At 67.1% G+C, this 55,145-nt stretch carries 58 protein-coding genes and 9 pseudogenes (1 of these 67 only partly in view); 38 read left to right on the top strand and 29 right to left on the bottom strand.

Annotated elements, in window-relative coordinates; all coding sequences use genetic code 11:
• Positions 1–1,523, top strand: partial view of an amino acid transporter gene (locus CJ177_RS44295; RefSeq protein ID WP_257015047.1) — the 3' portion only. The gene continues 289 nt to the left of window position 1, outside the view; 1,523 of the gene's 1,812 nt are visible here — the last part of the coding sequence; its start codon lies off the left edge, out of view; the stop codon is at positions 1,521–1,523.
• Between the two features lie 798 nt (positions 1,524–2,321).
• Here the strand turns inward: CJ177_RS44295 and mgtA are convergent.
• The 4 genes and pseudogenes from mgtA to CJ177_RS44315 form a co-directional block, all read right to left on the bottom strand.
• Positions 2,322–4,955 (bottom strand): magnesium-translocating P-type ATPase, encoded by a 2,634-nt coding sequence (gene mgtA / locus CJ177_RS44300; protein ID WP_179443471.1) that lies wholly within the window; start codon positions 4,953–4,955, stop codon positions 2,322–2,324.
• A 44-nt stretch (positions 4,956–4,999) separates the two neighbouring features.
• Complete coding sequence (locus tag CJ177_RS44305) at positions 5,000–5,662, bottom strand: hypothetical protein (protein WP_095870999.1); 663 nt, start codon at positions 5,660–5,662, stop codon at positions 5,000–5,002.
• Between the two features lie 282 nt (positions 5,663–5,944).
• Positions 5,945–6,503: pseudogene (locus tag CJ177_RS44310) on the bottom strand (hypothetical protein); the annotation flags it as partial.
• A 75-nt stretch (positions 6,504–6,578) separates the two neighbouring features.
• Entirely contained in the window at positions 6,579–8,294 is a 1,716-nt protein-coding gene (locus CJ177_RS44315) for a GAF domain-containing sensor histidine kinase (RefSeq protein WP_095870926.1), read from the bottom strand.
• A 259-nt stretch (positions 8,295–8,553) separates the two neighbouring features.
• On the opposite strand from CJ177_RS44315, the gene CJ177_RS44320 reads away from it, so the two are divergent.
• The 4 genes and pseudogenes from CJ177_RS44320 to CJ177_RS44330 all read left to right on the top strand — a co-directional run bounded on the left by CJ177_RS44320 (position 8,554) and on the right by CJ177_RS44330 (position 12,348).
• On the top strand, positions 8,554–8,997 hold the full coding sequence (locus tag CJ177_RS44320) for a pyridoxamine 5'-phosphate oxidase family protein (RefSeq protein ID WP_095870927.1): 444 nt from the start codon (positions 8,554–8,556) through the stop codon (positions 8,995–8,997).
• A gap of 532 nt (positions 8,998–9,529) precedes the next feature.
• Positions 9,530–10,138: pseudogene (locus CJ177_RS44325) on the top strand (hypothetical protein).
• 532 nt (positions 10,139–10,670) lie between these two features.
• Positions 10,671–10,883, top strand: a complete 213-nt coding sequence (locus CJ177_RS47840; RefSeq protein WP_179377812.1) for an SHOCT domain-containing protein — start codon at positions 10,671–10,673, stop codon at positions 10,881–10,883.
• A 45-nt stretch (positions 10,884–10,928) separates the two neighbouring features.
• A pseudogene (locus CJ177_RS44330) lies at positions 10,929–12,348 on the top strand (DUF2252 domain-containing protein).
• A gap of 69 nt (positions 12,349–12,417) precedes the next feature.
• On the opposite strand, the gene CJ177_RS44335 reads toward CJ177_RS44330, so the two are convergent.
• Positions 12,418–14,022 (bottom strand): MFS transporter, encoded by a 1,605-nt coding sequence (locus CJ177_RS44335; RefSeq protein WP_095870928.1) that lies wholly within the window; start codon positions 14,020–14,022, stop codon positions 12,418–12,420.
• A gap of 486 nt (positions 14,023–14,508) precedes the next feature.
• On the opposite strand from CJ177_RS44335, the gene CJ177_RS44340 reads away from it, so the two are divergent.
• Positions 14,509–14,856, top strand: coding sequence for an amphi-Trp domain-containing protein (locus CJ177_RS44340; RefSeq protein WP_095870929.1), 348 nt, complete (start codon positions 14,509–14,511; stop codon positions 14,854–14,856).
• A gap of 40 nt (positions 14,857–14,896) precedes the next feature.
• Here CJ177_RS44340 and CJ177_RS44345 read toward each other — a convergent pair whose 3' ends face one another.
• The 3 genes from CJ177_RS44345 to CJ177_RS44355 form a co-directional block, all read right to left on the bottom strand.
• Positions 14,897–15,133 carry a three-helix bundle dimerization domain-containing protein gene (locus tag CJ177_RS44345; RefSeq protein WP_095864855.1) on the bottom strand — a complete coding sequence of 79 codons (237 nt, stop codon included), beginning with the start codon at positions 15,131–15,133 and terminating at the stop codon, positions 14,897–14,899.
• A 95-nt stretch (positions 15,134–15,228) separates the two neighbouring features.
• Positions 15,229–16,050: a class II glutamine amidotransferase gene (locus tag CJ177_RS44350; RefSeq protein ID WP_095870930.1), complete on the bottom strand. Its 822-nt coding sequence runs from the start codon at positions 16,048–16,050 to the stop codon at positions 15,229–15,231.
• Positions 16,051–16,258: 208 nt separating this feature from the next.
• Entirely contained in the window at positions 16,259–16,639 is a 381-nt protein-coding gene (locus CJ177_RS44355) for an SHOCT domain-containing protein (protein ID WP_095870931.1), read from the bottom strand.
• 300 nt (positions 16,640–16,939) lie between these two features.
• On the opposite strand from CJ177_RS44355, the gene CJ177_RS44365 reads away from it, so the two are divergent.
• The 3 genes from CJ177_RS44365 (at position 16,940) to CJ177_RS44375 (ending at position 19,116) form a co-directional block, all read left to right on the top strand.
• Positions 16,940–17,338: a hypothetical protein gene (locus CJ177_RS44365; RefSeq protein ID WP_095864859.1), complete on the top strand. Its 399-nt coding sequence runs from the start codon at positions 16,940–16,942 to the stop codon at positions 17,336–17,338.
• Between the two features lie 6 nt (positions 17,339–17,344).
• Positions 17,345–18,763 (top strand): hypothetical protein, encoded by a 1,419-nt coding sequence (locus CJ177_RS44370; protein WP_025431570.1) that lies wholly within the window; start codon positions 17,345–17,347, stop codon positions 18,761–18,763.
• A gap of 83 nt (positions 18,764–18,846) precedes the next feature.
• The gene (locus tag CJ177_RS44375) at positions 18,847–19,116 is read left to right on the top strand and encodes a hypothetical protein (protein WP_095864861.1); all 270 of its coding nucleotides are present in this window, start codon (positions 18,847–18,849) and stop codon (positions 19,114–19,116) included.
• A gap of 435 nt (positions 19,117–19,551) precedes the next feature.
• Here CJ177_RS44375 and CJ177_RS49005 read toward each other — a convergent pair.
• Positions 19,552–19,716, bottom strand: a pseudogene (locus CJ177_RS49005) (DUF4383 domain-containing protein); the annotation flags it as partial.
• A 1-nt stretch (position 19,717) separates the two neighbouring features.
• Between CJ177_RS49005 and CJ177_RS44385 the strand changes: the two are divergent.
• Positions 19,718–20,092, top strand: a pseudogene (locus CJ177_RS44385) (arylsulfatase); the annotation flags it as partial.
• 309 nt (positions 20,093–20,401) lie between these two features.
• Here the strand turns inward: CJ177_RS44385 and CJ177_RS44390 are convergent.
• From CJ177_RS44390 to CJ177_RS44400, 4 genes are all read right to left on the bottom strand, one after another.
• The gene (locus tag CJ177_RS44390) at positions 20,402–20,989 is read right to left on the bottom strand and encodes a cupin domain-containing protein (protein ID WP_218835203.1); all 588 of its coding nucleotides are present in this window, start codon (positions 20,987–20,989) and stop codon (positions 20,402–20,404) included.
• Between the two features lie 250 nt (positions 20,990–21,239).
• The gene (locus CJ177_RS44395; protein WP_095871001.1) at positions 21,240–21,554 is read right to left on the bottom strand and encodes a hypothetical protein; all 315 of its coding nucleotides are present in this window, start codon (positions 21,552–21,554) and stop codon (positions 21,240–21,242) included.
• A gap of 195 nt (positions 21,555–21,749) precedes the next feature.
• The gene (locus CJ177_RS47845; RefSeq protein WP_179443463.1) at positions 21,750–21,944 is read right to left on the bottom strand and encodes a hypothetical protein; all 195 of its coding nucleotides are present in this window, start codon (positions 21,942–21,944) and stop codon (positions 21,750–21,752) included.
• 26 nt (positions 21,945–21,970) lie between these two features.
• Positions 21,971–22,219, bottom strand: coding sequence for a hypothetical protein (locus CJ177_RS44400; RefSeq protein ID WP_095870934.1), 249 nt, complete (start codon positions 22,217–22,219; stop codon positions 21,971–21,973).
• A 335-nt stretch (positions 22,220–22,554) separates the two neighbouring features.
• Here CJ177_RS44400 and CJ177_RS44405 point away from each other — a divergent pair, with 335 nt between their 5' ends.
• The 6 genes and pseudogenes from CJ177_RS44405 to CJ177_RS49015 form a co-directional block, all read left to right on the top strand.
• Complete coding sequence (locus tag CJ177_RS44405; protein ID WP_095870935.1) at positions 22,555–22,782, top strand: hypothetical protein; 228 nt, start codon at positions 22,555–22,557, stop codon at positions 22,780–22,782.
• Positions 22,779–24,080 (top strand): sodium:proton antiporter, encoded by a 1,302-nt coding sequence (locus tag CJ177_RS44410; RefSeq protein WP_095870936.1) that lies wholly within the window; start codon positions 22,779–22,781, stop codon positions 24,078–24,080. The genes CJ177_RS44405 and CJ177_RS44410 overlap by 4 nt, the downstream gene beginning before the upstream one ends.
• A 16-nt stretch (positions 24,081–24,096) precedes the next feature.
• Positions 24,097–25,455: a diacylglycerol kinase family protein gene (locus CJ177_RS44415; RefSeq protein ID WP_095871002.1), complete on the top strand. Its 1,359-nt coding sequence runs from the start codon at positions 24,097–24,099 to the stop codon at positions 25,453–25,455.
• Positions 25,456–26,386: 931 nt separating this feature from the next.
• Positions 26,387–26,683, top strand: a complete 297-nt coding sequence (locus CJ177_RS44425) for an SHOCT domain-containing protein (RefSeq protein WP_143548821.1) — start codon at positions 26,387–26,389, stop codon at positions 26,681–26,683.
• A gap of 30 nt (positions 26,684–26,713) precedes the next feature.
• Complete coding sequence (locus CJ177_RS44430) at positions 26,714–27,091, top strand: SHOCT domain-containing protein (protein ID WP_095870937.1); 378 nt, start codon at positions 26,714–26,716, stop codon at positions 27,089–27,091.
• 119 nt (positions 27,092–27,210) lie between these two features.
• Positions 27,211–27,369 (top strand): annotated as a pseudogene (locus CJ177_RS49015) (WhiB family transcriptional regulator); the annotation flags it as partial.
• Here CJ177_RS49015 and CJ177_RS44440 read toward each other — a convergent pair.
• From CJ177_RS44440 to CJ177_RS49020, 4 genes and pseudogenes are all read right to left on the bottom strand, one after another.
• Positions 27,366–27,803, bottom strand: a pseudogene (locus CJ177_RS44440) (sulfatase-like hydrolase/transferase); the annotation flags it as partial. The pseudogenes CJ177_RS49015 and CJ177_RS44440 sit on opposite strands and share 4 nt — an antisense overlap.
• Positions 27,804–28,210: 407 nt before the next feature.
• Positions 28,211–28,516 carry a helix-turn-helix domain-containing protein gene (locus tag CJ177_RS44445; protein WP_061043273.1) on the bottom strand — a complete coding sequence of 102 codons (306 nt, stop codon included), beginning with the start codon at positions 28,514–28,516 and terminating at the stop codon, positions 28,211–28,213.
• Positions 28,513–28,863 carry a type II toxin-antitoxin system RelE/ParE family toxin gene (locus CJ177_RS44450; protein ID WP_095870938.1) on the bottom strand — a complete coding sequence of 117 codons (351 nt, stop codon included), beginning with the start codon at positions 28,861–28,863 and terminating at the stop codon, positions 28,513–28,515. The genes CJ177_RS44445 and CJ177_RS44450 overlap by 4 nt, the downstream gene beginning before the upstream one ends.
• 220 nt (positions 28,864–29,083) lie before the next feature.
• Positions 29,084–29,490, bottom strand: a pseudogene (locus tag CJ177_RS49020) (ExeA family protein); the annotation flags it as partial.
• On the opposite strand from CJ177_RS49020, the gene CJ177_RS44455 reads away from it, so the two are divergent.
• The 5 genes from CJ177_RS44455 to CJ177_RS44475 all read left to right on the top strand — a co-directional run bounded on the left by CJ177_RS44455 (position 29,446) and on the right by CJ177_RS44475 (position 34,127).
• Positions 29,446–29,664 (top strand): hypothetical protein, encoded by a 219-nt coding sequence (locus tag CJ177_RS44455; protein WP_095870939.1) that lies wholly within the window; start codon positions 29,446–29,448, stop codon positions 29,662–29,664. The pseudogene CJ177_RS49020 and the gene CJ177_RS44455 overlap by 45 nt on opposite strands.
• A gap of 322 nt (positions 29,665–29,986) precedes the next feature.
• Positions 29,987–30,694: a hypothetical protein gene (locus tag CJ177_RS44460; protein WP_095870940.1), complete on the top strand. Its 708-nt coding sequence runs from the start codon at positions 29,987–29,989 to the stop codon at positions 30,692–30,694.
• A gap of 986 nt (positions 30,695–31,680) precedes the next feature.
• Complete coding sequence (locus tag CJ177_RS44465; protein WP_095870941.1) at positions 31,681–32,406, top strand: hypothetical protein; 726 nt, start codon at positions 31,681–31,683, stop codon at positions 32,404–32,406.
• 905 nt (positions 32,407–33,311) lie between these two features.
• Positions 33,312–33,593: a ubiquinol-cytochrome c reductase iron-sulfur subunit gene (locus CJ177_RS49685; RefSeq protein ID WP_373560089.1), complete on the top strand. Its 282-nt coding sequence runs from the start codon at positions 33,312–33,314 to the stop codon at positions 33,591–33,593.
• Between the two features lie 288 nt (positions 33,594–33,881).
• Positions 33,882–34,127, top strand: a complete 246-nt coding sequence (locus CJ177_RS44475) for a hypothetical protein (RefSeq protein ID WP_179443464.1) — start codon at positions 33,882–33,884, stop codon at positions 34,125–34,127.
• 53 nt (positions 34,128–34,180) lie between these two features.
• Here CJ177_RS44475 and CJ177_RS44480 read toward each other — a convergent pair whose 3' ends face one another.
• A complete protein-coding gene (locus CJ177_RS44480; RefSeq protein WP_095870942.1) occupies positions 34,181–34,585 on the bottom strand; it encodes a cupredoxin domain-containing protein in 405 nt (134 codons plus the stop codon).
• A gap of 419 nt (positions 34,586–35,004) precedes the next feature.
• Here CJ177_RS44480 and CJ177_RS44490 point away from each other — a divergent pair, with 419 nt between their 5' ends.
• From CJ177_RS44490 to phoU (CJ177_RS44505), 5 genes are all read left to right on the top strand, one after another.
• Entirely contained in the window at positions 35,005–35,697 is a 693-nt protein-coding gene (locus CJ177_RS44490; RefSeq protein ID WP_257015031.1) for a hypothetical protein, read from the top strand.
• A complete protein-coding gene (locus tag CJ177_RS44495) occupies positions 35,684–36,475 on the top strand; it encodes a hypothetical protein (RefSeq protein ID WP_257015032.1) in 792 nt (263 codons plus the stop codon). The genes CJ177_RS44490 and CJ177_RS44495 overlap by 14 nt, the downstream gene beginning before the upstream one ends.
• Before the next feature lie 224 nt (positions 36,476–36,699).
• A complete protein-coding gene (locus tag CJ177_RS49690; protein ID WP_373560090.1) occupies positions 36,700–36,804 on the top strand; it encodes a hypothetical protein in 105 nt (34 codons plus the stop codon).
• Between the two features lie 38 nt (positions 36,805–36,842).
• Positions 36,843–36,968: a DUF6308 family protein gene (locus CJ177_RS49025; RefSeq protein WP_257015033.1), complete on the top strand. Its 126-nt coding sequence runs from the start codon at positions 36,843–36,845 to the stop codon at positions 36,966–36,968.
• A 58-nt stretch (positions 36,969–37,026) separates the two neighbouring features.
• The gene (phoU, locus tag CJ177_RS44505) at positions 37,027–37,674 is read left to right on the top strand and encodes a phosphate signaling complex protein PhoU (RefSeq protein ID WP_095871005.1); all 648 of its coding nucleotides are present in this window, start codon (positions 37,027–37,029) and stop codon (positions 37,672–37,674) included.
• Between the two features lie 196 nt (positions 37,675–37,870).
• Here the strand turns inward: phoU (CJ177_RS44505) and CJ177_RS44510 are convergent, their stop codons facing one another.
• The 4 genes from CJ177_RS44510 to CJ177_RS44525 form a co-directional block, all read right to left on the bottom strand.
• A complete protein-coding gene (locus CJ177_RS44510) occupies positions 37,871–38,143 on the bottom strand; it encodes a GlsB/YeaQ/YmgE family stress response membrane protein (RefSeq protein WP_095870945.1) in 273 nt (90 codons plus the stop codon).
• Between the two features lie 211 nt (positions 38,144–38,354).
• On the bottom strand, positions 38,355–38,681 hold the full coding sequence (locus tag CJ177_RS44515; protein WP_095870946.1) for a hypothetical protein: 327 nt from the start codon (positions 38,679–38,681) through the stop codon (positions 38,355–38,357).
• A gap of 198 nt (positions 38,682–38,879) precedes the next feature.
• On the bottom strand, positions 38,880–39,923 hold the full coding sequence (locus tag CJ177_RS44520; RefSeq protein ID WP_095870947.1) for a YncE family protein: 1,044 nt from the start codon (positions 39,921–39,923) through the stop codon (positions 38,880–38,882).
• A gap of 25 nt (positions 39,924–39,948) precedes the next feature.
• The gene (locus CJ177_RS44525) at positions 39,949–40,881 is read right to left on the bottom strand and encodes a DUF1259 domain-containing protein (RefSeq protein WP_095871006.1); all 933 of its coding nucleotides are present in this window, start codon (positions 40,879–40,881) and stop codon (positions 39,949–39,951) included.
• A 251-nt stretch (positions 40,882–41,132) separates the two neighbouring features.
• Here CJ177_RS44525 and CJ177_RS44530 point away from each other — a divergent pair, with 251 nt between their 5' ends.
• Genes CJ177_RS44530 through CJ177_RS44545 form a run of 4 tightly spaced genes read left to right on the top strand, consistent with a single transcriptional unit; the run spans position 41,133 to position 43,774 of the window.
• Positions 41,133–41,612, top strand: a complete 480-nt coding sequence (locus CJ177_RS44530) for a Chromate resistance protein ChrB (protein ID WP_095870948.1) — start codon at positions 41,133–41,135, stop codon at positions 41,610–41,612.
• Complete coding sequence (locus CJ177_RS44535; RefSeq protein ID WP_095870949.1) at positions 41,613–42,044, top strand: chromate resistance protein ChrB domain-containing protein; 432 nt, start codon at positions 41,613–41,615, stop codon at positions 42,042–42,044.
• 58 nt (positions 42,045–42,102) lie between these two features.
• On the top strand, positions 42,103–43,509 hold the full coding sequence (gene chrA / locus CJ177_RS44540) for a chromate efflux transporter (RefSeq protein WP_095871007.1): 1,407 nt from the start codon (positions 42,103–42,105) through the stop codon (positions 43,507–43,509).
• 46 nt (positions 43,510–43,555) lie between these two features.
• Positions 43,556–43,774, top strand: coding sequence for a hypothetical protein (locus CJ177_RS44545; protein WP_095870950.1), 219 nt, complete (start codon positions 43,556–43,558; stop codon positions 43,772–43,774).
• A 54-nt stretch (positions 43,775–43,828) separates the two neighbouring features.
• Here CJ177_RS44545 and CJ177_RS44550 read toward each other — a convergent pair whose 3' ends face one another.
• From CJ177_RS44550 to CJ177_RS44565, 4 genes and pseudogenes are all read right to left on the bottom strand, one after another.
• Entirely contained in the window at positions 43,829–44,155 is a 327-nt protein-coding gene (locus CJ177_RS44550) for a transposase (RefSeq protein WP_373560095.1), read from the bottom strand.
• 444 nt (positions 44,156–44,599) lie between these two features.
• Positions 44,600–45,534: pseudogene (locus tag CJ177_RS44555) on the bottom strand (IS3 family transposase); the annotation flags it as partial.
• Positions 45,535–45,764: 230 nt separating this feature from the next.
• Positions 45,765–46,121: an ArsR/SmtB family transcription factor gene (locus CJ177_RS44560; RefSeq protein WP_373560091.1), complete on the bottom strand. Its 357-nt coding sequence runs from the start codon at positions 46,119–46,121 to the stop codon at positions 45,765–45,767.
• Positions 46,122–46,134: 13 nt separating this feature from the next.
• Positions 46,135–47,379 carry an MFS transporter gene (locus CJ177_RS44565; protein WP_095870952.1) on the bottom strand — a complete coding sequence of 415 codons (1,245 nt, stop codon included), beginning with the start codon at positions 47,377–47,379 and terminating at the stop codon, positions 46,135–46,137.
• 142 nt (positions 47,380–47,521) lie between these two features.
• Between CJ177_RS44565 and CJ177_RS44570 the strand changes: the two genes are divergently transcribed.
• From CJ177_RS44570 to CJ177_RS47860, 8 genes are all read left to right on the top strand, one after another.
• Complete coding sequence (locus CJ177_RS44570; RefSeq protein WP_095870953.1) at positions 47,522–47,782, top strand: hypothetical protein; 261 nt, start codon at positions 47,522–47,524, stop codon at positions 47,780–47,782.
• Positions 47,783–47,801: 19 nt separating this feature from the next.
• Positions 47,802–48,485, top strand: a complete 684-nt coding sequence (locus CJ177_RS44575) for a class I SAM-dependent methyltransferase (RefSeq protein ID WP_095870954.1) — start codon at positions 47,802–47,804, stop codon at positions 48,483–48,485.
• A gap of 78 nt (positions 48,486–48,563) precedes the next feature.
• Positions 48,564–48,983, top strand: coding sequence for a hypothetical protein (locus CJ177_RS44580; protein WP_095870955.1), 420 nt, complete (start codon positions 48,564–48,566; stop codon positions 48,981–48,983).
• Positions 48,984–49,114: 131 nt separating this feature from the next.
• On the top strand, positions 49,115–49,777 hold the full coding sequence (locus CJ177_RS44585; protein ID WP_095870956.1) for a hypothetical protein: 663 nt from the start codon (positions 49,115–49,117) through the stop codon (positions 49,775–49,777).
• A 3-nt stretch (positions 49,778–49,780) separates the two neighbouring features.
• Complete coding sequence (locus CJ177_RS44590; RefSeq protein ID WP_257015036.1) at positions 49,781–50,470, top strand: hypothetical protein; 690 nt, start codon at positions 49,781–49,783, stop codon at positions 50,468–50,470.
• A gap of 87 nt (positions 50,471–50,557) precedes the next feature.
• Complete coding sequence (locus CJ177_RS47855; protein WP_179443431.1) at positions 50,558–50,704, top strand: DUF6308 family protein; 147 nt, start codon at positions 50,558–50,560, stop codon at positions 50,702–50,704.
• Positions 50,705–50,748: 44 nt separating this feature from the next.
• Positions 50,749–51,396, top strand: coding sequence for a phosphate signaling complex protein PhoU (phoU, locus tag CJ177_RS44595; protein WP_095871009.1), 648 nt, complete (start codon positions 50,749–50,751; stop codon positions 51,394–51,396).
• Positions 51,397–51,417: 21 nt separating this feature from the next.
• Positions 51,418–51,558, top strand: coding sequence for a hypothetical protein (locus CJ177_RS47860; RefSeq protein WP_179443465.1), 141 nt, complete (start codon positions 51,418–51,420; stop codon positions 51,556–51,558).
• Between the two features lie 388 nt (positions 51,559–51,946).
• On the opposite strand, the gene CJ177_RS44605 is transcribed toward CJ177_RS47860, so the two are convergent.
• From CJ177_RS44605 to CJ177_RS44620, 3 genes are all read right to left on the bottom strand, one after another.
• Positions 51,947–53,344 (bottom strand): sensor domain-containing diguanylate cyclase, encoded by a 1,398-nt coding sequence (locus CJ177_RS44605; RefSeq protein ID WP_095870957.1) that lies wholly within the window; start codon positions 53,342–53,344, stop codon positions 51,947–51,949.
• Positions 53,345–53,638: 294 nt separating this feature from the next.
• Complete coding sequence (locus CJ177_RS44610) at positions 53,639–54,031, bottom strand: hypothetical protein (RefSeq protein WP_257015037.1); 393 nt, start codon at positions 54,029–54,031, stop codon at positions 53,639–53,641.
• Between the two features lie 619 nt (positions 54,032–54,650).
• On the bottom strand, positions 54,651–55,094 hold the full coding sequence (locus tag CJ177_RS44620) for an SRPBCC family protein (RefSeq protein WP_257015038.1): 444 nt from the start codon (positions 55,092–55,094) through the stop codon (positions 54,651–54,653).
• Between the last annotated feature and the right edge of the window lie 51 nt (positions 55,095–55,145).

Raw genomic sequence — 55,145 nt, forward strand, 5'->3', positions numbered from 1 at the left:
ATGCCAGCGCGCATCTGATCGAGAACCCCTTCACCCCGCACTTCTTCTCTGAGCACGCGGTCGCCGTGACGCTGGTGCTGCTGGCGCTTCTCTCCGCGGTGTTCCTGCGCGGGTTCACCGAGGCCATCGGCATCGCCGTCGCCCTGGTCGCCGTGTACCTGGCGCTCAACCTGGTGGTCATTGCCACCGGCCTCTGGCACGTGATCTCCGCCCCGTCCCTGGTCACCGACTGGACCTCGGCGATGACGACCGAACACGGCAACCCGGCGATGATGATCCTGCTCGCGTTGATCGTCTTCCCCAAACTCGCCCTCGGCCTGTCCGGCTTCGAGACCGGGGTGGCCGTGATGCCCCAGATCCAGGGCGAACGAAGTGACACGGACGCCAATCCGGAAGGCCGTATTCGCGGCGCCCGCACACTGCTGACCACCGCTGCGCTGACCATGAGCGGGTTCCTGCTCACCTCGAGCGTGGTTACCACCATCCTGATTCCGGAAGATGAGTTTCAACCCGGCGGGCAAGCCAACAGTCGCGCGCTGGCCTACCTGGCCCACCTGTACCTCGGCGAAGCCTTCGGCACCGTCTATGACGTGAGCACGATCTTGATTCTGTGGTTCGCCGGCGCCTCGGCGATGGCGGGGCTGCTCAATCTCGTTCCGCGCTACCTTCCCCGGTACGGGATGGCGCCGGCCTGGGCGCGGGCGGTCCGCCCGCTGGTGCTGGTCTTCACCGTGATCGCGGTGACCGTCACCGTGTACTTCGACGCCGACGTCGATTCCCAGAGCGCCGCCTACGCCACCGGTGTCCTGGTGCTGATCACCTCCGCCACCGTCGCCGTCACCCTGTCCGCCCGCCGCCACGGTCAGCATCGCCGGGTGATCGCATACAGCGCCATCGCCGCCGTGTTCGCCTACACCACCGTCGCCAACATCGTCGAACGCCCCGACGGGGTGAAAGTGGCGGGATTCTTCATCGCCGCGATCATCGTCGTCTCCTTGCTTTCCCGGATCTCCCGGTCCTTCGAACTGCGGGCCACCTCCGTCGAGTTCGACGAAACCGCGCTCCGATTCCTCACCGAGGCCGCCGCCACCGGCACCGTCGACATCGTCGCGCACGACACCGACCGCCTCGACGAGGACGAATACCGCGACAAGGAAACCCAGCAACGAGCCGAAAGCCATATCCCCGAATCCGAATCCATCCTCTTCCTCGAAGTGAACGTCACCGACTCCTCCGACTTCAGCACCGACCTCGTCGTCCACGGCCGCCAACGCGACAAATACCGGATTCTATGGGTCGACAGTCCCGCGATCCCCAACACCATTGCCGCCGTCCTGCTTCGAATCCGGGACATCACCGGCGTCAACCCGGATGTGTACTTCGAATGGACCGAAGGCAACCCGCTCGTCAACCTGCTCCGGTTCCTGTTCATCGGCGAAGGGGAAGTCGCCCCCGTAGCCCGAGAAGTACTCCGGCGAGCAGAGCCGAACCGGCAGCAGCGACCGCACGTGCACGTCGGATGAAGCTCTCAAATCCGGGAGAATCGGACGCATCACCGTTTCGAACATGGCCCATACAGACGCAGAGGGTCCTCGCGGACCGCTGGCGGTGTCTAGAGCCGAGCGGGTAGCCCACTCGATGCCGACGCCCTGCCTGTCACATGGAATGTGCCTTTGGGGCGACCCATTGACCACCAGCACCTTGCCATCTACTGCCTCGGCCCGGTCCACTGGGTAACCATCCGCGAAGCCTTCCACGCACCGTCGGGCACACCGACGCCCGAGATGTGCTGCGCTTCCACGAATCCGAGTCCATGGACGAAAATTATGCGTCCGCGGCGCCGCAGCCGTCACCGCATGCCTTCACGCGGTGTCCACCACGCTGGCCGAGGTCGACGCGATCGTGGCTGCCCCGGCCCGCCTGGGATTCCGGGCGGACTTGGCGGGGCAGCTGGGGATACCCGACGGATCACTGTCGCCGACGACGAGCGCATGCACACCGCAGCACTGGTTGCCGGACTCGACCAGGGCGACCATCGCCTGCCCGCTGGCACCCGCACCTTGTTCGTCGCCGCGGGTGGGGCGTGACCGCGGGCGCCGCCCTCTATTACGAGCCGCCGGTGTCCGTGTCGTACAAAATGAACTGACGCAATCGCAGAAGGTAGTCGACGAACTCCCCCGACGTGCGTACTTGTGGACCGGTCCTGTGGGAGACACGGTCGGAAGACGTGAGACAGCCGGCGGTGCTTGTGATGGGTGCCCCGCCATTCCCTGACGTGCTGGGAGTCGTGGAAATTCGCTCCGGAGACACCTGACGAGGGTTTACTGCGTTGCAGGGGGGACGGCGGCGGCCGAGCTGAAGCGGGCGGCCCGCCGGTGCACCCGGTGCGGATGATTGCGCCACCGCGGCGGGGGGAGATGACGGATCGGCTCCGAATAGAAGACGGCTTTGCCGAACTCGATCAACACCAGATACGCAATGACCATTGCGACGAGAACGAGGAAGAACCCGACCGGTAAGGCAGTGAAGCCCAGCTCCGTCGCCCAGGGCGACATCGTGACGGCAACTCCGACTGCAAGGACGCCGGCCACCGTGGCCACCAGCACCGGACTGGGTCGACTGCGCAGGAACGGAATCCGTCTGGTGCGGATCGCGAACACGATCAGCGTCTGCGTGGCGAGTGACTCGACGAACCAGCCGGTGTGGAACAGTTCCGGCCCGGCATGGAACATCCCCAGCATGATGGCAAAGGTCACGAAGTCGAACAGGGAGCTGATCGGCCCGAAGAACAGCATGAACCGGCGGATGAACGCGATATCCCAGTGCGAGGGAGCATGAAGCTGTTCGGTGTCCACCCGGTCGGCGGGGATCGCGAGCTGGCTGGTGTCGTAGAGAAGGTTGTTCAGCAGGATCTGCCCCGGCAGCATCGGGAGGAACGGCAGTACCGCGGAGGCCGCTGCGGCGCTGAACATGTTCCCGAAGTTGCTTGACGTGCTCATCAACACGTACTTGATGGTGTTGGTGAACGTACGCCGTCCTTCCGTGACGCCGTCCGCGAGCACACCGAGGTCTTTCTCGAGCAACACCACATCGGCGGCGTCCTTCGCGACGTCGGTGCCGGAATCGACGGAGATGCCGACGTCCGCCGCGTGCAGGGCAAGCGCGTCGTTCACGCCATCGCCGAGGAACCCGACAGCCCGGCCATGGGTGCGCAAGGCGTTGACCAGGCGCGCCTTCTGTTCCGGGGACACTCGGGCGAACACGGTGTGCCCGACTGCGGCATCGCCCAGTGCCGTGTCGTCGAGGCCCTCCAATTCGGCGCCCGTGATGCTGCCGGTGGAGGTCAAACCGAGTTCCGCGCAAACCTTTTCGGCGACTTTTGGGTTGTCGCCGGTGGCCACCTTGACGGTGATCCCCAGGTCGGCGAGCCTCGCCAACGACGGTGTGGCGGACGTTTTCGGCTGGTCCAGAAAGACGAGGAATCCGGTCAGGGTGAGATCGCGCTCGTCGCCGACCTCGATCCGGTCGTGGGCGACACCGACCGGTTTCGCGGCGACCGCGACGACCCGGTTACCCTGCGCGAACAGTGTGTCGAGCATCGACCGGGCGGCCGTCCCGGCCTCCGCACACCGTTCGAGCACCGTTTCGGGGGCACCCTTGACCACGATCGTCCGGGTCCCGCCGGGCCCGCACACCAACGACGACGTCATGCGCCGCTGATGATCGAACGGTAAGGTCGCCAGCCTGGTGTAGGCGTCGGCGACGGGACCGGTCGATCCGGCGGCGGCCCAGAGTGCGGTGTCGAGCGGATTGGTTCCGAGATGGCCGGCGGACGCCGCCTCTACTTCGGTGGCGAGCAGGCCCTCGAGAAGCGCGTCCGGTGCGGGACCGCCATGAGGGTCGAGCGCCTCGACGAAACTGATGCGGCCGTCGGTGAGGGTGCCGGTCTTGTCGGTGACCAGGATGTCGATATCACCCAGGTCCTCGATACACACCAGTCGTTTGACCAACACCTTCCGCTGGGCCAGTCGCCGGGAACCGGCGGCCAATGCGGTGCTGACCACGGCAGGAAGCAACTGGGGGGTGACACCGATGGCAATCGCGAGGGAAAACAGCAGCGACTCGATCAGCGAGCGGCGAAGGAGCAGGTTGGTCACCAGGATCAACGTCGTCAGGGCGAACGCCACCTGCAGAAGCAGGACAGAGAAGCGGCGCAGTCCGGCCTGGAATTCGGTTTCCGGTTCCCGTTCCCCGAGCCCCACGGCAATGCGCCCGAACTCGGCGTCCGCGCCGGTGGCGACCACCACTCCGGTGCCGGTGCCGGCGTGCACGATGGTTCCCATCAAGGCGCAGCTCGTGAGATCGCCGAGGGAGCTGTCCGTCGGCACCGGGTGGGCCGTTTTCGTCGCCGGAGTGGACTCTCCGGTCAGCACACTCTCCTCGCACTCGAGATCCGCGGTGTCCAGGAGCCGCAGGTCGGCGGGAACGACCTCACCGAGAACGAGGCGGACGATGTCTCCGGGTACCAGGGTGATGACATCCACCCGGATCGGGGTGCCGTCCCGGAGCACCATGGCGGTGTGCCGCATCCGCGAATGCAGGGCAGCGCTGGCCTTTGCGGCCCGGTACTCGTTGACGAACCCGAGACCGACGCTGCCGAGCAGAATGGTCCCGATGATCAGTGCGTCGCTGCGGTCGCCCAGAAAATACGATGCCACTGCGGTGAGGGCCAGCAGGAGTAGCAGAGCGCTGCGCAGTTGTCGTCCGAGAACCGCGAATGCGTTGACTCTGTAGGTTCGCACGGAATTCGGTCCGGAGCGGTCCAACCGTCTTGCGGCCTCGGCGGCCGCCAAGCCGCGGCGCGACGATTCGAGCGTGTGGAGAACATCGTCTGCGGCATCGGATGCCGCCGCCCCCACGGGAAGGTGGGTGGGCGAGGGTCCTCCCGCGTCCACTGTTGGTCGGCGCGTTCGTGTGCTCACGGGGGTACGCCTCGCTGTCACAAGGACCGCGGTCGGGTTGCGCGAGTGGGTCCGCCGGCCAGATCGCGGATCGTGAGCAGCATCTTCCGGCTCATGACGAAGCCGATGGGTTCGAGAAGAAGCGGCCCGAACGTCAGCCGACTGGACACTGTCGGCCCATAGTTGCCGCGGCCCCGTTCGATCAACCGGGTGTGCCGGTCGTCGACGCGCAGAAGGTGGAACGCCCAGATCGATGCGTCACCGGTATCGGGGTTGGCTCCGCGCAGAACGAGCCGCGAATTCGGTTCGACCACGGCGACGGTCAGCGGCGGAGCCTTCGGGTGTAACCGAACTCCGTCACCGACTCCGAGTTTCTGGTAGTCGGGGAGAATCGTGTCGGTGTTGTGCACACGGCAGCCGATGAGATTTTCCAGGCCCTGATCGCTGTCGAATCCGCCCCGTCCCTGGCCGAGTTGGGCGATCCAGGGCCATACCTGCTCCGGGGTCGCATCGATCGTGACGGCATGGGTGTATCCCCAACGCGAATGGGGGATCAGCTCGTCGCCCGGCATCGCTGTTTCCGTCTCCGCGGTGGTGGCACCCCAACTGGTGCGCCTGCGTCGCAGGACTTTCGTGGCGAGGACATGCCCGGCAATTTGCGCACCCCAGAGCGCCCGGACGAGAATTGCCAGCCGGGTCACCGCGTCGGCTCCGCGTCTGACCAATGTGCCGGACACACCGACGTCAATGACTGTTGCCCCGCCGATCGCGGCCTCTCGTCGGTATACCCGCGTGGGAATGTGGGGATCAGAATCGTCATCTTGTCGGCTCCGTCACCTCGAGGTTCACGTTCCATCATCGAGGTGACGGAGACCGCAACGACAGGGTATTTCGACCTTCCCGGCACGACCGGTCCGCTGTCAGCTGCAGAAGTCGGCTGCACGCGTTCGATACTCGACTACACGCCGGAGCCGTGGGGTGTCTCAATCGTTTGTCGGCGGTGGTACAGACCGAGCCGACGGAGGCCGGTGTCCGCTTTCGGGGTGGGCGGCGGTGAAGGCTTCTCCAACGGCGGGGCCTAATCGGCCGCGGTCGGGTACGGGGATGCCGCGGTCGCGGGCCCAGGCGCGGACCTTGTCGGCGAATGTTGCGGGCCGGCTCCGGTTGAGTGCGTATATCGCCCAGTAGCGGTCCTCGACCACGACGGCGGGGCGGGGCAATGCGGCAAGCTCGGCGAGGGCGTAGCGCAGATACCAGGTCGGTGAGGGATTTGCGTTCGACCGAGGCGATCAGGGTGTCATCGCGCAGCAGTCCGTAGTCTCCGCAGGGCGTGGCGCGTTTGACGGTGGTGACTTGCTGGTCGGTGAACCGGCACGGGTATCGCTCGTGCGAGTCGACGACGATGTGCAGGTCGGTAATCCCGGCGGCGCGGGCGGTGGGGGTGCGGACCTTCGATCGGGCTTGTTTGCGGGTGCGTGGGGACCGCCAGAATTCGATGTCGAGGCCGCGGGCGGTGGTGAATTCGATCTGGGACGGGTTCTCCGTGCCGAGCCTGCAGTTCGGTTCTCTCGGGTCACCGGGCGGCGCAAACCGACATCGAATGCCGAAGTCCTATATTTAGCCTGCTCCTGACACTTCCGGCAGTGGTGCGGACCAGGTCAGTCGGGTACCACCGGTGGTGGGGGTGGTGAGGGTGCAGGTGCCGCCGGCCTGTTCGGCGCGGGTGGTGAGGTTGTGCAGGCCGCTGAGCGTGACGACCGGGGCGATGCCAGTGCCGTCGTCGGTGACGCAGAGGGTGAGGTCGTCGTCGACGGAGACGGTGACATCCACCTGGTGGGCGTGGGCGTGGTGGACGACGTTGCTCAGTGCTTCCCGCAGCACCGCTTCAGCGTGGTCGGCGAGGGGTCCGGTGACCACGCTCAGTGGCCCGGTCATCCGCACCGTGGTGCGCAACCCGCTCTCACCGGTTTGTTCGGTGATGATCGCGGTCAACGCCGGGCGCAGCGCGAACCCGTCGGCCTCTCCGCCGTGCAGGTCGAAGATGGCGGTGCGGACGTCGGTGATGATGTCTTGGACATCGTCGATCATCTCCGACAGCCGTTGCCGGGCCTCGGGGACGCGGCTGCGGCCGTGGGCGCTTTGCAGGTGCAGGCCGTGCGCGAACAGCCGTTGGATGACGTGGTCGTGCAGATCCCGGGCGATCCGGTCCCGCTCGGCGATCAGGGACAGGGCGGTGAGTTGGCGTTGATCGTCGGCCAGTTTCAGCGCCAGGGCGGCCTGGTCGGCGAAGGCCGCGGCCAGCGGCAGTTGCCGGTCGTCGAACGGTGCCCGGCCGCGGGTGCGGATCAGGGCGAGGACCCCGGTCACCGAGTCCGCGGACACCCGCAGTGGCAGCAGCAGGGCCGGACCACCGTGCGGGCCGGCGTCGCTGATCTCCGGCACCCGGGTCAGTGTCCCGGTGCGGTAGACCCGCCCGGTAGCCGTGTCGTCGACGCCGATCCGCATACCGGGCACGCTCGGATCGGTTCCGGCGTATGCGGTCACGGTGAGGGCGGTGACGTCGGCGGAGGCTTGCTCGACATCGTCGGGTCGGGCGATCAGGACGTGATCGGCGCCGGCCAGGTGGCGGGCCCGGCGGGCGATCAGGTCGAGCACCTCGCTCGGGTCGATGGCGGCGAGCAGTTCGCCGCGGATCTCGCTGGTGGCCTGCTGCCACTGCTGGCGCTGGCGGGCTTGTTCGAACAGGCGGGCGTTGTCGATGGCGATCCCGGCCGCCGCGGCGAAGGCTTGGATGAGGTCTTCGTCGCCCTCGGTGAAGGACAGACCTGCGGCTTTGTCGGTGAGGTAGAGGTTGCCGTAAACCTGCCCGCGAATGCGGACCGGCACGCCGAGGAAGGTGCGCATCGGCGGGTGATGTGCGGGGAACCCCACAGAAGCGGGGTGCCCGGCGATGTCGTCCAGACGGAGCGGTGCGGGGCGCTCGATCAGCAGGCCGAGCAGCCCGTGCCCGGTCGGCAACTCCCCGATCAGAAGGCGAGTCTCGTCGTCGACGCCCGCGTAGACGAATTCCTGCAACCGGTCTCCGCTGTGGTTGAGCACGCCGAGGGCCGCGTATCGGCAGTCGACCAGCCTGATCGCGGCGTCGACGATCCGCCGCAGGGTCGCTGCCAGGTCCAGCCCAGAGGAGATGGTGAGTATCGCCTCGAGCAGTCCGTCGAAGTGTTCCCGGGCGATGGTCATCTGCTCGATGCGGTCCTGCATCTCGGTCAGCATCTGACGTAGCCGCATCTGCGAGAGTGTGTCGAGCAGGAGTGATTCGTCGTCTCCTGGCATCGTCACCAGCTTTCTGCGCCGCTTCCTGACACGCCCGCCGTGCAGGCGCGGCGGCGTAGCCCGACGGCGGCGCGTGTATCCGGGGGATATCCCCTTTTCGTCGGGGTCAAACCCGGCCGCGGGAGGGGGATGCGACCTGGTGACTGTGAGCGACCGGGGCAACGACTCAGGACTCTAACCCTGCCGGGACGGCACGGTCATGCTGAGGAGGTAGACGCACGCACCCGACCGTCGCGTCTGGAAAGAAGACCACAGCGTGATGCGTACCTCCGGCCGTGACGGCACCCTGACCCCGACCGAATGCGTCCACGCGTTGCGGTCGGTGCCCACGGGTCGTCTGCTCTACACCAAGGATGCCCTGCCCGCGGTGCGGTTGGTGACCTTCGCCGCCCCCCATTCCGAGATCGTCATCGCGACCGACAACGAGTCCTGGTTCGGCCGCTTCGATCGGACGTTCGTCGCATTCGAGGCCGGCCACGTCGAGTCGGGAACCCGCGCCGGGTGGAGTGTGGTCGTGCTCGGTCACGCCCGCACCGCCACAGGCTCGGAGTATCTGTCCGGGTTCGACCACACCGGCCCCTCCCCGTGGACGATCCGACCCTCCGACGGTTACCTGGTCCTCGACATCGAGTACGTCACCGGACACCGGCTGACCCTGCCCCGGCTGGCAGGCGACCAAAGATTAGGGCTCCCACCGCTGTGACCGTCGTCGGACATGGCGTCGGTGGCGGCGATGCGATCACCACCGACTTCACCGGCACAGTGCCGCAGAAGGCACGCTACGGAGGTAGCGCATGACCAGATTCCCTTCTCGGTGCACCGGATCCCACCGACACCGGCACCTTCGCGGCGGTGCAGCCTGACAGGGTAATCGACATCCCGCACACCCGAATTCGTTCTCGGCGAGAAAGTGTCGACGTCACCGTTCAGGCACTCGACTCTTCGTCTCGGGGCACGCTCAGCTCATCGCATCGGACGGGGCGGCACGTGCCACCGTCGTGTGGGTGACGATGCTCCCACTCGGTGCGGTCGCAGCGAGCCCATTTCCAGGGGGCGAAGGGCACCCGTCCGGGCGTCCTTGGCGGCCGGTGTCCGCATGCCGTCCACGCACCCGCCGTGGACCGCGGCCGAGAAGGTGCTCTCTCTGTCACTTCTGCCGATGACCTTGTGCTCTACGCCGCGCGCCCTGGGTGCGGAAGACTCGGATTCAGTAAGGATGGCCGAGGAGGCACGGGATGAATATCCATCAGTCATCCGCATCACGCTGGTGGAGACTGACTCCGTGGAGCCGAAATCCCCTCATGCGGGCCAGGGACCGTCTCGATGCCGTCGTCGCGGCGGTCGTGATCACCTTCGTCCTGATCATGGTCCCGTTCGCGGCGGCGTTCGGAACGGTGACCAACACCCGCCTGAACGATCAGTCCCGCGCCGACCTGCAGAGCGGACATGCACAATCTGCTGTTCTCATCGACGATCCGCACCAAGTCCTCGTGGGGGGTGCGGCCGGTGACGCCCCGGACACCGAAGACCATGCGACGGCGTAGTGGCCTGCGCCCGATGGCACCCTCCAGTCCGCCGACGTGGAAACCCGGCACGGCGCCCACCGCGGCGACATTGTCTCGGTGTGGATCGATCCTGACGGTCACGTGGTCGACGAGCCCCGATCGGGCCTGGAGAACGCGGCGATCGCCGTCAGCGCCGCATTGTCGGTGTGGGCCACCGCCGCGGTTGGTTCCTTCCTGCTGCTCTGCGGGGTCCGGTGGGTGAATACGCGAAGCCGGATGCGCCAGTGGGATCGAGAATGGAACGATGTCGGCCGCACACCGGGATGGCCGGTCAGCTGACGATCTCCGCCCGGCGGGGCCACTGGATCGGATTGTCATCGGCGGGACCACGAGGCTGCCGACGGGGCGAGATCATCGAATTCTCGTGCACCGCAACACTCCTGCGGGGGTAGCCGGACCGCCTTCATGTCAGATAGGCGACGGTTTCTCGTCGGTGCCAGCCGAGCCGGCGTCGTCCCCGTCAGCGAACATCGCCTGGATCCGTTGAAGGATCTCCGGCGTGCTCAGTGCTCGGCGGGTGGGAATGCAGTGATGCGGTGCGCTCACCGAAGAAGCCTGCAGGCGTGTCTTGTGGGTACTCTCAGTCGCACAGATGTGGCCGAGCGGTGGTCAAGGCGCGGGCACCGATCCCGGTCACTATCAGTGTTCCTACCCACGCGACGGTTCGGCTAGGGGACAAAGTCCTTTCCGCCGACCCCACCGGACCCGGGGCGGGGGGCCATCATCATGGTCACCGTCGGCATCATCCAGTTCTTCCAGGGTGTCGCCGCCGTCGCCGAGAACGAAGTGTTCCTGGTCGGGGTGGGATACGTTGACACTCACCACCTGGGGCCGGCTCCACATCATCCGCGATTCCCCGCAGCCGTGGCCCTCACAGTCCGACACCCAGCGGACAACAAGGAGAGCGTTTCCGGTCAATGACATCGAAATAGGGGACAGCGGGCCGGACCTCGGCGGGCTCCGGGCCCGGGGCGTGCTTTCCGAGGACGAGTTCAACGCCGAAGCCAAGATCCTGGCGTCGTAGCCCCCAGGCCGCGGCACCCACTGTGCCCGAGGGAAGGGAAGTGCAATTTCGACATCCGCAGGAGCCGAAGAACCGGTGGCGCATCCGAGCCGGCCCGAACGCGCACGACGAGGGGTGGACGCCCGCCGAGACACCCCGCTGGCGGCGCTCGCGGAGCATCATGTCGCCGAGCGGCGCGACCCGGTCGGCCTCCTCGAGCAGCAGGCGGCGGACCGGGTCCCCGAATTGGTCCCGCTCCGGTACGGGCGGATGGCGGCCACACCGTTCACCTTCTACCGCGGCGGCGCCGCGGTCATGGCCGCCGATCTGTCCCGCTCGCCCACCACGGGCCTGTCGGCGCAGCTCTGCGGGGACGCGCACCTGAGCAACTTCGGTGTGTTCGCCACCCCGGAACGCAAGCTGGCGTTCGATGTGAACGACTTCGACGAGACGTATCCGGGGCCCTTCGAATGGGACGTCAAACGCCTGGTCGCCAGCCTCGCGGTCGCGGCCAACGAGAACGGCTTCAGCGGCAACAAGCGCAGGAAGATCATCCGTGCCTGCGTTGCCGAGTACCGCGAAACCATGGCCCGGCAGGCGGAACTGGCAAACCTGGCGGTCTGGTACTCGCACAGCGAGCCCACCGCGGACCTGACCGAGCTCCGTGACGAGCTCGGCAAGGCGAAGAGGAAACGGGCGCGCGCTGCGCTGGAGAAGGCCCGCCGCCGTGACAGCGTGCAGGCCTTGTCGAAACTGACCGCCGTGGTGGACGGCCGAAGGCGCATCGTCAGCACCCCACCACTGATCGTTCCGATCGAGGAGTTGTACGGCGGTGAGGACGTCGAATCGTTGTATCGAGACATCCAGCGGCGACTCGACACCTATGCCCAGACCCTGCAATGGGATCGGCGGCTGCTCTACGACCAGTTCCAGATGGTGCAGATTGCCCGCAAGGTGGTCGGGGTCGGCAGTGTGGGCACCCGCACCTGGATCGTCCTGATGGCCGGAGCAGACACCGGCGATCCGTTGTTTCTCCAGGTGAAGGAGGCGAAGCCGTCGGTGTTGTCGGCGTACGTCGAGGGCCGGCCGTTCGCGACCGAGGGCGAGCGCGTCGTCCACGGCCAGCGGTTGATGCAGGCCGCCAGCGACATCTTTCTGGGCTGGGAACGCGGGCCGGATCGCGATGGCGTCGAGCACGACTTCTACATCCGGCAACTGCGTGACGGCAAGGGGTCGGCGGTGGTCGAATCCCAGACCCCCCCGACTGATGAAGCTGTACGGGCGGATGTGCGGTCGGGCCCTCGCCTTCGCCCACGCCCGCGGGGGCGACCGGATCGCCATCGCCGCCTACCTCGGGGACGGCACCGATTTCGACCATGTGATGGCGGAATTCGCCGACACGTATACCGACCAGAACGCCCGAGACCATGCAGCACTGCTCGAGGCCATCACCGCGGGTCGCATCACGGCCGACACCGGACTCTGAGTCGCGCTCGACACGGCGTCCGAACATCATCGGTGATGGCAGGACTACGAGACCGTGGGTAGACGCGCGTCAGTCGCCCTCTGGCCCTTCGCCGGAGGCCGGTGGTGCGGGCTCCGGTATGCGCCTCATGCGGAACGAATTGAACACCCCGATGAGACCGGCGAGGATGGGGATGAGCAGGGCGATTTGAAGGGCGAGCGGTCGTGCGTCGGTGTTGATGCGGATGATCTCGTCCTGAATCTCCGGGGGCTGGTCGACGAGCAACTGTTCGAGCTGGGTGTTGCTCATGACTTCGGCGTCGTCCTCGAGCACCTGCGCCACCTGTTGCTGCTCGGCCGGCGGGAGCACGGTGCTCGACTCCGCCATCGAGGTGAAGGTGAAGGACAGCGTTGCCAGCATGATGGCGCCGGCGAACGCCAGCCCGAACGAGAGCCCGAACGATCCCGCCGCGGAATTGACGCTGGCGGCCTCGCTGATCCGCTCCTCCTCGATCGGTGCCAGCGTGTAGTTGTTGAGTTGAGACACCAGCAACCCCAACCCGGATCCGGCGATCACCAACGGGATCACCAGGCCCCAACCGAACTCGGCGCGCGGCACGATCGGGATCAGCGCCGCGATCCCGATCGTCAGAAGCACGAATCCCCACCGGATGATGCTGCTCGGGCGCCGGTCGCCCGCCTTCTTGCCCGCGAGCACCGCCACTGCGAACATGCTGAGCGAGAGAGGTGCGAGGGACAAGCCTGCCTGCATCGCGTTGTACTCGAGCACCATTTGCAGGTAGATCGGCAGCGCGATCATCGTGCCACCCAGGGCGATCTGCTGGAGCATCTGCCCAGAGATGCCCAGTCGGAAGACCTTGGAGCGGAACAGGTCCGGGTCCAGCAGTGCCGGCTTCCCTTGACGTTTGCGCCGCACGAGCCAGTACGCCAGCACAGCCATCGCAATCGCACCGATCACCAGGAGCGCACCAACGGATTCGCCACCCTCCTGCCACACCAGGATTCCGAGCACGATCCCGCCCATGCCCAGAACGGAGAGGGCCGCGCCCACCAGGTCGATGACTCGGGGTCCGGTGTAGGGCACGTCGCGGACCAGTTTGATGCCGGACAGGACGACCGCGATGATGACGACTTCGAGCACGAACCCGACGCGCCACGAGAGGTAGGTGGTGATGAAACCGCCGAGCAGCGGTCCGACGGCGGCGGCGATCGCGGCCGCCGCCCCGACCAGGGCGTAGACCTTTTTCTGAGCGGCGCCTTCGAAGTTGCCGTGGATGAGGGACTGCATGGCGGGCAAGAGGAGTGACGCGCCGATTCCACCGAGTATTGCCCAGAAGATGATGATCGCGGTCAGGCTCTGTGCGAGTGCCATCGCCGACGCACCGACTGCGTAGCCGAGCAGGCCCAGCACATACGCCCGTTTGCGTCCGATGAGATCGCCGACCTTGCCACCGATGAGGATGAACGCGGCGGATACCAGCGCCTCGAGTGCGATCGCCGCCTGGACGCCGCTGACGGTCGTGTCGAGGTCGCGAACCACCGAGGAGATCGACACGTTCATCAGTGATGTGTCGACGACGAGGACGAACATCGCCATCGCCAGCAGCAGTCCGAGCAGGCGTTGCGGGCCCGCTGCCTTCTCGGAGGGATCGCTGGTCGTCGGTCCTTCGGTCATCACAGACCCACCGCCGCGGCTGTCATGACGTCGAGCCGGACGGGCGTGTGAGCGCGAGACCGTGTCGGCCTGCCGATCGGTCGCCCGCGCTGACCTGCGGACACGAGGTGGGACGGTGATCGACGGGGAGCTACCCAAGACGTCACGGCCACCTCCTGCGCCCACCGCCCTGGTCAGGCCATCGAACCCGGGACGGGAATGGGTGGGGTAGACGCGAGCGCGACGTCCATCCCGCAACACTGAGTGTCTCATGTGTGGGGCGACCTATCTAGAACGCAAGCCCCGGGCCGGGCATGAGCCAAACGGCTTTCCAGATACCCGACGTGCTCGGACGGGTTCAGAAGCCACAGAGCCGTTCCGAGGACCGATCGTCGCAATTTCGAGCCGACGGGCCGACATCGTCGTTGGTTTCTCCCCGGTTCGGACCGGCCGCCTGCGCCGCGGCAGTTACGGTGAGTACACACCTCGCCGAGGTCAGGAGTCGTCGTGCCCAAGCTGGAGATCAAGCGCAAGTCCGAGCTCTCCCGGAAAGAGGTGTCCGACCGGCTCATCGCGCTCGGACAGGCACTCGCGAGCGGCTCCGAGATGGAACTGGGCTCTGGCGGCGACTCGATCGAAATCGTCGTCGCCGACCGGGTCCGGTGGGAGTTCGAGATTGAGGTCGACGGCGACGAGACCGAGATCGAAATCGAAATCAGTTGGCGCGACGATCCGTCCGAGGAGTCGACGGCCGACGCGGAACCGGAATCGGAGAGTCCGCCTCCGATCACGAGTCCGGCTCCGGCCAAGACCACCGCGCGTCGTGAGCGGCCGCGCAAGACCACCGCCAAGTGATCTGTGCACATCGCCGCTGAGCCGGTACCCGGTGGGATCGCTACCCGGCGGGCGGCAGCGCGGCGGGTACGGCGGACGGCGAGACCGATTCGGTGATGTGCCGGCGGGCTGCTTTCTCGACGAGGAGAGGCACGAAGTCACGTACTCGCCCGTTCACGAACCGCTTGTGCATGTTCCGCACGGTGTTTTCGATGTCGACCGGTGGGATCGAGGGGTATCGCGTGATCAGGCGGGCGATGACCTGTTCGATCTGCAGCATTTCGTCATCTCCGCGCATTCATTCATCGTCTGCCCCGGAACGGACAAGGGGCAACACACGAAATGGCAACGACACGTAGGGTGGTCACCGGTTGATATCGGTGCTGCGCGAACTCATGTCGGTGAGATCGGTTCGAAGGGCCGGACTTCGTCGTCGCCGGGCCGGACCACCCCGGCCGATGATTCCGGCACCTCGTTCCACGCGCCTTCGAGGTCGCGGAGGGGCTCGGAGACCACGAAACGGGTCTCCCCGCCCAGGCGGTGCAGGACCTCGACTTCTGGGTGCAGTGCGCGCAGCTTCGCGACCTCGGTGGAGAAGAACAACGACCTCGACTGCCGCTCACTCGAATAGCGGAAGATCCACAGCGATTCGCCGTCGGTGGTCGCGACGGTCATCTGCACCGGATCCTCGACCCCATGGGCGCGGCCGACATCTTCGACGAAGCCGACCGCACGGGCCACGGCACCGAAGGGATCGTCGACGAGACCGAACGTCAGGGCGAGGAAGAACAAGGTTTCCGAATCCGTGGACCCCTCGATGTCGAGGAACAGGGCCGGGTCGACGGCCATCACCAGGTCGCGCCGGGTCTCGTGAAACCCGCGCAGTGCGCCGTTGTGCATCCACAACCACTGCCCGTGCCGGAAGGGGTGACAGTTGCTGCGCTGCACCGGCGTCCCGGTCGAGGCCCGCACGTGGGCGAGCAGCATGGGTGTTCGCACCTGACCGGCGATCTCCCGCAGATTGCTGTCGTTCCAGGCCGGTTCGATGCTCTTGTACACCGCCGGTTCGGTGCCTTCGCCGTACCAGCCGACACCGAAGCCGTCGCCATTGGTGGTCGTCGCCCCGAGACGTGAGTGCAGACTCTGGTCGATCAGCGAATGTTTAGGGCGGAACAACAGGTCCTCCGCGAGGATCGGCTCACCCGAGTACGCCATCCACCGGCACATACCTCAATTCAAGCAGAGCCGACCCTGTCTGCGACAGCCCTGACGGGCACAGACCCGCCCCTTCGTGAAGGGCGCGCACGGCCCCCCGAAGGCGATGACGGCACAGGATCAGCACGCGAAACAGTTTTCGCTCCTCGGTGGGGTCGACGCCGGATCGAGGGGCGGTCGTCGAGCCTGCGGGCTCGCGCTGAGTGTGTCAGCTGAGCGCCTTTGCCTTGACGGCGTCGAACTCGGCTTGGTTGATGGTGCCCGCGTCGAGCAATGCTTTTGCGTCGGCGATCTGTTCGGCAGCCGACTTCCCGGCCACCTCCCTGATGTAGTGGTCGGTCGCCTGCTTCGCCGCGCTCTGCGCCTCGAGTTGCCGTTCCGCCATGCCGGGGCCCCGGGCGATGAGGTAGACGAACACACTGAGGTACGGCAGCACGATCAGGAAGATGATCCACAGAGTCTTGCTGAGACCGGACATGCCGCGGTCGCGGAACAGGTCACCGAGGACGTGAAACAGGATCATCAGGTAGGCGACGAACGCGAACACCATCAGCGTGTACCAGATCAGTTCCCACAATGAATCCAACATGGTGTGACTCCTTCGAGTGCGGCAGCCCCGCATGTGAGCTGCCTGGGTGCAGAGCGATTCTCAGATGTGCCCGCTCACCAGGCAAGCATCCACCTCCCGGGGCCTGTCGTCGCTGGTTTCTGCGCAACTCACGCTCGCGGGCGCAGCCTGTGCGATCACCGCAGTCGAGGCGAGTGCGGCCCCGTCGCCGACCAGGATGTCGTCGAGGTGATCCGGGTATCTCGCTGCCAACACCTGCATTGCCGGAGGAGAATGATTCTCGCCAGGTAGTTTCGCGCCTTGACACGTAAAGGAACGGTCATGTCCGAGGACTCGGTGGTCAAGCAAGGTGTGGCAAAGGGAACGTCGATGGGCGGGGCGGTTCTTCTCGTCACCGTCGGCGTGCTCGAATTCTTCCAGGGGATCTCCGCGATAGCCAAGGACGACGTGATCGTCGTCGGCATCGAGTACACCTACCAATTCGACGTCACTACATGGGGATGGATTCATCTCGTGCTCGGCGTGATCGTTGCGGCCGTCGGTGTGGCACTGTTCACCGGGGCCACCTGGGCACGTGTCGGCGCGATGGTGCTGTGCGCCTTGTCGATCCTCGTCAACTTCCTGTGGCTGCCCTACTACCCCGTGTGGGCAATCACGATCATCGCGCTGAACGCCGTCGTGATCTGGGCGGTCGCCACCTGGAACCCCGAAGTGATCTGATCCGCAATGGAAGACGGCACGAGCACCGGCCCACTCGACAAGGACGAACGCACCGAACTCCTCCGGTTGCGCGACGAGGTGGCGACGCTGCGCGGACAGGCCGCGGGCGCCGCCGCCGGTGTTCCGGCAGAACCGGTCGCCCGCCCACCCCGGAACGGATTGCGCTGGACGGCCGTCACGATTCTGCTGGTCCTGGTCGCCGTTCTCGCACTCGCGTCGGTCACCGCACGCTTCACGAGAAGTCAGATCCTCGACACCGACCGCTACGTGAGCACGGTCGCCCCCCTCGGTGCGAATCCGGCCCTCCAGGCGGACATCACGAACCAGATCACCGACGAGATCTTCACTCGAGTCGACGTCGAGGGGCTCACCAAGGACGCACTCGAAGCACTGACCGACGTCTCGAATCTCGCAGCGAACGCTCCCCGGCTGGACGCGGCCGTGATCGGCCTCGCACCGGTGATCACGAGCCAGGCAAAGAACTTCGTCCACGACACCGTCAGCTCACTCGTGCAGTCCCAGCAGTTCGAGGACCTCTGGATCCAGGCGAACCGTTCGGCGCACAACGCGCTCGTGGCGGTGATGACGGGGAACTACGGTCTCAGCTCGGTGGAGGTCGACCAGAGCGGCACCGTCAGCATTTCTCTGGGCACCGTCATCGAGAATGTGAAGGCCGCGCTGACCGAGCGTGGTTTCGCGTTCGCCGACAAGATCCCCGCGGTCGACAAGCAATTCGTGCTGTTCCAGTCCCCCGAACTGGTGAAGGCGCAGCGCGCCGTCAATGCCCTCGACAAGGCGTCGGCGATCCTGCCGTGGCTGGGAATCGCCTGCGCCGCCGCCGCGGTCGCCGTCGCCCCCACCGGCCGGCGGCTGCGCGCGCTCTCCCTCGCCGGCCTGTCCATCGCCCTGGGAATGCTCGTCCTCGCGATCGGGATTCTCGTCGGACGCGCCATCTACCTCGACAGCGTCCCACCCGACATCCTGTCGCCCGACGCGGCGGCAGCGGTCATCGACACCGTCCTGGTACCGCTGCGGACGAGCCTGCGTGCGGTCGCCGTCCTCGGTCTGGTGATCGCGATCGGCGCCTTCCTCGTCGGCGGCTCGGCGTCCGCGACCGCCGTGCGTCGCGGCTATGGGCAGGCACTGGACTTCGCCCGCAAGTCCGGCGCCGGCCGACCGCCGAACGAAGTGGAACGGTGGGCCAACCAGCTTCGGGTTCCGCTGCGCTGCGCCATCATCGGCGTCGCGGCTCTGCTGCTGATGTTCTGGCGCTATCCCACCGGACTGGTCGTGTTGTGGATCGTGTTCATTGCCCTCCTCGCGCTGGCGGCACTCGAACTGCTCATCCGCCCGGCCCGCACGGCCACCGCGCAGGACGATGGGACGAAGGAGGACTCGGGATCTACGCCGGTGCCTTCGTCTTGAGCGCCTGGAACTCGGCGTCGGTGATCGTCCCGTGGGTTCGCGCAGGTACCGCGATCGGATCGGGTTGGACAAGAATCTTAAGGGTGGAGGAGCTTGCTGTACTCGCGTCGGTGCTCGGGGAGATCAACCGCCGCCTCGCCGAACTGAGGTGTGAGGGCGGGGAGCTGTCGGATGGTGATGATGCTCGCCGCCAGATCCTGGTGCGGGACCGCAGTCGCACCATCTTGTACCGCACGGCCGTGCGGACCGGACACATCGATCTGATCTCGCATCGCAGATACCGCACCCTGATCGCCGAGTACACACCCGACGGCCGGACTCGGCCAGGAATGGCGTGCGACGACGAATCCTGAACAAGGAACCTGGATTAGACGAACACCGCATGAGCAGCAAGCACTTCCGTCGCAGATTCTTGCGTCGAAGATGCGAAACACACGCGCGTGTTGACCCCGCCAAGCGACACCGACGTCAGCGGTTCCAGAGTTGGAGGAGTCGGCCTGCAGGCTGGGGGAGAGGATTCCGTGGTCGGTTCTCAGTCGTGGGTTGGGATCGGCGCCGTGGGCGCTGATGCTGGGATACCTGGCTGCTGCCGTTCGATCTCGTGCCCGACTTCATTCCGGTCGACAATCCTGTCGCGGGGACACCGGCTTCGCGCTCGTCCCGATGGCGCCGGACGCCCACTGGCTGCTCGCTTCGCCGAAATAGCTCTCGCCCTGCTGCTCTTCTCAGGTTTTTCGGTGGTCGGGCCGCGGTCCGCGCCACCGCGGCAGGGGTGGGGTCGTGGGGAGTCAGCGCACCGTACCGGGTGTCGTCCCGGGGGCGGTGTCGGTGGTGGTGGTGGTGCGGCGGCCGAGGAGCAGACCGAGGGCGATCATGGCGGCTCCGAGGGCGAAGTGCAGCCAGTTGTCGGCGGTGTTGACCGGAACGAAGTTGGCGGCACTGTCCATGTCGATGAACTTCCTCGGCAGCGAGGAACAGCGGATCGTCGCCACCGAGGACCTGCCGACCGGCGAGAACCTGCTCCTGGCCGCCTCGTTCGACAAGGACGGTGAGGATCCGCCCGGCATCGCCCACGGCACCCTGACCCTGTTCTACGGGGACCGGAAGGTCGGCGAGGGCCGGATCCGAACTCAGCCCGGCAAGTTCAGCATCGCCGGGGAGGGTCTCACCGCCGGCCGCGACACCGGGGAACCCGTCACCGACGACTACCCCGGCACCGCCCCGTGGGCGTTCACCGGCGGCACCCTGAACCGGGTGGCCGTCGACGTCAGCGGCGAACCCTACGTCGACCTCGAACGCGAAGCGGACGCCATGCTCTCGCGCGAATAACAGCAACCCGCGTCGAGCCGAGCGAGCCGCTCCGCGCCCGACGAGGCGGAGCCACCCTCCGGGCGATACGGGTTTTCGCCCGGAGGGTGACCCGTGCCGACGGACCTAGAGAACCGCACCTACCGAGGAACGGAGCAGGCAACCGCAGGGGGGTGCTTGCCCGGGCTGCCACCGTGCGGTGGTCGTGCGTGTAGCGATAGCTGCGGAACGCAGGTCGAACTCTCTGCCATCCAAGGATGACCACGCACCCATCGAGTCTCGAGTGGAGTACTACTTGATTGTCGACATCCACTCACCTACCGCGAGGCGTCAGGTCACGGAAGCCGTCGAGCACAGGCATGCCTTTTCCCGGCCCCGTCGCTCGGCGTCGCTTCCGCTCTCTTCATTTTCGAATGTGTAGCGAATAGTGAACGGTTTGTTCGTGATGAAGAGGATGACGCAGTCGCTTTCCTCGGTCGCACCGTGATACATCGTCATCCCCTCGGGGAACCCGACGAAGGACCCCGGGCCGAAGTCCCCCTTGTGGGTCCGCAGGGTCCCGCTGAGCACATACATGCCGTGCGCGCAGTCGTGGGTATGCCATGGGTTGATGAATCCGGCGTCGTAGCGCAGAAGCATGCAGGACATTCCGGTGTCGGGATCTGCCGTGAACGGCTTGAGCGTCAGACTCCTGCCGAGCTGTTCGATCGGCAGCTCCAGCCAGTCCATCGAGTTGGAATCGAAGACCTCGAGCTCATATCGTCCGGGTTGGCTCGACATGCTGATTACTTCCTCTTCATAGGTGTTGTGCCAGTATGCGCGTCGAGAAAAGACCCGCGCGGACCTCAGCAGATCGGGACAGCGACGCACCGTCCGTCCAGGCCGCAGGACGGACGGTACGAATTGGTCGGGGCCCACGAACAGGTTCCTCGCTCCGTGAGTGTGTGGACACGCCTGGCGCCTCGCCGGACTTGTCGGTGACGGTGAACATTCCGCCTGCTCGACCGGATTCACGACGCACTCCGGCATCAACCCTCGGACCACACGGAAATACGGAGATGCGGATAAGCAGAAAAGCGGAGACAAACGAGGGGGCGGGCGCCCTCGCTGCCCTCCTGGCAGGAACTCGTCGCATCGTGACGGCTCGGCGCGTGCCTGCCCGTCGGGGTCACTCGGCGTTGCCGGTGGGGAAGAAGACCGATCCGTCGCTGCCGACGCATCCGCCCTGGACGGGTCCCGGCCCGAAGGTACCGTTGACCTTGCCGGTTCCACCTCCGGGGTTCGATCCGACTCCTGCCCCGCCGGCTCCGAATGCGCCGCACGTGTAGCTGTTGGAATCGCCCGGGTCGTTATCGAACTGAACCTGCGTCCCTGGTGTGTTCGGATCGCCGTGCATGTGCGGAGCGGCCGCTGCGACGCCCGGAGCCGTGAACAGGGCGATGGCGGCCCCTGCGATGACCGCACGCCTGGTGATCGTTGTCATGGTGGTCACTCTCGATTCGGTTTCAGCCGACACCAGTGCGGGAGTCGTGATTTCCTCGCCGGCCGGGCGCGTGGAGCGCCGTCACCTGGTGATGGACCCATTATCGTCCCGGGCTGGACGGCGAGATACCCCTGATGTACGACCGATCAGAGGCCCCCCGCGGCCGATCTCGACTTCGAGGGCATCGATCCGGCGTCACACGGTCGCCGCCGTAGTCGTTGCCGCCGCGCTCCGCTCCTTGGTGCTGGGAAAGCTCAGCGGCTTCGCGAAGGGAAACGCGACCGTCTTCTGCTTCGGCGGCACGGCGCCGTTCTTCTTCACCGGCAGCGTGGCGGTGAAGAAACCCAGTTGGTCGGTCCCCGGGGCACGGCCCCTGGCTGGTTGTTCCACCGGCCAGGGTCGATCTACCCGGTGAATCATTGCGTGCTCGGGTCGGCGGTCAGGTCGTCGGTGTCGGCGAAGACCAGACGCCCGTCGTCGAGGGCGACCGCCCACCGGTGCAACGGCGCCCAGGCGTGCCCGCGCTCGTCGGTGTCGGTCAGCTCGGCGTAGTCCTCGATGATCCGACCGGTCTGGTCCGCTTCGGACGGCCGGCGCACCAGCACCCGCGCGCCCGCGCAGAGCGGACCGGGTTCGGGTTGCGGCTTGTGTTTCTTCTCGGGCATCGGTCTGCACCTTCCGCTCGCACCGACCCGGATCATAAGCACCTCGCCGACGAAACCTCATGCTCGACGCTGTCAGGGGGCACCCAACGATCGACAACGATCCGACCCGGGCTCCTGTGATTGCCTCGGCCAACGGCGGTTCCGGACCGCCGGGAGGACCGCAGGGACCGGCGCTGACCGCAGATTCGGCGTTGCGTGCGGGTTCGTGCGGGCGGGCATACTCGTTCCCGTCCGCGCGCCCCGCGGGCGGCGATAGCGTTGTGTGCAGTACTGCACTCCGGGCCCAGGCGAGGGCCCGTGAGCGTTCCGAGTCGAGGAACGGGATGTGAGTCGCCATGGTGGAGCGAACGGGTGTGCGTCTCGAGGTTCTCCCGATTCCCGGTCGGCCTTGTCTCGGCCTGATCACCTTCGACGGCAAGGATCGTGTTCTGGAACCACCCGGCCGGGGCCGTGGTCGGCTGGACCGTGCTGCTCGCCCTCTCGCGCTACTGCTGCTCGAGATCCTCGTCCGGCCCGTCGTCGCGCGGGCCCGGCAGCACGGCGATGAGGCGGTGCCGGCATGACGTGGGCGCTACCGGCGATCGCCGCGATGTTGCTCGCCTATTCGGCGGTCTCCGGCCGGATCGCGGGCACCCCGATCACCGCTCCGATCATCTTCACCGTCGGCGGCCTGATCCTCGGCGCGAACGCGTTCGGGTTGATCGATGTGCACGCCGGCGCCGAGGTGGTGAAACTGCTCGCCGAGGTGACGCTCGGGCTGGTGCTGTTCTCGGACGCCTCCCGGGTGAACCTGCCCACCCTGCGCGCCGAGATCTCGCTTCCCGCCCGACTGCTCGGCATCGGCCTGCCGCTGACCATTGCGGCGGGTTTCGGCGCCGCACTGGTGATACTCGGTGACCTTGCCTGGCCGGAAGCGTTGCTGCTCGCGGTGATCCTCGCCCCGACCGACGCCGCCCTCGGGCAGGCGGTGGTGACGCTGCCGATCCTGCCGTCGCGGGTGCGGCAGGGTTTGAACGTCGAGAGCGGGCTCAACGACGGGATCTGCGTGCCGCTGTTCCTGGTCGTGCTGGCGGTCGCGGAGGCCGAGGCCGGCGCGATCGGCGGCGGCGCCGGCGCCCGCCTGCTCACCGAGCAGATCGGGTACGGCGTCCTCGCCGGCGTTGTGGCCGGGGCGATCGCCGCCGCGCTCCTGGTCACCGGCGCCCGCCGCCGCTCCCTCGACCCGTTGTGGGCGCAGATCATTCCGGTGACGGCGGCCGCGCTCGCCTACACCGCCGCCGTGCCCCTGGGCGGGTCCGGGTTCATCGCCGCGTTCGTCGGCGGGCTGACCTTCGGCGCGGTCCGCCACCGCGCCACCGACCACCACGAGGGCGGTGGTACCGGTGGCGAGGCCGAGGGAGAGGACGAGGAGGCCGACATGCTCGACGAGGCCGGCGACGTGTTCAGCGCCGTGACGTTCATCGTCTTCGGTGCCGTGCTGCTCGGTCCCGCGCTCGGGCATCTGTCCTGGGCGGTGCTCGGCTACGCGGTGCTGAGCCTGACCGTCGTCCGGATGGTCCCCGTCGCGCTGTCGCTGATCGGGACGCACCCGCGCGGACCGACCGTCGCCTTCGTCGGCTGGTTCGGCCCGCGCGGACTGGCCACCATCGTCTTCGTCATCCTCATCCTCGAAGAACCGGACGAGCTGCCCCACGAAGGGCTGCTCGTCACCACCGCCGTCATCACCATCGCGCTCTCCGTCCTGGCCCACGGCCTCACGGCCGCACCCTTGGCCGACCGCTACGCCGCCTGGTTTCGGCGTCACCCCCGCCGCGAGGACCAGCCCGCACCCGGCACCCCAGCACCCGGCACGCCAGGATGACGACGGGGACATGACGATGAGCGACAACCGATCCGCCGCCCCCGACACCGCGACCGGAACCCGCCGCTGGTGGGCGCGGGCGGCGTTCGCACTGGCGATCCTCGCGGTGGCGGTGCCGCTGGTGTCCGCCGGTCTACTCAGCGCCGTCGGGAGCCTCCTCGTCGGAGTCGGCGGCGTCGTCGTCATGGTCGCCGCCCTGTACTGGTTCCTCGCCAGTCGCGGTGTGCTGCGCTGGATCTCGCTGGCGATCGCGATACTGTCGCCGATCGTCGTGCTGGTCCTCTTCATCGGCGCCCATCTGCTCGCCGAGGTCGTCGCCTCCATGGTTCTCGCGCTCCTCACGGTGCCCTGCGCCCGTGCCGCCCTGCGCGGACGCACCTCAACCACCGTCCGCGAGGTGCCCGCCCCACCGGTACGGCGTCCGGTGCTGATCATGAACCCGCACTCCGGTGGCGGCAAGGTCACGAAATTCGATCTGCAACGCAAGGCCGAGGAACTCGGCGCCGAGGTGGTCCTGCTCGAAGGCCCGGGCACCGTCGACGTCACCGGCCTGGCCCGGCAGGCGGTCGACCGCGGCGCCGACCTGCTCGGCGTGGCCGGCGGCGACGGGACCCAGGCCCTCGTCGCGGGGGTCGCGGCAGAGAACAACCTGCCGTTCCTGGTGATCAGCGCCGGCACCCGCAACCACTTCGCGATGGACCTCGGACTCGACCGCGCCGACCCGAGCCGGGGTCTCGACGCCCTCCGCGACGGCGTCGAGCTCGCCGTCGACCTCGGCCGGATCAACGGCCGCCCGTTCGTCAACAACGCCTCCTTCGGGGTCTACGCCGAGGTGGTCCGCAGCCCCGCCTATCGCGACGACAAGGCCGGGACGGTGCTCCAGATGCTTCCGGACCTGCTCGCCGGACAGGCGGGTGCCCCACTCGTCACCCGGATCGGGAACGTCACCGTAAGGAACCCGCAGGCGGTACTGGTGAGCAACAACCCCTACGGCACCAGCGATCTCGCCGGTCTGAGCCGACGGGAACGGCTCGACCGCGGCGTCCTCGGCGCCGTCACCGTCTCGGTCGCCAACGCCCGCCAGGCGGTCGGGCTGCTGCGCCGCGCGAACGTTCGGGGCTTGACCCAGCACACGACCACCGAGGTGATTGTCGACGCCGACACACGGCAGACCCCGGTCGGCGTCGACGGCGAATCCCTGCTCCTGACCACCCCGGTGCGCTGCACCATCGAGCCCGGCGCCCTCCGGATCCGGGTACCCCGCGACCGCCCCGGGGTCCGCCCCGCCGAACCCACCGTCGACTGGGTCCGGATCCGCGAACTGGCCTGGCACCGTCAGACCCCGCCGTTGCCGACGCAGGGAGACCAGTCATGACGGCCGAGCAACACGACGAGTGGATCGACGGGCGCCGCTGTCTCGGTCTCGACGTCCTCGCCCGTTCCCGCGGCGACAATGCCGCCACTACCGAACCCAAGCAGGAGGTGGCACCCGGAGCTCACCGCATAGCCCCACGAGGAGTCACGCGACACCTCGTACACCACGTCCTGGGACTTGACCAGACGGAATTATCCGGCGACTCGGGTGGTCCGGCGCCGGCGCCGGCGACGCGGTGGTGTGTCACCAGTGTGACTTCGCCGGTTGCACCAACCCCACACACATGCGGTTGGGGACCAACGCCGTCAACCGCACCGAATGCCACCTACGCCCGCCGCAACCTCGCCAGCCCCCTCGCCGATGTCCGCGGCCCCCGCCGGCCGCACCCGCGCCATCGCCGCCGCCATCCGCACCCGGACTCGCCTGCGGCGAAGCCACCGACAGGATCGAGGAACGGATCAGGTGTGCCGAAGCGGCCGGGCTGCCCCTGACCCTCTGGTGAGTAGACCGGAACGGCGACGTTGCGGTCGTGCGGGGGACGACATCGTCGACGAACACCCCGTCCTCTGCGAGCGCCGCAATCCCCGGGAGTAGCTGGGGCAGAACAATGGTGATGAGGATGGTCGCGGGTTGCCGAGGCCGGTTGCCCGATGCACTCGAACGGGGTCAGAGCCGAGTCCCTGATGATGCGCGGCGAAGGCGGCGTGCCGGGCAGGTCGTCGCGCGCAGCAGCTGTTGTCCGACGCCTCGGACGAGGCGTATCTCACCCGCAACGGGTGAGACACCGCGCCGGCACCAAGCCCTAGGCTCGAAAAGGGTCGGGTGGCCGGCGATCGGTCCCTCGATCACGGTTTGTCGCGTGGAGCCTCTCACCGATCCGTCCCGGCAGATGCGGGGGTCTAGTCCACATCAGGTTGTCGAGAACGAGCTCATGGCTGGACAAACGAGGAGCCGCTGGGGAGGTCCTCCGGGGCTGTATTTGAGAGTCGCCCGATCTGCTCTTCCCACTGCTGTCTTTAGAAGCGAGGGTCAACGGTGGGCTGCCGAACAGCCTGCGGCGCAGTACGAGTCAGGACCGGCGCAGCAGTTCCCGCCGCAGCCGGCGGCCCCACCGGCGGTGGGGGTCGACCGGATCTCCGCTCTGAAACAACTCGGCGAACTCCGCGATCACGGGGTGCTGACCGATCAGGAGTTCAACACCGAGAAGGCCGGGATCCTGGCCTCCTAACCGCATCATCGAGTGGACGGAGCACCGCTAATGGACGGCTTCTGGGATTTCTTCTGGTTCGTCACCGTCACTTTCCTGTTCGTGGCATACCTGATGGTGCTGTTTCAGATCATCACCGACCTGTTCCGGGACCACCAGATGTCCGGGTGGCTCAAGGCGATCTGGATCGTCTTCCTGTTCGTCGTCCCGTTCCTGTCCGCGCTGATCTACCTGATCGTGCGGAACGAAGGCATGACCGAGCGGTCCGCGGCGGCCTTCGGTCAGGTCAAGCAGGCTCAGGACAGCTACATCCGGGAGGTGGCCGGACAGTCCCCGGCTCAGCAGATCGCGGATGCGAAGGCGCTGCTCGACTCCGGCGCGATCACCGAACCGGAGTTTCAAGCGATCAAGTCCAAGTCACTGGTGTAACGGCGGCGCCGGTCCCGGTTCGGCCCCTGGGCTGGGCGGCGCGGCGGCGGTCCTGGCGGTGTTTCCACTGTTCGCCAGGCCGCCCGATTCCGTTCGGTCTTCGAGGGGGAACGATTCGCATGAGCGACGCCACCAGGCATACCCGCATCGAATACGACGTCGACGGATTGAACTGGAGAACGCGGGCGTTGTGTCGGGATGGTCACTTCGACCAACTTTTTGTACGGGGTGCAGCCCAGCGCAAGGCCGCGCTCCTGTGTCGGCACTGCTCGGCGCTGTAGCCGTAGTGCCGCAGGACCGTCGCGGCGGTGGCGCTGGAGCGGGGGATGTGCCCGGAGTAGCCGTCCCAGTCGTTGGCCAGCTCGGCGATCTGGCCGTTGCCGACGCGGTGATGGTTGCGGTCGGTCAGCAGCGCCGCCCGCGTCGGTGAGCACATCGCGGTGGTGTGGAATCGGTTGTAGGACACCCCCTCGGTGCTGATCCGGGTCAGGGTGTCGGTGCGGACCTCGCCGCCGAAGGTGTCCGGGAGTCCGGGTCCGGCGTCGTCGATCAACACGATCAGCACGTTGGGTGCGTCCTCGGGCAGTCGGCGTTTCTTCGGCCGCGGCCGGTACACCGATTCCTGCATGGTGCGTCCGGCGATGCTGCCGGACGGGGGTGGGGGAAATGGCAGCGTGTCGCCACCGGGGATCGGATCGGCAATGATGCCCATCGTTCTGCCCTTTCGAAGGCGTACCAAGATTTGGCGCCGTGACCCAGACCTGCAGCGCCGTCTGGCACAAACAATCACAGCGAATCCGTCGGTCCCGCGATGATCCTTTGCGGACGGAAGAACCCACGCCGGCCCGTCCCGATCACCGGCCGGCGACCCGAACTCGCGCGCTGGTGCGGGGGCGGTCTCAGTGAGGACGTCATGGCGGCGGCAGGCGATGCAGGTCTGGGTCGACGCGCCCAAGGGGGGCCGGCGAGCGGCCGGGCGCCATACCTATCAGCTGATCGGTGAGGCTCGGTGACGGGAGGGAAGGGAGTCGCCCCGCAGATGATGCTCGAGGTCGATTTTTCGCGGCCGCGGGCGTGTCCGAGCCTCACGGACCGAGTGGTCCTGGCGGCGTGTCGTGGTCAGTGGCCGGTGAGGGTGCGGTCGGTGTCGATGTGGACGTCGAGGTGGACGCCGACCTTGCTGCCGAGGTTGACCAGGGCGTCGAGGGAGAACTTGCTCAGTTTGCCGCGGTGCAGGTCCGAGATCCGCGGTTGGGTGACGCCGAGGTTGTCGGCGGCCACGGCCTGGGACCAGCCGAAGCGGTCGATCTGTGCGCGGATCGCGGTCATCAGGTCGGCGCGCAGCTGCCGGTTGTAGGCCTCGCCGGGGGTGTCACTGATCGCCTCCCACACGGAGGTGGTTTCGGTGATGTCTTTGTCGGTCATGATCTCTCCTGTGCGTATGCCTGGGCTGTCTTGTAGCGGCGTCGGCCGAGGTCGATGTCTGCGTTCGAGGTCTTCTGTGTCTTTTTGTGGAAGCAGTGCAGTACGTAGATCGCCTCGCCGAACTGGGCGACGTAGAACGTTCGGAAGGCGCCGTCCGGAGTGCGGACCCGGATCTCGCGGCATCCGGGCCCGACGTCCTTCATCGGTTTCCAGTCGTCCGGATCGAGCCCCTGTTGAGCCCGGCCGAGTTGGTAGCCGAGATCGTCCTGTGCGGCGGCGGGCAGATCGCGCAGGTCGTCGAGTGCGCTACCCACCCATCGGATCGGTTTCTCGTCACCTCGGTTCACCTCCCCAGGTTATATCAGTACGAATATATGCTGTTGTGTGAGGTGGAGGCGCGAAGGTGTTGCGCGTCGTTGAAGGTGACGACGACGGCGTCATTGAGGTTGACGACGATGCGGTGCGAGAACGGCCCCGCTCGGGGGTGGTGGGCGGGGCCGTGGTGGGCGTGGTGACGGGGTGGTCGTCAGGTTGACGCGGTGGTGGTCGGGTTGATGCGGGTCGGGTTCAGTCCGCGGCGATCTCGCTGATGGCGATGCGGGCGGCCTTCTCGTCGACGATGGCGTGGTCGGCGGCGAAGGCGGCGGTAAGCGCGTGCAATGCGAGGTTGTTCACCGCGCGCGGGTGTCCGCGTGAGGCGCCCACGGATGAGCCCGATCGCGTCGTCGGAGAACAGGGGGTCGTCGCGGCCGGCGATGCGACAGTGGTGACGGATGTAGTCGGCGGTGTCGGCTGCGCTCATCCCGGCGATCGTGTAGCGCACGGCTAGGCGCTGGTCCAGGGCGGCGAGCACACCGAGTCGGAGGCGGTGCCGCAGGGTAGGTTGGCCGACCAGCACGACCGCGAACGGGGAACGAAGAGTCCCGCTCGTGGTTGGTGAGCAGGCGGATCGCTTCGCGCCGGTGGTTTCCGATGCGTTGCTGCTTCCGGTTCATGAGATGAACCCGAAATCGCTTCCGCAGCAAGTTAATACAGACAGCGAGGCGTCTGTGTCGACTGCCGCTCGATCGGGCACGGACGTGGCCTCGATCACCGAGATCGTCGGTGCGGCGCGGGCGATCCTGGTCACAACGAGGCGGAGGCGCTGAACGCCGTCCTGGCGGGCGGTGGGCCCCGGCACGCCCACAGGGCCGTGTTCCGGCTCCCAGGCAGGCCCCCAGCGGCGAGCCCTTCGGTTCCTGATCCGGCCCCGATCCGGTCATGATCGGGACTCCGGGAGCAGGCAGAACCTGGACCGGGAACCGGCACGGCGGTATCAGCGGCATGGTGGAGATGCTGCCGTGGCCTGCGTGCGTGATGCGGGGGGTGTGGTCCTGCTGCTCGTGGGGTGCAGTGATCGCTCGATCAGCGGCACGAGCGGATAGGTGCAGACGCGGGAGCTTCCCGATCGGTGAAGCAGAATGGGGTGCCATGGACGATGTGGAGTTGGTCGAGCAGGTGCGGCGGCGGTGGGAGCAGGGTGTCCCGCCGAAGGTGATCGCGCGTGCTCTGGGCGTGCGGCCGTCGGTGGTGGCGCCGTTGGTGCGACGAATCGCTGCCGAGGCCGACGCGTCCCGAGGATTGGGGCGGGTGCTGGGGTGCTGGGTCAATTGCGGCTGGAGTGTCGGGCTGGGCCTCGAGGGGCATCCGGAGTGGGCGGAGTTGGATGCTCCCGCCGGTGAGGCCGAAGGCTTCGCGCAGGTGTTGGTGGCACGAGAGGGACGGCGTGGTCGGGCGACGCTGCGGGGCTACCTGGCCGACGTGCACTGTCTGGGGGTGAAGAACACCCGTGACCCCGAAACCATGGACGCGGGCAGGATCCCCACCGCCGTCCGCAGGTACTATGCGGCGTTCGACCGTCCTGCGGTGGAGATTCCGATCGAACTCGGCCGTGAACTGATCCTGGGGGCGGCGGCGTATGCGCGCGGGCTCGGTTTCGAGCCCGCGGCCGCGTTCGATGGTGATGCCGCCGCGTTCCTGGGTGAGTGGGCCGGGCCGGGTCGGATCGAGTTCGGGAGGGACGGTCAGCCGTTCTACCTCAACGGGCCCTACGACAATCCGGCTGCTGTCATTGCGACCCTCGAGCGGTCCGTGGGTGCGGGGAACTTCCACTTCTCGGTGGCCGCGGGACCGATGTGACCGCCGCGGACAAACCCGACGTCGAGGGGAACGCCCGACTTCATGGGCCGTGAGCCGAGCACCAGCAAACGCCGGCACGCGAACGGCAAGCGCCGCGACCAGCCGGACACCACAGACGGACCGGCATCGGTGTTCGATGGGATCGTGGTGGGCGAGCGGCGGATGTTCGTTGTCGGCTGCGCCGCGGGCGGCGCCCCGTCCGGGTGTTTCGAGGACGAGTCGGACGACGCATTCGACGGTGTCGCCGCCGATCCGTTCGGCTGGCCCGGCGCGGGCCCGGGCCGGTCGGCCCATCCTGTCCGGCCCACTCGATTCGACCCCGGTCCTACATGTGCGCTCTCGACGCCGGCACCCACATTTCGGGTGTGGCGGTGCCGAAAGTACATGTCGAGACCGGATTTCGGTTGGTCCGGCGGGCCTCTCGGATCTACTACCGGACCCGAGCGATTGCGAGTACCCCGCTCAGTAATCGGGATGACCGATCACCTCTACCGGTGGCTGGTTCGCCGGCACCGGACCTACCTACGTCCTTATTGGATGCCCCGATGGCTGAGATTGTCCGCACGCCGATAGGCCCGCACGCCGATCCGCACCCAGCACATCGACAAGGCTCAGCTCAACCAACCAAGCAGGGCTCTGTGGCCACGCGGGCCGCAGCATCGGCCACGCGCCACCATCCAGCCCGATCAGAACGAGCGAACCGTAGTGGCAGAACGAGCAGCTCGGGTAAGAAAGAGGAGCAATGGCGGTCAGGGGACAGTACCCGCCGCCGGCGGTTACGAGGCCACCTGCGGCGTCCCCATTAGGGTCTCAAATCCGGTGACCTATCGCCGCAGCGCTCTGACCTGCTGAGTCGGACTTGTCCACGGCTATGTCACCGACGTTTGTCTCAGATTCGTGGCATTTCTGCGGCAACCCCACGTTGTGGCACGGAAGTGGCTCCGTTTCCCGTCGCAGTTAAGCACCGAGTTCGGCACACTAGGGGCATGGCGGATCAGCAACAGGAGCAGTCGTGGTCGGCCCGGTACGTGTCACTGTTAGCGGCCGAACTAGCCGCCCGCGGCGTGCACTACCCGGACGAGATGCTGGCGGTATTTGTCGACAGAAACGCCGCCGCGGTCGCCGCGATCGCCGGTATCACTGAGCGCGACGCCCAGCTGACGATCAACGCGGACGCCGTTCCTGCGTGGGCGGACATGTTTGCGGGGATGGCAGCCGATTTCACCGCGGACGTGGACGTCGCAGAGGTGCCGCTGGTGCGTATCCCGATGGCGACGGCGGCGAAAACGTCGGCCGCCTTGAGCGAATGCCACGCAATGCTCGTGTACTTCATCGAAACGGAACAGGAGCTGGCCTCCGTCGACGGGGGCAGCACAGACGTCCTCAACATGCTTGTCGCCCAAGGAGACACAATTTCTCGGTTGTCGCGGCACCTGGCCACCGTGATCGCCGATGCGGCGTTCACTGCCGGTGATGTCCTCGTTGAGGAGGACTTCTACGAAGCGGTCCTCGAGGTTCTCACCGAGATCATCGAAGGCGACGACGCCGAAGCTCACGATCAACTGCTCCCCGGTTGGTATTGCCATGACTGGCGTGACCCCGATCCCCTCGCAGGGCCGTGGGAGTCGTGTGGGAACCCAGCGCACTCGCTCACCGGGATACTCGACGCGGCGGTCACCGAACTCCACGACACCCACATCCACGTGGAGTAGCCAACGGCCGTTGGGGAACAGGGAACCAAGGACGTTATGGGCGATGGCGAACTCATCGAGAACCTTGTCCGCCGTCCGAGTGCGGTTCGACTCCGCACCTTCGTGGCCCTGATCGTTGCACCCGGTGACGCAGCAAGCCGTGATTGAACGGCCGTGTCACACCCGAATGGCGGATCCGCCATCGCTCCGGATCAACCGCGAGATTCCGCCACGAAGAGCGATTCCCTTGCTTATGACATTTCGAGACGCTGCGACCTGCGCGTTCATCTTGGGTCTCACGGCTATGGCGACCGCGATCTGTCTCAACTTGGTGGCATTTCTTCAGAGGACAATCTCGCTCCCACCAGCTGGCCGTGTCCCATGGTTCCGGGGCGTTTGTGCGGAGTTCGCCCGGGGCAAACGGGAACGCGCAGCTCAGAAAGTCTCGGTCCACGCCCCACTTCCGGAACGTGCCGATCACCGCACGAACCCAAGGTTCCTGTTACGGAGCGGTATCTAACGGCCACGCCGCCGGTTGGTCAGGATTTGACGAAGTGGGCGTTGATCATGACGTGGGTGGCGAGGCGGGCACAAATTTTCGTGTAGGTCAGGCCCCTCGTTATAAACGCGCACAGCCCCTCGACGTTAGTGGTGGGGAAGGCAAGACTATAAGCACTGAGTGGTCCGCATCGATCCCAGCCCAGAACCCCAGCCCAGAGAGGGGCACTGCCATGCAGTCCGACGAACCTAACCAGGAGCAGAGCCTGCGGAGCGACCAGATAGCGCTTTCGCGCCGCACAGTTGTCGCCGGTATCGGCGCTGCAGCAGCCGCCTTGGCCGCTGGTAGCGCGCTGTTCGGTAGAACGCGCGCGTCAGCTGCGCCCGGGCCCAGCGCCGGCCCAGCTGTGAAGCCCGCGGGTGCACCCGTGAAGACCGGCAGCGTTCCCGTCGGCAACGTTCCCGTCGGTGGCGGCGCGGTGCTCGGCGATGCTGTCGTCACACAGCCCAGCGGCGGTGACTTCCGCGGGTTCTCGTCGACATGCACGCACGCGGGGTGCACCGTCTCCGACGTCTCCGGCGGTACCATCAACTGCCCGTGCCACGGCAGCAAGTTCAACCTCGATGGGTCTGTGCACACCGGTCCAGCGTCCGCTCCGCTCGCCCCACGGAGCGTCTCCGTTCAGGGTGACTCGGTCGTAGTCGGCTGAGGTATGTGACCACTCGGGGACCGACCGCTTCCCTTGTTGTACTCGCGGATGCCCGTTCGGCCACATCTCTCCGATGATGCCGTTGGCGGACGCGGCTCTCGCGATGCCCCATCGCGTCACGTTCGCCACGGGCGCCGCGTTCGTGCCGACGCTGCGCGCGCTCGGTTTCGACCTGGCAGGCAGGAATCACTACAGAGGCGACGGCTGCTGCTGCAGTGCGGTTTCGCGATTCGAATCCGGAGTCAGGTCCCGACTGAGGGATCGGGATGACCGCGTTCGTCGAGGTGGGTGGGATACGAACCGGACCCGACCTGTTGCCGATCGTTGTCCGGTCATCGCTACTGCACCACCACCGAGGACTACGCTCTGACGGTCATCGACGTGTCGGGAGTTGGGGCAACTGTGTCGACGTGGACGGGGAGTCCCGGACAGACGGTGCGACCCACCGCGACCACCAGCCTGCCTGTCGATTCGATCAGCGTCGAGGTGCGGGCCGGGGACAACGATCAGGTCCTGCTCTCAACGGTGTTGTGAGCAGTGGCGTGTGCGGGCCCTGCCGCGTAGAACCCGGATAGGCGATGACCTCGTCATCCGACGGTCAAGTCGCCGTGCATGTTCGGATGGTACGTGCAATGGAATGGGTAGGTTCCGGGTGCCGACGGCACCGTCAGTGTCGCGGTCTCGCCGCCCTCGATCGCGACGTCGAACGCGCCGCCGGTGTCTGCGGTCATCGTGTGTTCGGCCGTGTCGCTGTTGCGAACGGTGACCTGCGTGCCGGGTGCCACCGTGGCGGGCACCGTGTAGGCAAATCCCGAGATGACGATCTCGTTCGCTCCCGCCGCCACGGCCCCTTCCGATGACGGCATCGACGTCGTGTCGGTGATCGTCGGGGTGGGTGCGTAGTCGACGGTGCTGCCGCCGTCATTGCTGCAGGCGGTGAGCGCACACGCGGCGACGACGGCAGGCCCCAGCAGAGCTGTGGAGAGCTTCATACCCGATACCACGATTCATCGGCCCATTCCGTTCACTAAAACGCGTGCGAGAAATTTCGCCCGCCCCGGGAGCTGTTCGGCACGGGCAGGGTCATCGACTGCCGGCGGTGACGCTGTGGCAGCACTACGGGGATGTTCCGCAGCCGCGGGTGTATCCGCACGGCTCGTTCACTGCCGGCGGTCGGTGCTTGACGGCGTTTCGTTGGCGGATCCGGGTGCTGACGGGTGCCGTGGGAACGGAGTATCAACCGTGTCGGGCGACTCGGTGAACGGGTCCTGTGTGGTTGCCACGTGCACACGGCGGGATGCCGGTCCGGTCCGGGGCCGCTTGGGTGAGGTTGGAAGCCGTGTGGTGTGCTTCTTGAACTGTGTGTTTTGCGGTATGTTGTCGCAACTGCGACCATATATGTATGGGTGAGATGTCGGTGTCGGCCGCAGCCGCCGAGCTGGGCGTGTCCGGCCGGCAGGTCACTCGTCTCGCGCGGGCGGGGGAGCTGGTGGTGACGCGGGAGGTGGGGAAGGCGTTGTTGTTGGATGCGGGGTCGGTGCACCGTGTGGCGCAGGCGGACCGCCATCGGGGTCGGCCGTGGAATGGGGATGTCGCGTGGGCGGCGTTGGCGATGTTGTCTGGTGCGGGGGTGGATTGGATTTCTCCTTCGCAGGCGAGTCGTTTGAGGCATCGGCTGCGCCGGGCGAGCGCGACTGAGGTGGCGTTTCTTGCCCGCCGGCGCGCGCGGGTGCACCGGATGCGGGGATGGGGCGATGATCTGAACACTCTTGTCACCGGCGGGTACGTGGCGGCCACCGGTGTCAGTGCGCTGACCCAGGTTCCGGGGGTGGCGGGCCGGTTCGGTTTGTCGGGAAGGGGTGGTGGTGTTGTGGACGGGTATGTGGTCGGCGACGACCTCGCCGGCGTGATCGATACCTTCGGTTTGGTGGCGGACGGTCAGGGGGAGGTGACGTTGAGGGTGGTCACTGGCCTGGACCGGTTTTTCACGACGACGACGTTGCCGGTGGCGGCGGTTGCGGTGGATTTGATGGAGTCGCTCGACACTCGGGAGCGCAGCGCCGGGGCGTGGGTGCTGGGGGAGTTGCTCGATGATTTCCGGTGAGCAGCGGCCGGTGTGGACGGTGCAGGCACCGGTCGGTGGGTGGGGGCCGCCGTGGCCGCAGGCCGCCGAGATCGCCCAGATGATTCCGTCCGAGCAGTGGACGTTGATCGGCGGGTTGATGGTTCAGCTTCATGCGGTGCGCGCGGGTGTGCCGCCGACCCGGGCGACCGTCGATGTCGACATGATTCTGCATATCGAGACCGGTGCCGCGACGTTCGGCGGGGTCCGCGCCCGGCTCGAGCAGCTCGGATACGAGTTGCAGGTGCCGGTGAGGGGGCGGGTGCACCGTTTCGTACGTTCGGGTGGTGTCGAGCAGGTCGATGTGATGGTCGCCGATCACCTGGCACCCCGGTTTCGGCCGAGTGTGTCTGGACGTGAGGTGTTCGCCGTTCCTGCGGGCACGTCCGCGTTGCGTAAGACACTGGACTGCCTGATCGAGATCGACGGGGTGTCAACCAAGTTGAGTGTGCCCGACGTCCTGGGGGCGTTGGTGCTCAAGGGCGCGGCCTACTTCGAGGATCCCCGCGATCGGGGGCGTCATCTCGACGATGCCGTGGTGTTGGCCTGTGCCATCGAGAACCCCGTGGTCGATCGGGCACGGATGAGGGGAAGCGATCGCGGCAGAGTCCGAGCCCTGGCCGAGGCGTTGGCCGATCCGGATCATCGCTCGTGGCTGTCGATGCCCGAGCAACGCCGGAGACGAGGACGTGATGCGTTGCTACTGCTAGTTCAGGAGCCGAAAACGAGAGCTCCTCAGCAGCAACGAAATACACGATAATGAGACACTTTGTCGACTGCCGCTCTACCGGGCGCGGACGTGGCGTAGATCGCAGGTCCCCCCGACGGCGGTGCGGGGTGATCCTGGACGCCGAGGCGGAGGCGTCGAACGCTCTTCTGACGGCGATGGGCCCGGATCGGGACCTGGTTCGATGAACCGGAGCCGCTCGCCGCTGGGGTGGCCTGCCTGGGACCTGGAAACCCGCCCTCCGCGGCCTGCGGGACGTGGACGGGACGAAGACGACGAAGCTGATTGCCCGTAAGCGTCCCCGGCTGTATCCGATCTTCGGTTTCGGTGGTCGGGTGCTGGGCACGAGCGGGCACATCTGAATCCGGCCCGGGAGGCGCTTCGGGCGGACGACGGGGCGTTGCACCGCCGGTTGCTGTCGATCCGGAAGGAGGCGGGCCTCCCCGAGGAGATTTCGGCGCTGCGGGTGTTCGATGTGATCGCCTGGGTGGACGGGGAAGAATCGCGGCCTGGGCGAGCCTTCTGACCGGGACAGATGACACGCCCCGGTGTGCTGTCTCGGCAGGTGCACGAGGATGATGGTCATGCGGATGAAGTTTCACGAGCAGCTCGACGAGCTAACAGACCGTTTGGCGTCGATGTGCCGGCTGGCCGGGGATGCGGTCCAGGCGGCGACCGAGGCGCTGGTGCTGGCTGACCTGCCCCTGGCCGAGCGGGTGTTCGACCTGAACGATCAGATCGAGGAGTTGCGCGGTCCGTGCGAGGACCTGGCGATGGCGCTGTTGGCGTTGCAGGGCCCGGTGGCGCGTGATCTGCGTCAGGTCGTCACCGGTGTGCACCTGGTGGCGGATCTGAGCCGGATGGGCGGGCTGGTGCAGCATGTGGCCGAAAGTGTCCGCCGGCGTCATCCCGAGCACGTCGCCTCGGGTGAGGCGGAGGAATTGCTCTCCGAGATGGGGCGGGTGGCGGCCGAGTTGGCGGGCCTGGCCGAACGGGTCCTGCGCACGCACGATCCCGAACTGGCCGCCGAGATCGGCAGCCGCGACGACGAGCTCGATGACCTGCACCGCCAGCTGCTCATCCTGATCGAGGATCCGGCCTGGATCGGCACCATCCCGGCCGCGGTCGATGTGACGTTGTTGGGGCGCTTCTACGAACGCTTCGGCGACCACACCGTGACCGTGGGACGGCGGGTGATTTTCCTCGTCACCGGGGAACCGTTGACCCCGTAGGTGGTCGTCGCCCCGGTGACCTCGGTGCAATGGTACGACGGACAACGCTGCGCCGTCATCACTGCGTCATGGACACCGTCCACGACGCTGGAGCCTATATCGACGGGCTGAAGACACGTCCGGCACTCGGCCTGAATGGACTTGTCGGCATTGAGGTCGTCGGTGTCCAGAGTTTCCTTCGTCGTCGGCGCAGGCTTCAGTGGTGTGTGCGGCGACCGGTGACTGTCTTGACCACGAACAACAAGATCACCGCCCCGAGTAGGCAGGTCAGGAAGCTGAAGATCAGCCCTCCTCCTTCGACGTCGACACCGAACAGCTTCAGCAGGAACCCGCCGATCAGTCCGCCGGCGATGCCGACGACGATGTTGAGGAGGATGCCTTGTTGGGCGTCGGTGCCCATGATCTTGCTGCCGATCCAGCCGGCCAGTCCACCGATGATGATCCAGCCGATGATTCCCAGTCCGAGCATCGTGTGGTCCTTTCCTGAGGCACCCGAGAGGTTGGTCTCCGGTGCATTGGCACATCATGTGGATGCCGACGGCCTGTTGGAGTGGGTACCCCGAGACGTAGCGGCGTTGGCTCGCCCGTTCGCGCACCCTCTATCGGCGCCTCAGGTAGCAGTTCCGTCCGGGCTGGCTGGTAGCCGAGGGGCGCTGCCCGGATTCCGGGTTAGGGCCGGATCATTCGGCATTCCCGGTCGGGAAGTACACCGACCCGTCGCTGCCGACGCACCCACCCTGCACCGGGCCGGGACCGAAGTAGGTTCCGTTGAGCTGTCCGGAGCCGCCCGGGGACGTTGTTCCGGCGCCGGCACCGCCGACGCCGATCGCTCCACAGCTGTAGCTGTTCGTATCGGTCGGGTCGTTGTTGCTGGCGTGGAGTTGGGTGCCGGGAGTGTTCGGGTCCCCGTGCAGGTACGGTGCCGCGGAGGCACTGCCCGCCCCCGGCGCTGCCAGCGCGGCGATCGCGGCCGCGGTCATCGCCGCTCGGGATATGAAAGTGTTCATTCGATGTCACCCTCGATCTACTAGTCGTCGACTCGTGTCAACCGGTCGCCGGTCTCAGCAGTGGGCGTGGGACCTGCAAGGATCCGGCGCCCTTTTCCGCCAGGAGTGCACACCGGTCAGCCTGCTCGCCCATGACGGCCCGCGTCAATCCGCGCCCGATAGGTACGGCGCCCACAGTGTCAGTCGGTGGGGTGGGTGTCAGGGGCTCGGTGCCTGTTCGAGGAGGGCGGGGTGCCCGCCTTCTCCGGCGGGTATCGGGTAGAAGGTGTGGCCGGTGCTCGGGTCGAGCACCACGACGTGTGCGCCGTCGGCGAGGTGACCGGATCCGAGTTCGGTGAGGTGTCCGCCCTGTTGGTCGAGGACTGTGACGGTGCCGGATTCGGAGGCGACGTAAAGGCGTTGCGCGCCTTGATCGTAGGCGAGGACATCGGGGTGTTCGCCGACCCCGTTGGTACCGGTAACCTGCCAGCTGTCGAGGTCGACGGTGAGCAGGGTGGCGTTGTCTTCGCAGGCGACGAACGCGACCCGCGCCGGCGGGTCGAGGGCGAGGCCGTGGCCGCCGCGGCAGCCGGGTAACGGGAGTCGGCGGGTGACGGTCAGAGCCTGTGGGTCGATGGCGGCGAGATCGCCCTTCCCTTGCACGGCGACCAGCATCTGGTCGGCGACCGGGTCGTAGGCGACGTTGCCGACGTCGCCGCCGAGGTCGACGGTGCCGCGTACCTGGGCGGTGACTGCGTCGATGACGGTTTCCGTGCCGCCGGATTCGTTGGTGGTCCACACCGTCCCGCGTTTCGGGTCGTACGCGATCCCATCGGGGTAGTCACCGGTCGGGGCCTGCCCGAGCACGGCGGCGGTGTCCTCGTCGAGGATGACCAGGCGGTTGTCGCCGGTGGCGGTGACGTAGACCCGGCGTAGCTCGGGGACGACGAGGACACCGTGTGCCTGGGCCAGATCGGGGATGGTGCGTACCACCTGCCGGGTGTGGAGATCGACCTCGATGACCTCACTGGCGCCGAGGTGTGCAATGAACAGCAGTCCCCGCTCGGGGTCGAGACTTCCGTAGTCGAAGCGTGAATTGTCGCCGGGGAGGGCGATTTCCGCGACCGGGTGCAGCGGCAGCGGGCTGCTGTCCGGCGACGATGGCTCGGAGGAACACGCGCCGACCAGGATCGATGCCATGACGAGTGCGGGCAGCAGCCGGGCTGGTCTCGGGCTGCGCCGGTCACCGGTGCGGGTGTCCATCCGGCTCCTGTCTGCTCTTGGATGGTCAGGTTCCGGGCGTGACGTGGGTGGCCGAGATCGCCTCGCGCATCGTGGTGGCCAGGGGGACGCTGTCGCCGACGGACCAGAAGTGCAGGTAGAACAGGCGGGGCTGTTCGTCGAGGGTGTGGTTGTGGACCTCGACGACGTCGATGCCGCCGCTGCGCAGCGCGTCGATCACGTCTTGGATCTCGGTGCCGGTCATGACGATGTCGCCGTTGATCGCGGCCCGGCCGCCGCCGAGGGGTTGGAAGTTGACGCCGGTGGTGACCCCGAAGGTGGGCGGTAGCACATGCCCGTTTTCCTCGATCGTGTCCTGGCGGGCGATGGTGAATTTGTAGATGCCGCCGTCCGCGGTGCCGTGCCGGCCGAGGGCGGTGTCGATGGCGGCGGTGTCCAGATCGACCGGCGGTTGCTGGGCCGGGGGCGCCGCCGCCGGCGCGATCGTGGTGGCGTCGAGGGCGGCCCGGATCCCCTGGGCGAGGCCGGCCGGGTCGCCCATCGCCATCACGTGGGTCCACCACACCGGCGGGGTCTGCTCGAGCAGGTGTTTGTGGATCGCGGTCTGGGCGATGCCGTGAGCCTGGAGCGCGTCGGTCACCTTGGGTAGTTCGTCCTCGGTGACGACGAGGTCGCCCATCACCAGGGTGTCGTCGTCGTAGCGGGCGAAGGCAACGTAGCCACCGAGGGACAGACCCGGCTTGATGGGAACGCCGCGGGAGACCACATTCAGATCCGTGCGCGGCAGGGAGACCCGGTAGACGGTGCCGTCGTCGCCGAGCTTGCCGGTGCGGCCGAGGGCATCGGTGACCGGTGCCCAGTCCGCGTCGGTGGTCTGAGCTGGCGCCTGCCCGGATCCTTGCTGCGCCGAGGTCGGGCCGGTCGTGGAGGTGCTGGTGTTCCCGCAGCCGGCCACCGCGAGGACCAGTGTCGTGGCCATGAGCAGGGACCGAAATGGTGTGACCTGCCGATTGTGATGCATCCGTGCACCTCTTCGTCGTCTCGACGGCCTCCAGGGCGTCGGCCCCCTTCACGGTAACCACGGTTACAGTGCGGTGTCCAGGGTCGACGCCCCGGGCGATCGGTGGCAGGCACGATCCCCGGTGGACATCCAATTGAAACCGTGGTTACATCACCGTTGTGGAACCAGAACCAGAACCGGAACCAGGCGAGCGCCCCGATGAATGGGTGATGCTGGTGTATCGCATCCCCCGCGAGCCCTCGACGCCGCGGATCGCGGTGTGGCGCAAGCTCCGCAAATACGGTGTCTTCCAGCTCGCCGACGGCGTGGTGGTCCTACCGGCGTCACCGCGCACCCGGGAGCAGTTCGACTGGGTCGCCGAGGAAGTCGTCGAGGCGGGCGGTCAGGCGGAGGTATGGACCGCGGCCCCCACCACTCAGGAACAACGGGACCGGATGCGGACGAAACTGTCAGCGGACCGGGGCACCGAGTACGACGAGATCACCGCCGCCGCCGAGGCCGCCCGATCCCTGCCCGATCCCGCCGGACGGGCCAAGAAGCTCACCCAACTGCGCCGCCGCCTGCGGGAGATCGACAAGCGCACCTTCTTCCCCACTGCACAGCGTGACAGCGCGGAGGCGGCGCTCCGCGAGTTAGCCGCCGGCCGGCCCGACGCGGCGCCGGAGCGAGCGCGAACGGAGGCACGATAAATGCAGTGGGCCACCCGAGCCGGCATCCACATCGACCGCGCCGCCTGCGCGTGGTTGATCCGCCGCAACATCGACCCGGACGCGCAATTTCTGTGGGTCACCGACCCGGCGGATGTCCCGGCGGATGCGACTGCGTTCGACATGCGCGGGGTCGAACTGTCCCATCATCACGGGGATTGCAGCTTCGAGACGATCCTGCGCCGCTACGAGATCACCGACCCGGTGTTGTGGGTGATCGCCGAGATCGTGCACGAGGCCGACATCGACGACGCGAAGTTTGACGCCCCGGAGGCGCCGGGTCTGGACACGGTGCTGCGTGGGCTGTCGCTGACCGGTACCGACGACGACACCCTCGCTGTGGCGACCCGCATCTTCGACGGGTTGTATGAGTTTCATCGCCAACGTGTCCTGTCCGGCCGCGAGCCGTCCTGACCCTCGATGCGGCCCGGATTCTGTGCCGTACTACACCTTTCATGTTTCGGAGACCGACGTGAGTAGTAACGAACCTTCCACCCGCGCCACACCGACCAGCCCCGCCCGCTCTCGCCGCCGTGATCTGATCCCGCTGCGGCAGGCGACCTGGGCGTGGTTCCTGATCTCCCTGCAGACCTTCGGCGGGCCGGCCGGGCAGATCGCGGTCATGCAACGCACCCTCGTCGACGAGAAACGCTGGATCGGGCAGAAACGGTTCCTGCACGCCCTGAACTACTGCATGCTGCTGCCCGGCCCGGAGGCCCAGCAGCTCGCCATCTACACCGGGTGGCTGCTCAACGGCACGATCGGTGGCTTGATCGCGGGGGTGCTGTTCGTGCTGCCGGGCATGATCGCGATGCTCGGCCTGGCCGCGATCTACGTCGCCTTCGGCGCCACCACCATCGTGCTCGCGCTGTTCGCGGGCATCGCCCCCGCGGTGCTGGCGGTGGTGGTGCAGGCCGTCACCCGGGTCGCCCAGCGGGCGTTGACCCGGCCGGCGCACTGGGTGATCGCGGTCTGCGCGTTCCTTGCCCTGGCGCTGTTCGCGGTGCCGTTCCCGATCGTGATCGCCGTGGCCGGGTTCGGCGGCTGGCTGATCGGCCGCCGCGGCGGCGTCGAAATCAGCAAAAAGACCCGGGAAGACGCAGAGGAGGCTCCGCCGCTGATCGCCGACGACGCCCTGCACGCCGACGTCCCCAGCCTGCGACGCACGGTGCTCGTCCTCGGTGTCGGCGTGGTCGCCTGGGCCATCCCGATGGTCGCCGTCGTGGTGTTCACCGGCCGGCACAGCGTGTTCACCGAGCAGGGCCTGTTCTTCTCCGGCACCGCGATGGTCACCTTCGGCGGCGCCTACGCGGTCCTGGCCTATGTGGCGCAGAAGGCGGTGGAAACCTACGGCTGGCTCGGCCCCGGCGAGATGGTCCGTGGTCTCGGCCTCGCCGAGACCACCCCGGGTCCGCTGATCATGGTGGTGCAGTTCGTCGCGTTCCTCGGCGCCTACCGCAACCCGGGTGATCTCGACCCGTGGGTCGCCGCCACGATCGGGGCGCTGCTGACCACCTGGGTGACGTTCGTGCCGTGCTTCGTGTTCATCTTCCTCGGCGCCCCCTACGTCGAACGGCTCCGCAACAACCAACATTTGACGGCCGTGCTGTCGGGCATCACCGCCTCCGTCGTCGGCGTGATCGCGAACCTGGCCCTGTATTTCGCGATCCACACCCTCTTCGCGGACGCCTCCCTTCGGCATTGGGGTCCGCTGCATCTACTGGTCCCGGACATCACCTCGTTCCGGCCCCTCGCGCTCGTGATCGGCGCGGCGGCCGGGGTGATGATCTACCGACTGCGTTGGTCCGTGCTGCGCACCCTCGGGGTGTGCGCCCTGCTCGGCCTCGCCGCCGGCCTGGCCGGGCTCCCCGTCACCTGACCGTCTCCCACCGCACATCCACATCGATGAGAATGGAGGAACTTCGATGACCCCCACCATCGCCGGCCTTGCCCTGGAAGCCGCCGAAAACAGTGCCGAGGGGCAACTCCCGGTCTGGCTCAGCCTCGCCGTGATCGCCTTGATCCTGCTCGGCGGGTACGCCGCCACCCGCACCACCGGTACCGCTGGATCGGACCGGCTGAGCAGTGCACGACCGCGACCGGAACCACTCGGCCACCCCCTCGATCGCATCGACACGGTCTAAGCCGCTCACGGGTGCTGATCGCGGGCGTTCCCCCCGAGATGTGGACACCAATTCCTATGCAGCGGTGGCCAGGGTAGCCGATCGCTGCTCGAACTCGATCGGACAGATCTGACCGAGAGTGGAATGCCTCCTTCTGGTGTTGTATCGAGTGATCCAACGGAAGACTTCGGCGCGGGCCTCACCCGCACTATTCCAGCGCTTCCGCCCCTTCAGCGTTTCCCGTTTCAACGTCGCGTTCAGCGACTCGGCGGCCGCGTTGTCCGCCGACGTTCCTACCGCACCCCGCGACCGGGTTACCCCGAGCTCACGGCAGAGGGCGGCGAACTCGGCCGATGCATACTGGGCTCCGTTGTCGCTGTTAAGCGGAATTCGGTTTAACAGCGATTAAGCCGAGGTTTTCGTTAAGCCGAGAAAAGTGCGAGTTTGTCTGTGCCGCTTAGATGTTCTGAGGACTTCTTCGGCTTAACGATTGATTGCCTGGCTTACGTTTGTCGTGTCCACTGTCCCAATGGAAGGAGACGGCGATGGATACGACGATCACCAGATCGGTGCGGTGCGTTGTTGCCGAGTTGCGACACCTCGGCCACGAAAAGTAGCGAACACCATTACCTTCTACGCACTCGTCAGCATCGATATGCTACGCGCCGCCGTCAACACCGCCTCCTCAGCCCGGCGCCTCGCCGAGCACCACCTCACCGAAGACACACTGCGAGCCCTCTGCAGACTGCGATGAACCTGGAACAATTAAGCCGAGGAATCCGTCCGAAATAGGGAGCTGACCAGACCCAACCCTGAATTTTTCGGCTTAACGAAAACCTCGGTTTAATCGGAGTGGAAAATTGACCCATCGAGACCTGCGGCGCCGCGACAGGCAGCGGCCGCCCGCAGCGCGTCGGTGACCAGTCCGGTACGCATGTGGTCGGCGATCGACCACCCCGCCAACCGTCGCGAACTCAGGTCCAGCACCGTCGCCAGATACAGAAATTCACCGTCACCGACTGGGAGGTAGGTGATGTCGCCGACGTATCGGGTGTTCGGTGCGCTTGCGGTGAAATTTCGCCGGATCAGGTCCGGCACCGCGGCCGCGTCCGGATCGGGGACGGTGGTGCGCACCGGTTTGCGCAGGTGCACGCCGACGATCCCGTGCTCGCGCATGACCCGCTCGACCCGCTTGTGGTTCACCTCGATCCCGGCATCGCGCAGTTCGGCCGTGATGCGCGGGGCACCGTAGGTGCCATCGAAATCGTCGTGAATTTCGCGGATCCGCGTCGCGAGCTCCTCGTCGGCCCGGGCGCGCTCGGCACGGGCCGGTGCGGTGGCAAGCCACCGGTAGAACCCGGACCGGGACACCTCGAGGATCTGGCACAGCCACTTCACCGGAGCGGTGTCGCGGTGGTCGTCGACGAACTGGAAGCGGCTCACCAGTTGGTCTCGCCCGCGAAATACTTCGCGGCCCTCCGCAGGATCTCCCGTTCGGTTTCGAGTTTCCGGATCTGGGCCTTGAGCTGCTTGTTTTCTTCCTCCAACACGGACTCGGACGATACCTCGCCCGCCCGGGACGCCGACCGCGCCGCCCCGCTGGCCCGGAGCTCGGCCGTGGAGGTACCGGTGCGTTTGCGTTCGGCCCGCACCCAGTTGCGCAGGGTCTCGCGGCTGACGCCCAGGTCGTTGCCGATGCCGTCGAAGGTGTGGCTCGGGTCGGACAGGTACAGCGCGACGGCATCGGCCTTGAATTCCGCCGAGTACGCCTTCATCGCCATCAGTGACATCTCTTCCTCTGGGACCTTCACGACCCAGTGTTCACGATGTCCTCACTCAGGGGGGAAGGCCCCGCCATCGCAGTGGTGGTGGTCGTCGGCGGTGGCGTGGCGTTCTTCCCCCGACCGCAGGGCAAGACCCGCCGCTGACCCGACGATGACGCGCCCACCCGGAGGCAAACGTCTCGGGTGGGCGCATCGAGGGGAGCCCCGGCATCGGCCGGGCGGTGGATCTATTCGTGTGGGGGTTCGCCGGTGACGACGTGGTCGGCGTGGTTGATGCCCTCGAGGATCAGCCGGGTCAGGTGGCCGTCGTGGATGCGGTAGATCACCCGCCGACCTTCCTTGCGGGTGTCGACCAGGCCGGTGAACCGCAGCTTCGCCAGGTGCTGGCTGACCGCGGTGCGGGTGGCGCCGGTCTGCTCGATCAGGGCGGTCACGTCGGCCTCGCCGCGGGTGAGGAGCCACAGGATGTGCAGCCGGGTGGTGTCGGCGAGCATCCGGAAGGTTTCGGTGGCGGTGTCGAGGCGCTGCTGATCGGGGGCGATCGGGTGGCTCAGGCTCGCCGGTACGGCGCTCACCTCGCTCATCGGCTCCATCGCATTACCGCCTTCCTGCTGCCGCCATCTCGGTGATCGGCTCGGCCTGTGCCGGCCAGAGGCGTGCGGCGAGTAGTCCTGCGAGTGTAGCGAGGGCGGTCAATGCGGCGGCCGCGGTGACCTGGCCGACCTGCGCGCCTACCCACCCGGCGAGCGGGTAGGTCAGGATGAAGCAGGCGTGTGAGAGTGAGAACTGGGCGGTGAACACCGCACTCCGGTTGCGTTCGTCGGACTCGTAGCGCAGCAATCGCGCCGACGGGGTGTTGATCATCGACGTCCCGGCGCCGAGCACGATCCAGATCCCGGCCAGCAGCACCCACCCCACCGCCGGGGAGGGGGCGGCGAGCAGCATCAGTGCGGCCGCCGCCAGCCCGACTGGCAGCACCGCGGACCCGGTCAGCATCAGCCGCCGGTCCGGTACCGCGGCCAGCACCCGCGGCACCGCCAGCGCGATGAGCATCGAGCCGCCGCCGAAGCAGCCGAGCGCGACCGCGACCCCGGTGTTCGACCCACCGAGCAGATCCCGCACGTACACCACGGTATTGACCACCACCAGAGCGGTCGCGGAGGCGACGACCATGTTCATCGCCAGCAGTCCGCGCAGCACCGGGCGGCTAAGCATCACCCGCGCGCCGAGCGTGATGCGGTGGATCAGCGGCACCGACCGGTCCGCCGGGGCGGGCCGGGGCAGCACCGTGGTCATCACCAGCAGCGCCGACCCGACGAATCCGGCGACGGTGCCGAGGAACAGGTAGTTGTAGCTGATCATCGTGAGCAGGGCGGCGGCGAGGATCGGGCTGAGCAGGGACTCGAGGTCGTAGGCCAGGCGCGAGAGCGACAACGCCCGGGTGTAGTCGGCCTGCTTGACCAGCACCGCCGGAATCACCGACTGGAACGCGGGGGTGAACGTCGCCGACGCCGCCTGCAGCACGAAGATCAGGACGTAGATCTGCCAGGTCTGATCCACTAGCGGCAGCAGCACTGCGATGGCTGCCCGGATCGCGTCCGCGCCGACGAGCAGCGCCTTGCGCGGCACCCGGTCGGCGAGCGCCGAGATCACCGGTGCCACGCCGACGTAGGCGACCATCTTGATCGCCAACGCCGTCCCGAGCACCGCCCCGGCATCGGCGCCGGCCAGGTCGTAGGCCAGCAGGCCCAGCGCCACGGTCAGCAGACCGGTGCCCACCAGGGCCACGATCTGCGCCGCGAACAACCGGCCGAACGTGCGATGACGCAACACCTCGAGCACCCGGGACCTCCAGTCCTCTTCCCAATTCCTGTCGACCCGACCATAATCCTATATGTGCGCACTTGCGCAACCATGTGTGTTTGCGGGCGGACCCGAGGAGGAACGTTCCGGGTAAAGAACGCAGGTCAGCGAGGAGCTGGTGATGAGTGCGGCGTCGAGTCTCGAGGTCGAGGATCTGCGGTGGGTCTGGGTCCTGGCCGGGTTCGTTCTCGGCTGCGCCGCGGTGCTGGTGCTCACGCCGATCTACTTGGTGCTGGCCGCGGCCGGCCTCGGGTTGGCCGGGCTGGCCGTGTTCCATTTCGCCGGGCACCGCGTGGCCGGGGCGCGGCTGGCCTCGCTCGGGCTGGGTGTGCTGATCCCGGCCTGTGCCGTCGCGGCCGTCCAGGGCATCAACTCCCTCTGAGGCGATCGAGGAGACTGCGATGGGACTGGGGGCACGGCTTCTGGGCGATGGGCATGGTCACGCCGACGATGCCAGCGGCGGGCTGATCCGCCGGGCGCGCCTGTACGAAATCTTCTCCGCGGCCGCGTTTGCGGGACGGCGCCGCCGGGTCTTCGATCAACTGGCCGCACTGAGCGGCGTCGGCCCGGGGGATCGGGTTCTCGACGTAGGCTGCGGCACCGGGTTTTTCGCGACGCGCCTGGCCACTGCGGTGCAACCGGGCGGCCGGGTCGACGGCATAGACCCGTCACCGCCGATGATCGACTACGCCGCCGGCCGCGAGAATGCGCACTGCGTGTTCACGGTCGCCGCCGCCGAAGCGCTCCCCTTGGAGGACGCCACCTTCGACGTGGTGACCTCCACCCTGGTCATCCACCACATCACCCACGGCAACCGGGCGACCGCGCTGGCCGAGATGGCGCGGGTGCTGCGCCCGGGCGGGTGCCTGCTGGTCGCCGACTTCCGACCCCCAACCAACCCGGTCGCGAACCACCTGATCAGCGCCCTCGCCGGACATGCCATGGCGCACAACCCGATCGGGGAACTCACCGGCCTGATCGAGCAGGCCGGGCTCCGGGTCACCGGCACCGGCGACCACCGCCCCTGGCTGCACTACCTGCGCGCCGGCAAACCGTCCTCTGACCGGCCCAGGCGAATACGTTGAGCCGAACCGCACACCCTGCCCGACTCCGGCGACGGTGTACACGCTGCGGGTATCGGGCCCCGGTCTTACCGTGGGCCGATGGGAATGGGTCTGCTGATACTCGACCTGCCGCGCACCTGGCCGCGGCACACCGCCTTGGCCACCGCGGCCGACGAGCTCCGCGACCGCGGCATCGAGCACTGGTCGGGTCTCGAGCTGCGCGCCACCGCATCCACCGGCACCGACCTGATCCGCCGGTTCACCTTCACCTACTGGGCCACCGCGACCGCCGCGCGCACCCATCACGGCGGCTACCTGGACCTGTGGGAGCGTCTCGATCCCGCCGAACGCGCCGCGCTCATGCACGTCGCCTCCGGTACCGCCGTCAGCGCGGACGTCACCACCCTGCTGGTCCGCGCGGCGGGCGAGGGGTTCCTGCCGCGTGATCGGGACGGTCACCCCCGGCTGCCGCGCAGCCTGCGCCACTTCCTGCGCGCGATGGACGACCGCCGCCGCTGACCAGAATCGAATCCGGTGTGCCGAGCCGGGTACGCAGATCGGCTTCTTTCGAGCGCGCTGCTGTTGGTGGTCGAGCAAGTTGTACGTGGAGTACGATCATCGATACGTACTTGACGTATCGGAGGTGTGGGATGCCGGAGAATCGAACACGGCGGAAGGTGATCAAGGCGCCGGCCGCGAAAAGCGGGGGTGGGCCGCGGGTGGTTGCCGGGCGTGGTCACCGGTTGAGCGCTGCCGCCTACCCCGCAGGTGCGAGCCGTGGCGCGGAGGTGGCTGGCGAGTTCGTGGAGTACGTGACCCGGAATGCGCCGCGAGGCGAGTGGGCGTTGATCGCGAAGCTGATTCTCGATGAGGCGTTCGCCGGCCCGGTGGGAACTCGTGCCGGGGACCGGGCGGAGGCGGCGGCCGAGCGGCGGCAGTCGTTGCTCGAGAAGGTGGCCACCCTCAAGGCCGGGGAGGCCGGCCGGGTGCTGGCACCGCGGGCGGGGGAATCGCGGACCCTGGTGAAGAAGTTGCGGGACGAGGGCGTGTTGCTCGGTTTGCCGTTGGGGCGCCGCCCCGACTATCACTACCCGGAGTTCCAGTTCGACACGGTGCACCACCGGGTGTGGCCGATCGTGGCGTACGCGAACCGCAGGTTGGGGGCTGCCGAGGACCCGTGGGGGGTCACGTCCTGGTGGCGGACCCCCTCCGACATCCTCGACGGCCGAACCCCGTTGCAGGACCTCGAGGAGGGCGATCTGACCGAGATCGCCGTCGACAACATGATCAGCGTGGCCGAGCAGGGAATGTAGGGGGTGGGGGCCTACAACGGCAATCCGGCGAACATCGACACCCTCGCGGCGGGAACCCCGCTGTGGCGGGTGCACTGGACATCATCGGCATATCCTCCGAATGCGTTCAACCGCAGCAACATCGCACCCTGGGTCGATGCACGCACCCTCGATACCCGCACGACCGCCATTCCGGTGCAGGGGCGGTTCGAGCCGGTCCACGACCCGGCCGTGTGCCCGGACGGGGCCGCGCTGGGCGGTTACCTGTATCTCGGATTGTCGGTGGGTGCGGTGGTCGCCGAAGGCATCCTGCGTGGCCAGGACATCCCACCGGACTTGATCATCCGAAAGCGACTCTTGACCGGCAAGTCCTTGACGCAACTCGTACTGGACGACGACATCGACATCGCAATCCTGGACGGGCAACGGAACCTGATCCGGCTCGGTCAGGATGCCTCCCTGACGGCGTGCACCTGGCGGGACTACGGGCAGACTCGTCGGACCGCAACCGATATTCTGACCAACACCCCCACTGCGCAGGGGCTTCGCTACGAGTGCCGGCACGGGCGAAACGAGCTCGCTCTGATGCTGATCGACGGACGAACGGTACCGGCGCTGACGGTGGTCCAGTCGGCACCACTCGACATAGACGGGTGGGCTCGGGATGCGGTGACCGCCTCGCTCCTCGATGACTTCGATCTGACGTTGGGGTAAACGGCAGTGCTGCCGTCGCACGTGAGGTGCGGACTTCCCTTGTCGGCAAGTCCGAGGCGGAGGCGCTGAACGCCCTCCTGGCCGACGATGGAGGCGTTGCACCGCCGGTTGCTGTCGACCCTCGAGGAGGCCGGCCTCCCCGACGAGATCTCCGCACTGCGGGTGTTCGATGTGATCGCCTGGATGGACGGGGAGAACCGCGGACTCGAAGAGCGCTCTGACCAGGGAAGATGACACGTCCCGGTGCGGTCTTCGACAGGTGCACGAGGATGATGCGCATGCGGATGAAGTTTCACGAGCAGCTCGACGAGCTGACAGACCGTCTGGCGTCGATGTGCCGCCTGGCCGGGGAGGCGGTCCGGGCGGTGACCGAGGCCCTGGTGCTGGCGGACCTGCCCCTGGCCGAGCGGGTGTTCGACCTCAACGAACAGATCGAGGAGTTACGCGGTCCGTGCGAGGACCTGGCGATGGCGCTGCTGGCGTTGCAGGGCCCGGTGGCGCGTGATCTCCGTCAGGTGGTCACCGGTATGCACCTTGTGACGGATCTGCGCCGGATGGACGGGCTAGTCCAGCATGTGGCCGAAAGCGTCCGCCGCCGTCATCCCGAGCACGTCGCCTCCGGTGAGGCGGAGGAATTGCTCTCCGAGATGGGGCGGGTGGCGGCCGAGTTGGCCGGCCTGGCCGAACGGGTTCTGCGCACGCACGATCCCGAACTGGCCGCCGAGATCGGTAGACGCGACGACGAACTCGACGATCTGCACCGCCAGCTGCTCATCCTGATCGAGGATCCGGCCTGGACCGGCACCATCCCAGCTGCGGTCGATGTGACCTTGTTGGGGCGCTTCTACGAACGCTTCGGCGACCACACCGTGACCGTGGGACGGCGGGTGATTTTCCTCGTCACCGGGGAACAGATGACCCGGTAGGTCGTCGCCGTCACGGGCCGCATGGCCGCGGCCGATCCGAGGGTGGACTTCGCCCTGCGGTTGGTGTGCGCGTTCCTGCGGTTGGTGCCGATGGCGGCGTTGGTGGTGTGGTTCTTGATGGCGATGGCGCTGTTCTTGGCGCTGTTCTTCACCTCCGATTGAACCTGCTATTCGGGTTGTTCGGTGTCGAGGGCGGCGGTGATGAGGTCGTGGACCGGAGGTTTCGAGGTTCTGGCCGGCTGTGCGGGCGGCGGCGTGGGCGCGGGTGTATTCGTCGTCGCTGAGCTGAATGTGGTGCGGTGGGGTCTGGTGTGGGCCTGTGGGCGAGTTCGCGTCTGGGGTGCTCGCGCATCTCGCTGCTGCACCGGGGGTGTTCGTGCCGGCCGAGGCCCGGTCGCAAGCATCCGCTCCCCGGAGCCTGCTGAGGGTAGGTCAGGTTCGGTGACGCCCGGCTGGCCTGGGTGGCGTGTTTGGTGTTTCGGTAGGAACATTATGCTGCACAATGAATGTCGGTGGCGGTGTGCTTGGGTGCGGGCGTTTGGGGTTCGTGTCAGGGGGCGAGGGTGTGTCCGCTTCCGGTGGTTTTGGCTTCATACATGGCGGCGTCGGCGCGGCGGATGAGTGTGTCGCGGGTGTCTTCCGGTCGGGCGAGGGCGATGCCGACGCTGGCGGTGTAGCGAAGTTCGCGTCCGGCCGTGTCGGGTCCGATGTGTAGTTCGGTGATGTGGGTGGCGAGGGCGATGGCCTCGGTGGTGGTGGTGTCGGGGCAGACGATGAGGAATTCGTCGCCGCCGATCCGGGCGACGGTGTCGGTGGGGCGTATGACCGATTGCAGTTGTTCGGCCAACCGGATGAGGGCGTTGTCGCCGACGGCGTGGCCGAGTCGGTCATTGAGGGTTTTGAACTCGTCGAGGTCGATCAGCAACGCCGCAACCGTGCGCGCGCTTCCGCGTGCTGCGGCGAGTGCGGCGTCGATTTGCTGGTGCGCCAGGGCACGGTTCGGTAGCCCGGTCAATGAATCGTGCAGGCTCAGATGCCGCAGCGCCTCCTCTGCCTCGATGCGCCGGATCGCCGCCGCCAGCACCGCGGTCACCGAGCGCAGAAACATCACCTCCCGGTCGGAGTAGTCGCGGGGGCGGGCACTGTGTGCGGTGAGCACACCCCACACCGTCTCGGCGCCGATGGGAACGCAGACCCCGCTCCGTAGCCCCCGGGAATTCATGGCTTCGGTGGAGAACCGGTGCTCGCCGTACCGGTCGGGGCAGATGATGATCTGATCGGTGGCGGCCGCGAATCCGGGCTGCGAATCGGTACCGGGGGCGAAGGTGTCCGGGACGGGTGGTTGACCACGGTAGGCGAGCACCCGCAACACCGCGCCCGGCTCCTCGGCCCGGGCCACCGAGGCGCAGTTGACCCCCACCAATGCGGCGGCTGCGTCCGCCGCGGCGACGAGGACGTGGTCGAGGTCGCCGTCGACGGCGAGCTGACTCAGGTCGGCGAGGGCGTGCTGTTCGCGGACCCGGTACGCGGCTGCCTCCAACGCGGTGTGCAGGCGCTGTTCGTGCTCCTGCGCAGTCCGCAGGTCCTGGGCGATGCAGGCGATCACCGCCGGGCGCTGGTCCTGCGTGCGCTCGATCACGTAGGTGGACAGGGTCACCGGGATCGGTTCACCGGTCAGGAAATGCCGGAACTCCGACCGGCCCTCCCACCGGCCCTGATCGAGCAGGGCTGATTCCATCTCGGGGGCCTGGATGAATCCGACGTCGGTGAAGAACTCCGGCGCCCAGCGGGCGGCGACGGCGGCCTCGTCGGTCAGTCCCATCAGCTGCATTCCGGCGGGGTTGAGGTAGCGCAGGCGTCCGGTGTCGTAGTCAGCGAGTGCGACCATGTTCTGGGCGTGCTCGATCGCCGACAGCAGCATGCGGGCTTCCGCTGTTTCCGGTTTCATCCAGGCCGTTCCTTCCAGCTTCGACGACGGGCATCAGCATGCTGTCGACCCGCTCAGGTCGAGCAGTCGCAGTGCTTGTGCTGATTCGAGTGAACACCGTCGAGGTTCGATCCGTCGATGGGCGCGAGGCGTCCAAATCCCTGGTCGTTCGTCAGAGCGGGTATGGGCGATGTGTGCAGCGCTCAGGAGCGAGGTGTGCAGTGTTCAGGCAGGCCCTGGGCCCTTTGTTTCTGGTGGGCTTTCCCGGTCACGTGCGTCGCAGCCTCGGTGATGTCGGCGATCGTGCCCTGCGACCTACTCGTCGTCGGTGTCGAGTTCGACGCAGTCCCACGTCACGGTCCTGTCCGGCGGCATCTCGCCGCGTTCGGTGTAGGGAGGCGGTCCCGAAGGGTTCACCGAGTAGCCCCCGTGTGGGGTCGGGGTGCGGTGTGCGTCTCGAGTGATGCAGGCGTGGCGAAGGATACGACCACGGGTCGTCGGCGCAACGTGGTGGAGCAAGTGCAGGTATCTGTCGTATATCAGGCAGCCGGAGATGGCGGTGGGTCCCTCCGTTTCTTTCCAGGCCGAGAGCAGCGCGGAGACGTGTTCGTTGGTGTGGGCTACCCAGTCGTGCTGACCGGGAAGGTCCGTGGCGACGTGTTCGACGTGGACGGGGACGTCCCAGCTCACCAATTCTGCTGGCAGCATCTCCGGCCGGCACCATGCGGTTGTGGCTTCGATTCGGTCTCCGACATGCAGGCGCTCGTATCCGGGTTCGAGGTCGACTAGCATCCAGATCCGCATCACCTCATCATGACGCTCTGCGATCCATTCCGTGGTGCCTCGGTCCACACGACCGGACACCGGTGGATGGCCGGATCGCGGTGGCGGCAGAGCAGCGCCTCGACCCGTGTCGCGCACGCCGGTCCAGGACCGGACGTTGCGGAGCCGGCGATTCCCGTGTGTCCCTTCCCGGTGAACTTCTCCATTAGGGCGGCAAGGGAGGCATCCCGAGAACCCGTGGGCGGACAGTTGGTCTCGAAGGGGAGTCGTTGGTGCCGGTGTTGTCTACCGCAATCGCGGTGTGCGTCGGGCGGCGTCCCCGCGTCGGAGGGGCGGAGCCGACAGTGTTGGGCTATCGAAGTGCGCCTGACTTTGGTCTTCAGGACTGTCGGATGCGCAGCCGAAGGTATTGCTGCGCAACGGCTTCGCAGGAACGGCCAGGCGGAGTCCTCGCCCGCGACAAGGAGTGAGTGCTGCCGCCGTGCAGAGCCTCGTCGAGCCTGGCACGGTGGCAATGACCGTTTTTTTCAGCGACGGATCCGGGTCAGGAGGCCTCGAGTATCGCTTTGAGTCGGGCAAGGTCCTTGGTGTTGGCCCGGCGCATCGCGATCGCCACTATCGGTGCTGCTATGCGCGAAAAGCCGGATGGTTCACCGCGGTTGCGTAGCGTCATCCGGGTGTTCCCGTCGGCGCTGTTTTCCCACTCGTAGGTTGTCTCCATGGGGAACGGGCCGTCGGCCGTTCGCATGACGAAGCGCTCGTCCGGGACCAAGTCGGTGACTTCGTAGGTGTATGTCAGGGTTCGACCGAGGAAGTGAGCGATGAACTCGACACGCGATCCCTGCATCGCCGGCTTCGGCGATTTCCACTGCACTGCCTTGATGTTCACGTACCACTGGGTGGAGTTGCCCGGGTCGGATACGTAGGCGGCGACATAATGCCTCGGTCGCTCGATCACAATTTCGGTCAGGACGTCGACTGCTGTCACGGCGAGAATGGTACCCGCGCCGCTCTCGCCAGGGATCATTCTGCGCGCGCA

It is taken from the genome of Rhodococcus sp. ACPA1 (assembly GCF_002300195.1).
Classification (GTDB): Bacteria; Actinomycetota; Actinomycetes; order Mycobacteriales; family Mycobacteriaceae; genus Rhodococcus_F; species Rhodococcus_F opacus.

Coding starts and splice junctions, on each gene's coding strand:
- CJ177_RS44315 (WP_095870926.1), bottom strand. CDS start 8,294: ATGCCAGGAGACGACGAATCACTCCTGCTCGACACACTCTCGCAGATG.
- CJ177_RS44320 (WP_095870927.1), top strand. CDS start 8,554: ATGCGTACCTCCGGCCGTGACGGCACCCTGACCCCGACCGAATGCGTC.
- CJ177_RS44335 (WP_095870928.1), bottom strand. CDS start 14,022: ATGACCGAAGGACCGACGACCAGCGATCCCTCCGAGAAGGCAGCGGGC.
- CJ177_RS44345 (WP_095864855.1), bottom strand. CDS start 15,133: ATGCGCGGAGATGACGAAATGCTGCAGATCGAACAGGTCATCGCCCGC.
- CJ177_RS44350 (WP_095870930.1), bottom strand. CDS start 16,050: ATGGCGTACTCGGGTGAGCCGATCCTCGCGGAGGACCTGTTGTTCCGC.
- CJ177_RS44355 (WP_095870931.1), bottom strand. CDS start 16,639: ATGTTGGATTCATTGTGGGAACTGATCTGGTACACGCTGATGGTGTTC.
- CJ177_RS44365 (WP_095864859.1), top strand. CDS start 16,940: ATGTCCGAGGACTCGGTGGTCAAGCAAGGTGTGGCAAAGGGAACGTCG.
- CJ177_RS44370 (WP_025431570.1), top strand. CDS start 17,345: ATGGAAGACGGCACGAGCACCGGCCCACTCGACAAGGACGAACGCACC.
- CJ177_RS44395 (WP_095871001.1), bottom strand. CDS start 21,554: ATGACAACGATCACCAGGCGTGCGGTCATCGCAGGGGCCGCCATCGCC.
- CJ177_RS44400 (WP_095870934.1), bottom strand. CDS start 22,219: ATGCCCGAGAAGAAACACAAGCCGCAACCCGAACCCGGTCCGCTCTGC.
- CJ177_RS44405 (WP_095870935.1), top strand. CDS start 22,555: ATGGTGGAGCGAACGGGTGTGCGTCTCGAGGTTCTCCCGATTCCCGGT.
- CJ177_RS44410 (WP_095870936.1), top strand. CDS start 22,779: ATGACGTGGGCGCTACCGGCGATCGCCGCGATGTTGCTCGCCTATTCG.
- CJ177_RS44415 (WP_095871002.1), top strand. CDS start 24,097: ATGAGCGACAACCGATCCGCCGCCCCCGACACCGCGACCGGAACCCGC.
- CJ177_RS44425 (WP_143548821.1), top strand. CDS start 26,387: ATGGCTGGACAAACGAGGAGCCGCTGGGGAGGTCCTCCGGGGCTGTAT.
- CJ177_RS44430 (WP_095870937.1), top strand. CDS start 26,714: ATGGACGGCTTCTGGGATTTCTTCTGGTTCGTCACCGTCACTTTCCTG.
- CJ177_RS44445 (WP_061043273.1), bottom strand. CDS start 28,516: ATGACCGACAAAGACATCACCGAAACCACCTCCGTGTGGGAGGCGATC.
- CJ177_RS44460 (WP_095870940.1), top strand. CDS start 29,987: ATGGACGATGTGGAGTTGGTCGAGCAGGTGCGGCGGCGGTGGGAGCAG.
- CJ177_RS44465 (WP_095870941.1), top strand. CDS start 31,681: ATGGCGGATCAGCAACAGGAGCAGTCGTGGTCGGCCCGGTACGTGTCA.
- CJ177_RS44480 (WP_095870942.1), bottom strand. CDS start 34,585: ATGAAGCTCTCCACAGCTCTGCTGGGGCCTGCCGTCGTCGCCGCGTGT.
- CJ177_RS44490 (WP_257015031.1), top strand. CDS start 35,005: ATGTCGGTGTCGGCCGCAGCCGCCGAGCTGGGCGTGTCCGGCCGGCAG.
- CJ177_RS44495 (WP_257015032.1), top strand. CDS start 35,684: ATGATTTCCGGTGAGCAGCGGCCGGTGTGGACGGTGCAGGCACCGGTC.
- phoU (WP_095871005.1), top strand. CDS start 37,027: ATGCGGATGAAGTTTCACGAGCAGCTCGACGAGCTAACAGACCGTTTG.
- CJ177_RS44510 (WP_095870945.1), bottom strand. CDS start 38,143: ATGCTCGGACTGGGAATCATCGGCTGGATCATCATCGGTGGACTGGCC.
- CJ177_RS44515 (WP_095870946.1), bottom strand. CDS start 38,681: ATGAACACTTTCATATCCCGAGCGGCGATGACCGCGGCCGCGATCGCC.
- CJ177_RS44520 (WP_095870947.1), bottom strand. CDS start 39,923: ATGGACACCCGCACCGGTGACCGGCGCAGCCCGAGACCAGCCCGGCTG.
- CJ177_RS44525 (WP_095871006.1), bottom strand. CDS start 40,881: ATGGCCACGACACTGGTCCTCGCGGTGGCCGGCTGCGGGAACACCAGC.
- CJ177_RS44530 (WP_095870948.1), top strand. CDS start 41,133: ATGCTGGTGTATCGCATCCCCCGCGAGCCCTCGACGCCGCGGATCGCG.
- CJ177_RS44535 (WP_095870949.1), top strand. CDS start 41,613: ATGCAGTGGGCCACCCGAGCCGGCATCCACATCGACCGCGCCGCCTGC.
- CJ177_RS44545 (WP_095870950.1), top strand. CDS start 43,556: ATGACCCCCACCATCGCCGGCCTTGCCCTGGAAGCCGCCGAAAACAGT.
- CJ177_RS44560 (WP_373560091.1), bottom strand. CDS start 46,121: ATGAGCGAGGTGAGCGCCGTACCGGCGAGCCTGAGCCACCCGATCGCC.
- CJ177_RS44570 (WP_095870953.1), top strand. CDS start 47,522: ATGAGTGCGGCGTCGAGTCTCGAGGTCGAGGATCTGCGGTGGGTCTGG.
- CJ177_RS44575 (WP_095870954.1), top strand. CDS start 47,802: ATGGGACTGGGGGCACGGCTTCTGGGCGATGGGCATGGTCACGCCGAC.
- CJ177_RS44580 (WP_095870955.1), top strand. CDS start 48,564: ATGGGAATGGGTCTGCTGATACTCGACCTGCCGCGCACCTGGCCGCGG.
- CJ177_RS44585 (WP_095870956.1), top strand. CDS start 49,115: ATGCCGGAGAATCGAACACGGCGGAAGGTGATCAAGGCGCCGGCCGCG.
- CJ177_RS47855 (WP_179443431.1), top strand. CDS start 50,558: ATGGAGGCGTTGCACCGCCGGTTGCTGTCGACCCTCGAGGAGGCCGGC.
- phoU (WP_095871009.1), top strand. CDS start 50,749: ATGCGGATGAAGTTTCACGAGCAGCTCGACGAGCTGACAGACCGTCTG.
- CJ177_RS47860 (WP_179443465.1), top strand. CDS start 51,418: ATGGCCGCGGCCGATCCGAGGGTGGACTTCGCCCTGCGGTTGGTGTGC.
- CJ177_RS44605 (WP_095870957.1), bottom strand. CDS start 53,344: ATGAAACCGGAAACAGCGGAAGCCCGCATGCTGCTGTCGGCGATCGAG.
- CJ177_RS44610 (WP_257015037.1), bottom strand. CDS start 54,031: ATGCTGCCAGCAGAATTGGTGAGCTGGGACGTCCCCGTCCACGTCGAA.